48 protein-coding genes are annotated in these 57,017 nt (G+C 57.0%); 13 read left to right on the forward strand and 35 right to left on the reverse strand.

Translation table 11 applies throughout. The annotated features are described in order from the left end of the window. Positions 1-245: 245 nt before the first annotated feature. The 16 genes from KGB27_RS16050 to KGB27_RS16125 all read right to left on the reverse strand — a co-directional run bounded on the left by KGB27_RS16050 (position 246) and on the right by KGB27_RS16125 (position 22,865). Entirely contained in the window at positions 246-989 is a 744-nt protein-coding gene (locus KGB27_RS16050) for an SDR family NAD(P)-dependent oxidoreductase (RefSeq protein WP_008032084.1), read from the reverse strand. A gap of 117 nt (positions 990-1,106) precedes the next feature. Next, positions 1,107-1,631 (reverse strand): nitrous oxide reductase accessory protein NosL, encoded by a 525-nt coding sequence (locus tag KGB27_RS16055; RefSeq protein WP_008037451.1) that lies wholly within the window; start codon positions 1,629-1,631, stop codon positions 1,107-1,109. Positions 1,632-1,663: 32 nt separating this feature from the next. Continuing rightward, the gene (locus KGB27_RS16060; protein ID WP_008037452.1) at positions 1,664-2,494 is read right to left on the reverse strand and encodes an ABC transporter permease; all 831 of its coding nucleotides are present in this window, start codon (positions 2,492-2,494) and stop codon (positions 1,664-1,666) included. Beyond that, positions 2,491-3,414: an ABC transporter ATP-binding protein gene (locus KGB27_RS16065; protein ID WP_223555265.1), complete on the reverse strand. Its 924-nt coding sequence runs from the start codon at positions 3,412-3,414 to the stop codon at positions 2,491-2,493. Before KGB27_RS16065 ends, KGB27_RS16060 begins: the two co-directional genes overlap by 4 nt. Then, positions 3,411-4,700, reverse strand: a complete 1,290-nt coding sequence (locus KGB27_RS16070; RefSeq protein ID WP_008032076.1) for a nitrous oxide reductase family maturation protein NosD — start codon at positions 4,698-4,700, stop codon at positions 3,411-3,413. Before KGB27_RS16070 ends, KGB27_RS16065 begins: the two co-directional genes overlap by 4 nt. A 27-nt stretch (positions 4,701-4,727) precedes the next feature. Beyond that, entirely contained in the window at positions 4,728-6,647 is a 1,920-nt protein-coding gene (nosZ, locus tag KGB27_RS16075) for a TAT-dependent nitrous-oxide reductase (protein ID WP_008037454.1), read from the reverse strand. 161 nt (positions 6,648-6,808) lie between these two features. Continuing rightward, positions 6,809-8,989 (reverse strand): transcriptional regulator NosR, encoded by a 2,181-nt coding sequence (gene nosR / locus KGB27_RS16080; protein ID WP_223555267.1) that lies wholly within the window; start codon positions 8,987-8,989, stop codon positions 6,809-6,811. 109 nt (positions 8,990-9,098) lie between these two features. Then, complete coding sequence (hemN, locus tag KGB27_RS16085; protein WP_223555269.1) at positions 9,099-10,487, reverse strand: oxygen-independent coproporphyrinogen III oxidase; 1,389 nt, start codon at positions 10,485-10,487, stop codon at positions 9,099-9,101. A 22-nt stretch (positions 10,488-10,509) separates the two neighbouring features. Then, entirely contained in the window at positions 10,510-11,856 is a 1,347-nt protein-coding gene (locus KGB27_RS16090; RefSeq protein ID WP_008037459.1) for a coproporphyrinogen III oxidase, read from the reverse strand. 109 nt (positions 11,857-11,965) lie between these two features. Further along, positions 11,966-12,409 carry a CopD family copper resistance protein gene (locus KGB27_RS16095; protein ID WP_008032069.1) on the reverse strand — a complete coding sequence of 148 codons (444 nt, stop codon included), beginning with the start codon at positions 12,407-12,409 and terminating at the stop codon, positions 11,966-11,968. Positions 12,410-12,613: 204 nt separating this feature from the next. Next, positions 12,614-14,614: a peptidase U32 family protein gene (locus KGB27_RS16100; RefSeq protein ID WP_032832365.1), complete on the reverse strand. Its 2,001-nt coding sequence runs from the start codon at positions 14,612-14,614 to the stop codon at positions 12,614-12,616. A gap of 202 nt (positions 14,615-14,816) precedes the next feature. Continuing rightward, complete coding sequence (locus tag KGB27_RS16105) at positions 14,817-15,443, reverse strand: DUF1353 domain-containing protein (RefSeq protein ID WP_223480143.1); 627 nt, start codon at positions 15,441-15,443, stop codon at positions 14,817-14,819. A gap of 526 nt (positions 15,444-15,969) precedes the next feature. After that, positions 15,970-17,355 carry an efflux transporter outer membrane subunit gene (locus KGB27_RS16110; RefSeq protein WP_223555272.1) on the reverse strand — a complete coding sequence of 462 codons (1,386 nt, stop codon included), beginning with the start codon at positions 17,353-17,355 and terminating at the stop codon, positions 15,970-15,972. Then, a complete protein-coding gene (locus tag KGB27_RS16115) occupies positions 17,352-20,510 on the reverse strand; it encodes an efflux RND transporter permease subunit (RefSeq protein ID WP_223555274.1) in 3,159 nt (1,052 codons plus the stop codon). The genes KGB27_RS16110 and KGB27_RS16115 overlap by 4 nt, the downstream gene beginning before the upstream one ends. A 2-nt stretch (positions 20,511-20,512) precedes the next feature. Then, the gene (locus tag KGB27_RS16120; RefSeq protein WP_192226428.1) at positions 20,513-21,646 is read right to left on the reverse strand and encodes an efflux RND transporter periplasmic adaptor subunit; all 1,134 of its coding nucleotides are present in this window, start codon (positions 21,644-21,646) and stop codon (positions 20,513-20,515) included. Between the two features lie 319 nt (positions 21,647-21,965). Next, the gene (locus KGB27_RS16125; RefSeq protein ID WP_008037473.1) at positions 21,966-22,865 is read right to left on the reverse strand and encodes a LysR family transcriptional regulator; all 900 of its coding nucleotides are present in this window, start codon (positions 22,863-22,865) and stop codon (positions 21,966-21,968) included. Positions 22,866-23,275: 410 nt separating this feature from the next. Here KGB27_RS16125 and KGB27_RS16130 point away from each other — a divergent pair, with 410 nt between their 5' ends. Continuing rightward, positions 23,276-24,397, forward strand: a complete 1,122-nt coding sequence (locus tag KGB27_RS16130; protein ID WP_223555277.1) for an amidohydrolase family protein — start codon at positions 23,276-23,278, stop codon at positions 24,395-24,397. Positions 24,398-24,689: 292 nt separating this feature from the next. Beyond that, positions 24,690-24,947, forward strand: coding sequence for a DUF2790 domain-containing protein (locus KGB27_RS16135; protein ID WP_223434853.1), 258 nt, complete (start codon positions 24,690-24,692; stop codon positions 24,945-24,947). 142 nt (positions 24,948-25,089) lie between these two features. Here KGB27_RS16135 and KGB27_RS16140 read toward each other — a convergent pair whose 3' ends face one another. The 4 genes from KGB27_RS16140 to KGB27_RS16155 all read right to left on the reverse strand — a co-directional run bounded on the left by KGB27_RS16140 (position 25,090) and on the right by KGB27_RS16155 (position 29,105). Further along, positions 25,090-26,226: an FAD binding domain-containing protein gene (locus KGB27_RS16140; protein WP_223555279.1), complete on the reverse strand. Its 1,137-nt coding sequence runs from the start codon at positions 26,224-26,226 to the stop codon at positions 25,090-25,092. A gap of 54 nt (positions 26,227-26,280) precedes the next feature. Further along, complete coding sequence (locus tag KGB27_RS16145; RefSeq protein WP_223555281.1) at positions 26,281-27,393, reverse strand: alkene reductase; 1,113 nt, start codon at positions 27,391-27,393, stop codon at positions 26,281-26,283. Positions 27,394-27,430: 37 nt separating this feature from the next. Continuing rightward, positions 27,431-28,075, reverse strand: coding sequence for a DsbA family oxidoreductase (locus KGB27_RS16150; protein ID WP_223451209.1), 645 nt, complete (start codon positions 28,073-28,075; stop codon positions 27,431-27,433). Between the two features lie 112 nt (positions 28,076-28,187). Further along, positions 28,188-29,105: a LysR family transcriptional regulator gene (locus tag KGB27_RS16155; RefSeq protein WP_223555283.1), complete on the reverse strand. Its 918-nt coding sequence runs from the start codon at positions 29,103-29,105 to the stop codon at positions 28,188-28,190. Between the two features lie 244 nt (positions 29,106-29,349). Between KGB27_RS16155 and KGB27_RS16160 the strand changes: the two genes are divergently transcribed. The 3 genes from KGB27_RS16160 to KGB27_RS16170 are packed head-to-tail and all read left to right on the forward strand — an operon-like array spanning position 29,350 to position 33,337. Then, entirely contained in the window at positions 29,350-30,624 is a 1,275-nt protein-coding gene (locus KGB27_RS16160; RefSeq protein WP_223555285.1) for a c-type cytochrome, read from the forward strand. Then, entirely contained in the window at positions 30,621-31,085 is a 465-nt protein-coding gene (locus KGB27_RS16165) for a (2Fe-2S)-binding protein (RefSeq protein WP_207286473.1), read from the forward strand. Before KGB27_RS16160 ends, KGB27_RS16165 begins: the two co-directional genes overlap by 4 nt. Then, the gene (locus tag KGB27_RS16170) at positions 31,082-33,337 is read left to right on the forward strand and encodes a xanthine dehydrogenase family protein molybdopterin-binding subunit (RefSeq protein ID WP_223555288.1); all 2,256 of its coding nucleotides are present in this window, start codon (positions 31,082-31,084) and stop codon (positions 33,335-33,337) included. The genes KGB27_RS16165 and KGB27_RS16170 overlap by 4 nt, the downstream gene beginning before the upstream one ends. A gap of 220 nt (positions 33,338-33,557) precedes the next feature. On the opposite strand, the gene KGB27_RS16175 is transcribed toward KGB27_RS16170, so the two are convergent. From KGB27_RS16175 to KGB27_RS16215, 9 genes are all read right to left on the reverse strand, one after another. Continuing rightward, positions 33,558-34,895, reverse strand: coding sequence for an OprD family porin (locus KGB27_RS16175; RefSeq protein WP_223555290.1), 1,338 nt, complete (start codon positions 34,893-34,895; stop codon positions 33,558-33,560). A gap of 211 nt (positions 34,896-35,106) precedes the next feature. Beyond that, entirely contained in the window at positions 35,107-36,762 is a 1,656-nt protein-coding gene (locus KGB27_RS16180; protein WP_008037510.1) for a cation acetate symporter, read from the reverse strand. Beyond that, positions 36,759-37,121 (reverse strand): DUF485 domain-containing protein, encoded by a 363-nt coding sequence (locus tag KGB27_RS16185; protein ID WP_223555292.1) that lies wholly within the window; start codon positions 37,119-37,121, stop codon positions 36,759-36,761. Before KGB27_RS16185 ends, KGB27_RS16180 begins: the two co-directional genes overlap by 4 nt. Before the next feature lie 31 nt (positions 37,122-37,152). Continuing rightward, positions 37,153-38,373, reverse strand: coding sequence for an FAD binding domain-containing protein (locus KGB27_RS16190; protein WP_223480152.1), 1,221 nt, complete (start codon positions 38,371-38,373; stop codon positions 37,153-37,155). Then, a complete protein-coding gene (locus KGB27_RS16195) occupies positions 38,370-38,852 on the reverse strand; it encodes a VOC family protein (protein ID WP_223555294.1) in 483 nt (160 codons plus the stop codon). The genes KGB27_RS16190 and KGB27_RS16195 overlap by 4 nt, the downstream gene beginning before the upstream one ends. A gap of 305 nt (positions 38,853-39,157) precedes the next feature. Then, on the reverse strand, positions 39,158-39,877 hold the full coding sequence (locus KGB27_RS16200) for a TetR/AcrR family transcriptional regulator (RefSeq protein WP_223555296.1): 720 nt from the start codon (positions 39,875-39,877) through the stop codon (positions 39,158-39,160). Positions 39,878-39,944: 67 nt separating this feature from the next. Continuing rightward, entirely contained in the window at positions 39,945-40,589 is a 645-nt protein-coding gene (locus KGB27_RS16205; RefSeq protein WP_223555298.1) for a DsbA family protein, read from the reverse strand. Between the two features lie 89 nt (positions 40,590-40,678). Beyond that, positions 40,679-41,596 carry a LysR family transcriptional regulator gene (locus KGB27_RS16210; RefSeq protein ID WP_223451191.1) on the reverse strand — a complete coding sequence of 306 codons (918 nt, stop codon included), beginning with the start codon at positions 41,594-41,596 and terminating at the stop codon, positions 40,679-40,681. A 61-nt stretch (positions 41,597-41,657) separates the two neighbouring features. After that, the gene (locus KGB27_RS16215; protein WP_207286480.1) at positions 41,658-42,869 is read right to left on the reverse strand and encodes an MFS transporter; all 1,212 of its coding nucleotides are present in this window, start codon (positions 42,867-42,869) and stop codon (positions 41,658-41,660) included. Between the two features lie 504 nt (positions 42,870-43,373). On the opposite strand from KGB27_RS16215, the gene KGB27_RS16220 reads away from it, so the two are divergent. The 8 genes from KGB27_RS16220 (at position 43,374) to KGB27_RS16260 (ending at position 50,228) form a co-directional block, all read left to right on the forward strand. Next, complete coding sequence (locus KGB27_RS16220; protein ID WP_223480155.1) at positions 43,374-45,053, forward strand: methyl-accepting chemotaxis protein; 1,680 nt, start codon at positions 43,374-43,376, stop codon at positions 45,051-45,053. 176 nt (positions 45,054-45,229) lie between these two features. Beyond that, positions 45,230-45,784, forward strand: coding sequence for a UDP-4-amino-4,6-dideoxy-N-acetyl-beta-L-altrosamine N-acetyltransferase (gene pseH / locus KGB27_RS16225; RefSeq protein WP_223555300.1), 555 nt, complete (start codon positions 45,230-45,232; stop codon positions 45,782-45,784). 962 nt (positions 45,785-46,746) lie between these two features. After that, positions 46,747-47,010: a hypothetical protein gene (locus KGB27_RS16235; protein ID WP_223555302.1), complete on the forward strand. Its 264-nt coding sequence runs from the start codon at positions 46,747-46,749 to the stop codon at positions 47,008-47,010. Between the two features lie 308 nt (positions 47,011-47,318). Beyond that, complete coding sequence (locus KGB27_RS16240; protein WP_223555304.1) at positions 47,319-47,687, forward strand: hypothetical protein; 369 nt, start codon at positions 47,319-47,321, stop codon at positions 47,685-47,687. A 28-nt stretch (positions 47,688-47,715) separates the two neighbouring features. After that, a complete protein-coding gene (locus KGB27_RS16245; RefSeq protein WP_223555307.1) occupies positions 47,716-48,399 on the forward strand; it encodes an SOS response-associated peptidase family protein in 684 nt (227 codons plus the stop codon). 185 nt (positions 48,400-48,584) lie between these two features. Further along, a complete protein-coding gene (locus tag KGB27_RS16250; protein ID WP_223555310.1) occupies positions 48,585-49,328 on the forward strand; it encodes a hypothetical protein in 744 nt (247 codons plus the stop codon). A 7-nt stretch (positions 49,329-49,335) separates the two neighbouring features. After that, on the forward strand, positions 49,336-49,842 hold the full coding sequence (locus tag KGB27_RS16255; protein ID WP_223555312.1) for a hypothetical protein: 507 nt from the start codon (positions 49,336-49,338) through the stop codon (positions 49,840-49,842). After that, positions 49,839-50,228: a hypothetical protein gene (locus KGB27_RS16260; RefSeq protein WP_223555315.1), complete on the forward strand. Its 390-nt coding sequence runs from the start codon at positions 49,839-49,841 to the stop codon at positions 50,226-50,228. Before KGB27_RS16255 ends, KGB27_RS16260 begins: the two co-directional genes overlap by 4 nt. 178 nt (positions 50,229-50,406) lie before the next feature. Here the strand turns inward: KGB27_RS16260 and KGB27_RS16265 are convergent, their stop codons facing one another. The 6 genes from KGB27_RS16265 to KGB27_RS16290 form a co-directional block, all read right to left on the reverse strand. Then, positions 50,407-50,925: a lysis system i-spanin subunit Rz gene (locus KGB27_RS16265; RefSeq protein ID WP_223555316.1), complete on the reverse strand. Its 519-nt coding sequence runs from the start codon at positions 50,923-50,925 to the stop codon at positions 50,407-50,409. Further along, on the reverse strand, positions 50,925-51,350 hold the full coding sequence (locus KGB27_RS16270) for a cell wall hydrolase (RefSeq protein WP_223555319.1): 426 nt from the start codon (positions 51,348-51,350) through the stop codon (positions 50,925-50,927). Before KGB27_RS16270 ends, KGB27_RS16265 begins: the two co-directional genes overlap by 1 nt. Continuing rightward, positions 51,350-51,862: an HNH endonuclease gene (locus tag KGB27_RS16275; RefSeq protein WP_223538803.1), complete on the reverse strand. Its 513-nt coding sequence runs from the start codon at positions 51,860-51,862 to the stop codon at positions 51,350-51,352. The genes KGB27_RS16270 and KGB27_RS16275 overlap by 1 nt, the downstream gene beginning before the upstream one ends. Positions 51,863-52,012: 150 nt before the next feature. Continuing rightward, positions 52,013-52,483: a tail fiber assembly protein gene (locus KGB27_RS16280; RefSeq protein ID WP_223555322.1), complete on the reverse strand. Its 471-nt coding sequence runs from the start codon at positions 52,481-52,483 to the stop codon at positions 52,013-52,015. Positions 52,484-52,493: 10 nt separating this feature from the next. Continuing rightward, a complete protein-coding gene (locus KGB27_RS16285) occupies positions 52,494-53,801 on the reverse strand; it encodes a hypothetical protein (RefSeq protein ID WP_223555324.1) in 1,308 nt (435 codons plus the stop codon). A 3-nt stretch (positions 53,802-53,804) separates the two neighbouring features. Further along, entirely contained in the window at positions 53,805-56,897 is a 3,093-nt protein-coding gene (locus tag KGB27_RS16290; protein WP_223555327.1) for a host specificity protein J, read from the reverse strand. Positions 56,898-57,017 lie beyond the last annotated feature (120 nt).

Raw genomic sequence — 57,017 nt, forward strand, 5'->3', positions numbered from 1 at the left:
AGGTTCTGCGCAGTGGGCAACCCGGCATGGATGCCGGGTTAGCCGCCCCCGGCCATGGATGGCCGATGGCGGCGGGCCCACGGAGCAGGACCGGAGCGAGGGCATGCCGAGCCTAGGCGAGGCACCGTACGTCAGGGGCAAAGCCTTTTGCTTACTTTTCGGCGTTTGGAAAAGTGAGTCGCTGTAAGAGCGAAACCATAAGCCGCCGTTACCGCAGAAATGGATATGTACCCCGATCCCCCCCGTCAGCCCAACGTATAACCGTTATCAACCTTCCAGTCCTGTCCATAAACCCCCCGCGCCCCCTGGGACAGCTGAAAAATAATCACGTTGGCCACCGCAGACGCATCAAGAAAATGCCCCGGCAAAAGACGCTTGCCAAGCGTGTCAGCAACATCGTCAAGCTCACCGTCACTCAAGCCCAGGTTGTCCCACATCGAGGTTGCGGTCGGCCCCGGCGAGACCAGGTTGATGCGCACATCATAACGGGCAAACTCCACCGCCAGCGTGCGCGCCTGTGCCGCCAATGCCGCCTTGCTGGCAATGCAGGCCGCCAGGCCAGGAAAACTCGACCCCGTCAGGAAGCTGCCGACAAACACCACCGACGCCGGGTTCGCCAACTCACCGCGCAACGCCGCCAGGGTATTCAACGCACCGGCACCATTGACCGCCCATTGCCGCTGGAAGGCCGGCATGTCCAGGCTGTCGGCCATTTCGGCAATGCCGGCGTTGGGCACCAGATAATCCACCCGCCCCAACGTCGCCGCCCGCCGGGCCAACCCTTGCAGATCGTCCTCGCAGGTAACGTCCCCGGCACACCATTGCAGCCGTTCACCATAGATCTGCTGCAAGGCCGGCAAGTCACCGACGGTGCGCGACATCGCCAACACCCTGACCCCACGCGGCAAAAGCGCCGCGCACAAGGCCAGGCCAATCCCGGAACTGGCGCCGGTGATCACGGCCAAACGATCCTGAAACTCGGTTTGCATCATGTTCTCCTGGGCATCGTCGATGCCAAGCACTGGGGACCTGGCGGGACCCTATCTTTGAACAGATGCAAAAATACCGACTTGACGGCGATCAGATTTTCTCAATGGATCGACAGTTCAATGAGTCGAGTGCGACATGGCCGGTTGCTGCAGCACCGACTGATCGATCTCGCTGAACCGCAGCACGCGACCGCCCTGCTCCGTGGCCAGTTTTTCAGCCGCCTGCTGGCTGGAGAACGACGCCAACACCACACCCATCGCCCCCTTGAGCCGGGTGCCTACCACGTAATACGCATCTTTGGCATCGATCAGTTGGGTGTCATCCGGCGAATTCCAAGGGCTGTGCTCCATGTCGTGGACATACAGCCTGGCATCGCCATGATGGTTTTCCGGTTGCAACCACCAACCGATCATTTCCGCCGTGGAGCAGAATTTCTTGATGCCGCTGTGCTCGACCACTTCACCCTTGGGGCCGGGGAAACCATCGATGATCATGCCGCAGACATGGCACTCATCACTGGGATGAAAGGCGCTGGGGGCATCGCTGTAGCTGGCTTGCACGGGTTTGTCACACGCCGTCAGCAGCACACAGACCATCAGGCCCGCCAGGTTGCGCAGCGTCTTCCAATCAAGCGTTCTCATCATCAGGTGCTCCAAAAAACCAAAGTAAGAATTCAAGTCGCCCGTCGACGGAACAGCAGCCAGGCCGTACCCAACGGCGCCGCCACCCACAACAGCAGGCAGAGCCAGAGCATCGAGCCCGGCACAGGCAAATCGCTGCCCAGGGTCAGCACGCCAGCGGTACTGGCGACGGCGTCAAAACCGGAAAGATTGATCAAGCGATAGAGGTCGGCGGGATTGAACAGCAGCAACCAGGGCAGCACTTTCGGGTTGAAGTGCCCTTCGCTGAGCACCAGCAGGGCGAGCAGCGCCAGGTCGAACACCAGCACGAAAAAGAACCACACGCCCAACGCCAAACCGGCAGCCGTGGATTTCTCGGCCGCCACGCTGCTCAGCACATAAGCCAGCCCCAGGAAGCCCCAGCCCAGTAGCGTCGACGACACAATGAATCGTCCGAAGGCCCAGAGCAGCAGGTTCAGTTCGACGTCGTCCACCAGCACGGCGATCGCGAGCATCGCGCAGCCGAAACCGATCAGCGTCGCCAGCGCCAGGATCAACCCGTGGCCAATGAACTTGCCGAGCAGGATGTGCCCGCGCCCCAGCGGATAGGTCAACAACAGCAGCAAGGTGCCGCTTTCGTCCTCGCCGACAATGGCGTCATACGCCAGCATCAAGGCGATCAGCGGCATCAGGAACGTCGCCAGGCTGGCCAGGCTGGCGATGGTCGCGGGCACCGAGGTAAAGCCCAACTGACCGGACGCCGCCGCGCCCAGCCAGGCAATGCCGGTGGCCAGCACCGCGAACAACAGGCTGATCGCCAACAACCAGCGGTTGCGCAAACCGTCATTGAATTCCTTGCGGGCCATGTTCCAGATCGGGTTCATAGAATCTCTCCACTGTGGGTCGCAGCGGCCCGTCCCATGTAATAGCGGTAGAGGTCTTCCAGGGACGGTGGAGTGATTTCCACGTCCGCCGGCTCATCCTCATTGAGCAACTGGCGCAACAGGCCCAGTTTGCTGCCATTGAGCGCGGCCACTTCCAAGCCCTCCACGCCCCAACGTTGAGTGACATGCCCGGCGATGTTCCACGAGGCCTGCAAGGGGCCGGCATGCTTGAGCCCGTTGGCGCGAATCAGCGTCGGCAACCCGGCTTCCTCGCGCAGGCTGCGCAGACTGCCGAGGGCCAGCAGACGCCCCTGGGTCAGGATCGCCGCGCGATTGATATGCGCCTCGACCCCCGGCAAAACGTGAGAGCAGAGAATGACGCCGGTGCCCTGGCTGCGCAGACGGTCGAGCAACCGATACAGGTCTTGAGTGGCGATGGGATCGAGGCCGACCGTCGGCTCGTCGAGCAGCAACAGGCGCGGTTCGCCGAGCAAGGCTTGCGCCAGCCCGAGGCGTTGGCGCATGCCTTTGGAGTAGGTCTTGACCCGTCGATGCGCCGCCCCTGCCAGGCCAACTTCCTCCAGCAGCCCGTCCACCTGAGCGAACGCGGCCCCTTTGAGTCGCGCGAAATGACGCAAGGTTTCCAGACCGCTCATTTGCGGATAAAACGTCACGTTCTCAGGCAAATAGCCGAGCAGACGCCGGACATTCGGATCACTGGGCAAGCGGCCAAACACCCTGACTTGCCCTTCGCTGGCCTGCAACAAACCGAGCACCAGTTTCATGCTGGTGGTCTTGCCCGCGCCGTTGTGCCCGAACAAACCCAGCACTTCGCCTTCGGCCAGGCTAAGGCTCAACTGATGCAACACCGTGGTGTGCCCATAACGCTGGCTGACGCCTTCCAGATCGACGACATTCATGTGACGGGCTCCTTGGTCAGGGTGTGCGTGGTGGATTTCATCAACGGATGGCTGTCGAGTACGCCCGGCGATTTCATCACCGGAAACGCCCGTTGCACCCAGCGCAGCAGTTCAATCCCGGGGCTGTTCATCAACAGCCGCACCTGCGGATACAGCCACAGCAGGCGGTCGACGTTGTCGTTGGGTTCGTAGGCGATATCGCCCAGGCCATCGTTGTTGCGGTCCCAGCCCAGATAGTCGCTCCAGTAATTGCCCCGGCCATCCGCCGACCATTCCTGCAAGCGGGTGGCGACGTATTTGACCTGGCGCTGGTTGCCGACAAACGCGTTGTCGGCGATGCGGTTGTCTTCGGAGCCGGCGGTGAGGTGAATGCCCACGGCGCTGTGCTCGAAGTGGTTGTGTTCGATGCGGTTGAACAGCGAGTTGTAGATGAACAGCGCCTTGCCCTCGGCACCGCTGATCATGCTGTCGCCGGTCGAGCCGTCGCGCACGTCGGTGACGAAGTTGTCGCGCAAGGTCGAATAGGTGATGTAGTTCATCAGGATGCCGTAGTTCTGATCCTGTTCGGAGCGGTTGCCGATCACCGTGAGCTTGCGGCTTTGCATCAGGGCGTAGCCGGTGCGGGTGCGGCGGGTGGTGTTGCCGATCAGCTGGTTGTCGTTGGCGAACATGTAATGCACGCCGTAACGCAGGTCTTCCAGGGTATTGCCTTGCAGCAGGTTGCCGTTGGAAGTGTCGATGTAGATGCCATCGCGGGTGTCGCGCACCTGGTTGCCGATGACCCTGGCGCCATGCACTGCATACAGGTGAATGCCGTTGCCGCGATCCTGTGAACGCATCGCCGGATCGCCCTGGATGCGGTTGTCGATCAGGCTCGCATCCTGAGTCCCATCGACCCAGATCCCGAAACCCTGGCCTTGCAGGCGATTGCCTTTGATCACCGCGCCACGGGCCTTGGGCTGGAGGAACACCGCCGCATTCATGGCCGTGAGGTCGTGCCCCCAGTCCAGAAAAGTGCAGCCCTCGATCCCGACGTCCGGTGCGCTGACAATCACCCCGTTGCCCTGCCCTTGCGCCTGAAAAACCGCGCCGGGCTCGCACACAATCTGCATCGGTTGATCGACGCTGAACGAGCCACGGTATTCGCCCGCCGGCACGTGCCAGCGTTGCTCGGCGTCAAGGCGCAACGGCAGCGTGGTAATGGGTTGCACCGCCAGCACGCTGCCGGGCATCAGCAGGAGCGCAAGCGCGATCACCTTGATCGGGTTTCCCTTGATGTCGGTCATCGGTCCGCTCCTGTCGATGCTCAACCGTCAGGCCCGCTCGACCTTCATGCGGCCGACCATTTCCATGTGCAGCGCATGGCAGAACCAGCTGCAGTAATACCAATGCAGGCCGGCTTTGTCGGCGGTGAAGGTGATGGACGAGGTTTGCTGCGGGCTGATCTCCATGCTCGCGCCGTGGTTGGTCATGACGAAACCGTGGGACACGTCCTCGATCTGGTCGATGTTGGTGATGGTCACGGTCACTTCGTTGCCCTGCTTGACGGTGAACTCGGTCAAGCCATACGCCGGTGCCATGGAGGTCATGTAGACCCGCACATGATTGCCGTCGCGAATCACCTTGTTGTCGGTCTCCAGGTTGATGCCATCCTTCTTGGCCAGCTCCACGGTGGCGGCGAAGAACGGGTCGTTACGGTTCCAGATTTTTTGCGTCTTGATCTGATCCCGCCGCGCGAGGATGCAATCGTGCGGTTCGGCAAACGCCGGGCCGTCGTGCACCAGTTTCATTTCTTCGCCGGAAATATCGATCAACTGGTCGTTTTCCGGGTGCAGCGGCCCGGTCGGCAGGAAGCGGTCCTTGGAGAACTTGCACAACACCACCAGCCATTTGCCGTCCGCCTCGCTGGTTTCGGTCAGCGACGCGTGGTTGTGGCCGGGCTGGTAATGCACGTCGAGTTTTTGCTTGATGTAATTGACCTTCTCGCCCTTGTAGGCACGTACCGCGTCCGCCATGTTCCACTTCACCACCTGGCTGTCGATGAACAGCGTGGTGTAGGCGTTGCCGCGACCGTCGAAGGTGGTGTGCAACGGGCCCAGGCCCAGTTCCGGCTCGGCGGCGATGACTTCGCGCGGGTCCTTGAATTTATCGGCGAACAGGTCGTCCAGGCGGTCGATGGCGATCATCGATACGGTCGGCGACAGCTTGCCGTTGGCAATGAAGTACTTGCCATCGGATGAGGTGTTGAGGCCGTGGGGGTTCTTCGGCACCGGGATGTAACGGGTGAATTCGGAGTCCTTGCCATCGGTTTTACGACCGTCGACCACCGGCACTTTCGAGTTTTCCAGGGTGATGAACTTGCCGGCCTTGATCGCGGCTTCGATGCGCGGAATGTTGAACACCACGACCCAGTCGCGCTCGTTGCGCATCATGCCGCCGAGGTCGTAGGCCTTCTCCGAGTTGTAGCAGGTGGACGCGGCGTACTTGCCGGTGTAGTCCATGTCGGCGTTGTCCAGATTGCCGTCGACGATCACCTGAAACGCCATTTCCATTTTTTCGGCATCGACGGCGTTGAACATGGTGAAGCTGTTCTTGTCTTGCAGGTCGAAGGTGTGGCCGTCATTGGGGTGCGGAATGACGAACTCGGCGTTGGCGAACACGTACTTGGTGTACGGCACTTTTTGCAGGCGCAGGCCGTGAATGGCTTGCACGTTCGGCACCGTGAGCATCTTGTCGCACTTCATGATGTCCAGGCGGATGCGCGCAATACGGGAGTTGGCCTTGTCGTTGATGAACAGGTACTTGCCGTCGTACTTGCCGTCCGTCATGGAGATGTGCGGGTGATGGCAATCGCCGTTCTGGAACTTCGCGCTGTCGCCCATGATGCGCTTGCTTTCGTTGGTCAGGCCCCAACCGGTGGCCGAGTCGACGTTGAACACCGGAATACGCATCAACTCACGCATCGACGGCACGCCCAGCACCCGCACTTCGCCCTGATGACCGCCGCTCCAGAAGCCGTAGTATTCGTCCAGCTCGCCGGGGCCGACATGGGTTTTCGCCTGCGCATCCTTGACCGCAGCCGCCCATGACTCGCGGCTGAACACCGCCCCGCCCAATGTCGTGGCCCCTGCCAGCACCGCCCCGGTGACGGCGCTGCTGCCGAGAAAACCGCGACGGCTGAGTCCGGTGTGCTCTTCTTCCTGCACCGGTTTTGTGGATTCTGTGTCAGTCATGCTGCGTACTCCTTGAAGGGATAAAACGGTGTGCGGCTAGAACTCGGTCAACGGTAGGAGCGAGCCTGCTCGCGATGGACTCAAGAGCGCCGCGTTGAGCCAGTCATTACGCGTCAACGTTAGCGACCATCGCGAGCACGCTCGCTCCTACAAGGGGCGCGTCATTCAGGGGCGGTCACTTCCACGACAGGTATCAGTTGCGCCGCCACAGGTGCCGGTTTGCCGCGTTTCTTGCGCTTGTTGATCAGCGGCGGGCATTTGTGTTCGTTGTGGTAAGTCATCTGGCAATCGAGGCAGTAGTGGCACTCGTTGGCATTGATCCGCCCATCCGGGTGAATCGCCTGGATCTCGCATTCTTTGGCGCACAACTGGCAGGGGTTGCCGCATTCCTTGCGGCGCTTGAGCCAGTCGAACAGGCGCAGCTTGGTCGGGATCGCCAACGCGGCACCCAACGGGCAGATGTAGCGGCAATAGACTTTGCGCGTGAAGATGTTGATGACCAGCAGCGCCACCGCGTAGAGGACAAACCACCATTGGCGGTCGAACCTGAGGGTGATGGCGGTCTTGAACGGTTCCACTTCGGCGAACAATTCGGCGGTGGACATGGATTCCAGGGAGATACCGAACAGCAGCAGCAAAATGATGTACTTGATCGCCCACAACCGCTCATGCACCGCGAAGGGCAATTCGTACTGGGGAATTTTCAGCTTGCGCGCGGCTTCGTTGATCAGTTCTTGCAAGGCACCGAACGGGCACAACCAGCCGCAGAACACCCCACGCCCCCACAACAGAATGCTCGCGGCGGTGAACACCCACAGCATGAAAATCAGCGGATCGGTGAGAAACAGCTCCCAGCGAAAGTGCTCGAACAACGCATGGACAAAGGTCAGGACATTGACCACCGAGAGCTGCCCCAGCGCATACCAGCCGAGGAACACCACGGTGAAGATCAGGTAACCGCGACGCAGCCAGTGCAGGAAATGCGGGCGGCGGGTGAACTTGTCCTGCAGGAACAGGATCGCGGTCAGCAGCAACAATGCGGTGGCGAGTACGCCGACCTGGAAGTGTTTCTGATACCAGATCGTCAACCACATCGGCCGGTTGGCTTCCTCGATGGCAGCCAGTTCTTCGGCACTCGGTGCGGGGCGCTCAAGGTATTGCTCGGGCAATTGATAAGACAGTTCGAAGCTGCTGAACATGCCGCTGACCGGACCGGTCTGACGCCGTACCAACAACTCCAGGGACCAGGGCGATCCCGGATCGAAACCCGCCTGCTTGCGCACAATGAACACCGACATCTCATTGAACTCGGGCATGCCCTTGGCGAACACGTCGGAGAGGCGCTGATGGTCCATGTCGCGAAAGCTGATGACATTGCCGAACTGGCGCAATTGCACCCGGTCGAAAATCCCGCCGCGCACGTAACCCGAGCCTTTATACGAATACAAGCCGCGTCCCAATACAGCAATGGCTTGCTCGCCGGGCTTGAGGTCTTGCATGAGGACACGGTATTGAATGTCACCCAGCAACGCGCGGCCGATGGTCGGCGGGTTCAGGTCGGCGGTGTACAACTCGATAAAGGTGTCATCGACCTGGTCAGGCGCGGCCGTGTCGACGCTTTCGGCCTCGGTGCCTTTGAAGGCGGCATCGACCTGTCCACGGGTCAGGTTCAAGCGGCGGATGGCGCCGTTTCCGCTCAGTTGCTCCCAGGTGGCGGGCTCGAAAAAGTCCTGGCGCACGGTGGCGGGCTTGCTCGCCACTGCACCCTTGTCTTCGATCAGCTTGAGCGATACGGCCACTTCATGAGCGGCCCGCATGATGACTTCATTGACCACCATGGCGGTGACGGTTGCGCCCGCAATGGCATCCACGGTGACCGCACTCGGGTCACTGGAGTGGCCGACAACCACTCGCTGGCTGACCTTGATCCCTGTGTAGCGGGCACTGAAACCGTGGAGTTTTTCTTCGGGGATGCCGATCAGCAGAATCGGCTCATGGTGTTCCAGGACGTAGGCATCCTGAATCACACCGGCGGTGTCGAGGATCACCTGGGTATTGATCGGCTTGCCCGAGTAGGCCGGAATGTCCACCACGTCCAGGCTCTGGAAGACATAACCGATGACCTTGCCGGCCGCTGATATCGTCCGCACCTTGAACGGGCCTTCCGCTGCGGAAACCGAATCGGTTTGCGGGAAGACCTTCTCGATACGCTGCTGCTCGATGTCGCCGTATGACTTGGCCTCAACCACCGCGAACATCGCGAGTATCAGCAAGACCATCACCACCAGACCAACGCTCCAGATGCGCAGGTTGCCAGGTATCGAAGGCGAAGAGATTGTCATGAGCGGGCTGATTTCAAAGGGTCTGCGGTCATGTTAGGGAGCATTGCGCCCCCGTCCCTTGATTGAAATCAACTTGCCGACAATCCCCGTTCCAGAGCGCCCGAATGTCTCAAACAGTGCGCGAAAACTGGCCTTTTTGCTGATCGCCCAAGTAGGCATCAAACGCCATCGCGGCGCTGCGCATCATCAAATGCCCTTGCGGCAACAGCACCAGCTCGTCACGGTGAATCTGCAAGAGCCCGTCGCGAACGTGCTCGGCGAGTTGGGCCAATGACTCGGCGAAATACTCGGTGAAGCAGATCGCGTGACGTGCTTCGAACTTGGCGAAATCGATCCGGCCATGACACATCAGGTCGCTGATCACTTCGCGGCGCAACAGGTCGTCAGCGCTCAGGCGATAACCCCGATGCACCGGCAGCAGACCTTGATCGATGCGCGCGTAGTACTGCGAAAGCTCCTTGACGCTCTGGCTGTAGCTGTCGCCGACCTTGCCGATCGAAGACACCCCGAGGCCGATCAAGTCGCAGTCGGCATGGGTCGAATACCCCTGGAAATTGCGTTGCAGCGTGCCATGGGCGCGGGCCAGTGCCAGCTCGTCATCCGGCAAGGCGAAATGGTCCATGCCGATGTAGACATAACCGGCCTCGGTCAAACGGCGAATGGTCAGTTCGAGCAACTCCAGCTTGCGCTCCGGCGGTGGCATGTCCTCCGGGCGAATCAGCCGTTGCGCGCGCACCATCTCCGGCAGATGCGCATAACTGTAGGCAGCAATCCGGTCCGGGCGCAGGGCAATGATCTTGGCAAGGGTGACGTCGAAACTCTGCACCGTTTGCAGGGGCAGGCCGTAAATCAGATCGACGCTGATCGACTTGAATTGCGCCTCGCGCGCCGCCGCGACCAGCGCATAAATCTGCGCTTCACTTTGCTGGCGATTGACCGCCGCCTGGACGTCGGGATCGAAGTCCTGCACGCCAAAGCTCAGGCGATTGAAGCCCAATTGGCGCAGCGAATGGATCTGTTCGCTGCTGATGGTGCGCGGGTCGACCTCGATGGAAAACTCATGGTTGTCGCTGTCGTCCATGTCGAATGCCTGGTGCAGGCAATCCATCAGGTCGGCCAGTTGTTCCTGGGTCAAATACGTCGGTGTGCCCCCGCCCAGATGCAGCTGCGTAAGCTTGCGCGTGCTGTCGAACAAAGCGGCCTGCATGGCGATTTCACGCTTGAGGTAGGTCAGGTATTCGACGGCCCGATGGGTTTTTTGGGTAATGATTTTGTTGCAGGCGCAGTAGTAACAAAGGCTTTTGCAGAACGGAATGTGGATGTACACCGACAACGGTTTCGGCACCGCGGCCTGGTTGCTGTCGTGGGCGGCACGCTGATAGTCGTCAACGGCAAACGCCTGATGAAACTGCGGCGCCGTTGGGTAAGAGGTGTAGCGCGGCCCGGGCCGGTCATATTTTTCGACCAGGGCACGATTGAAATCGAATGAAGGCTTCATGATCAATCAACTCGCAGGTGGGTTAATGTTTTGCACTGTCCACCTCCTTTTCAAACAGGCTGCAGATAGCATCCACCTCCTGCCGGCCGGCGGGAAGGATGCTGATGAAACGCTCTGACAATTCAATCAAACCGTCACGACTCAATTGCTCCAACAACGGCCAGACGGATGAGAAATACATGGGGAACACCAGCCCATAGCGCCGCTCGATGGCACGGATATCCAGCTCCTGATCACACGCCAGTCGCTCCATGACCATTTGCCTGATCTGCTCCCCCGCCTCGAAACGCCAGCCACGTGCTGTCGGCAGCTGGTCGTTGTCCAGCTGACGCTGATAGCGCTCAATGGCGTCGGTATTTTGCGTGTACAAATCGTCGATCCGGCTGATGGCGCCCACACCGAACCCGATGTGGTCGCAATAGCCGTGACGGGTGAAACCGTCGCAGGTGCGGCTCAAGCGGCCGCGCTCCTGAGCGATCGCCAGGTCATCATCGGGCCGGACAAACTGCCCCATGCCGATGTAGTGATACCCCGCTGCCAGCAATTGCTCGAAGCAGATCTGACGCATCGCGCCTTTGTCGTCCTGGCTGCACAACGCCCTGGCCTTGTCACCGAGCACAGGCCGATAGCGGCGTGGCGGCCGTGCATAGTCGAACACCATCAGGCGATCGGGCTCCAGCTCGATAATCGTCGTCAGCTTCAGCGCAAAACTGTCCGGCGTTTGCCAGGCATGGCCAAAACCCAGATCGACATTGATGGAGCGATAACCAAACGTACGCGCGGCATCGATGAGCGAATGGATCGGCGCCGGATTCTGGTAGCAAGCCACGGACATCTCGCACTCGGTGTCGATGTCCGGAACACCAATGCTAACGTGATTGAATCCCTGGTCACGCAGCACGCCCATGGTCGACCAATCGGTGTGATGCAAATCCACTTCAACGCTGTAGTCACCAGACTCATGCGCCAGAAAGTTGAACCGGCGACGCAAATGCCCCATCAGTCGCTGAATATGGGCGATGGTGGGCGTTCCACCGCCCAGGTGAAATTGCTCGACCCGTTGCTCTGGATGGGTGTGGCAACCGACCAGATCGATCTCGTGTTCCAGACGCCGCAGGTACTGCTCGATGGCGCCCTGCTCGCCGCAGGCATCAGCAAGCGTGCAAAAGGATGGCTTGAGGCTGGAAGGCAGGCGCAAGTTCAGGGAGAGCGGCCGGCGTTTCTGGCGGCTGACGCGCAAGGCACGAAGCAAATCCAGAGAGCCGATACCGTTGTGAAACTTTTGCGTATCGGCATGGCAGTTGGGGTCGAGCACACCCTGATCGCACCGAGCGACAAGCTCGCCAGGGTTGTGAAAGAAATCGAGCATGACGGGTCTCCCAGACTGGCTGCAGATCTTCAGTGTCCGGGATCGGCAATCATCGCTCCTTGATTTGTATCAAGCCGCCAGCCAAGTGTTTGCAGAGGCCGACCATCGGTCACCACGTCAGGTAAAACATGCCCTTGGCCAGCAAGACGATGGCGACCATATGGCAGAACAGACTGCCGTGGATGAATTGCAGGTATCGAGCGTTCATGCGCCCGCTTTTGAACAGAATCATGGCCACCAGAAAATGCAGGAGCACGCTCACGGCAACGACGATTTTCACCATCAGCAACGTGCCGAACGAGGACGCCAGCGGTGTGGCAAGAGCGGGCAAGTAGCGCTGCCAGACCATGCCGATCCCCGCGCCGAACAACACCAGCAACACCCACGGCATCAGCGTCCGGGCTCGACGACCGATCCCCTGCTCGACCAGCATCATTACCCTGTCGGGCAATTGCTTGCGGATGCTTTCCAGAAACAGGACCTCGAAGAACACCGTGCCGATGAAGATCAGCGCGGCGAACAGGTGCAATGTCAAAAAAACGGGATAGACCATGAGAGGGATGGCTCTGATGACTCAGCGAGAGGAACATCAATCCCATTGTGTCGCCAGTGCCGGTGAACTTCGGCCCAATGGGAACTCGCGCGTTCATCCGCAAGGGCGCGCGAGTGTTGTTTCACAGAATACAGAGCTGCCCGCCCCACCCGTTTGACACCGATCAAGAAACGTCCCTGTCCCTGATGCGGGCTAGCCCACCTTTCAGTGGGGCGCGCGAGGAATCGTCTTGAGCAGATCTTCAGGGCTGATGTAACCGACGACCGGCTCCGCGACGCTGCCCGGTAGCGGCAGGTCAAGGATGTGGCCCTTGATCTTGCCGATCACGTGCATTTCGCAAGGTTTGCAGTCGAACTTCAACGTCAGCACCTCGTCACCGTGCACCAGCTGCATCGGCGCAACCTTGGTGCGGACGCCGGTGACGCCTTTGGCCTGTTTGGGGCAAAGGTTGAAGGAGAAGCGCAAGCAGTGCTTGGTGATCATCACCGGCACTTCTCCGGTTTCCTCGTGGGCCTCGAAGGCTGCATCGATCAGCTTGACGCCGTGACGGTGATAGAAGTCGCGAGCCTTTTGGTTGTAGACGTTGGCCAGGAACGACAGGTGCGACTCCGGGTACACCGGCGGCGGGTTTGTCTCGGCCTTGCGACCACCCCGTGGGTGGGCCAGCAGACGGGCCGCGGTCAGCGCTTCGATCACTTCCCGACGCAGGGCCTTGAGCTGCGAGTTGGGGATGAAGAACGCCTGGGTTGCTTCCAGCTTGATGCCGGTGGCGTGGTAGTCGGTGGTGCCCAGTTGACCGAGCAGATCACGCAGTTGGTCCAGGGCCTGCTCCGGCTTGTTGGCCAGACCGAACGGGCCGTCCAGAGACACGCTGGCACTGACGCCCTCCTCGCTGGTGGCGGTGAGTTGCAGGCGCTGCTCGTCCAGCTGTGCGACCCAGGCCAGACCGATACGACGTTCGGCGGAAGTCTTCTGCAAGGCTTGCTGCCAGTTATGGTCCAGGTTGCGGCTCAGTGGATGATTGGGCCGCAGCTTGTACATCCCGTCCGGCATCTCGTTGGGCTCGACACGGTAGCGATAGCGCTTCTCGCCCTCTTCGAGGAACTCCCCCTTTGGCTCGGCGATGTTGGCGCGAAAGCCCACTACTTCGCGCTTGATCTGCACGTTGAGACCGTCGCCGTTGGACAGCGGCTCAGAGGTCACCACCTGCAAGTCACGCTTGCCCACCTTCTCCACCACGCCCACTGGCAGGCCGGTGAAAGTCGGTGAATCGAAGGCTCCGATGTCGACCTTGCGGTCGGTGACAAAGTAGTCGGTGCTGCCACGGTGGAAAGTCTTGTCCGGGTCAGGCACAAAGAAATGCGCGGTGCGGCCACTGGATGCGCGGGCCAGGTCCGGACGATCTTCAAGAACGTCGTCCAGGCGCTGGCGGTAGTAGGCCGTGATGTTCTTCACGTAGCCCATGTCCTTGTAGCGCCCTTCGATTTTGAATGAACGAACACCGGCTTCCACCAACGCACGGATGTTGGCGCTCTGGTTGTTGTCCTTCATCGACAGCAGGTGTTTTTCGTAGGCGACGACGCGGCCCTGGTCGTCCTTGAGGGTGTACGGCAAACGACAGGCCTGTGAACAATCGCCACGGTTAGCGCTGCGACCGTTCTGTGCGTGGGAGATGTTGCACTGGCCGGAGAACGCCACACACAACGCGCCATGGATGAAGAATTCGATGGCCGCATCGGTCTCGTCGGCGATGGCGCGAATCTCTTGCAGATTCAGCTCGCGGGCCAGTACCAGTTGGGAGAAGCCCGCCTGGTCAAGAAACTTCGCCCGTGCCAGGGTGCGGATGTCGGTCTGGGTGCTGGCGTGCAACTCGATCGGCGGAATATCCAGCTCCATCACGCCAAGGTCCTGGACGATCAACGCATCGACGCCGGCATCGTAGAGCTGATGGATCAGCTTGCGGGCTGGCTCCAGCTCATTGTCATGCAGGATCGTGTTGATCGTCGTGAACACCCGGGCGTGGTAGCGCCGGGCGAACTCCACCAGTCCGGCGATCTCACTCACTTCGTTACAGGCATTGTGGCGGGCGCCGAAGCTCGGTCCACCGATATAAATGGCGTCGGCACCATGCAGGATCGCCTCGCGAGCGATGCTCACGTCACGGGCAGGGCTGAGCAGTTCCAGGTGATGTTTGGGCAAGGACATATTTTTTATCTGGTTTGTCACGGTCGAGGCACGCATTGTAGCGGGCAAATGTTTGACCGGCATCCGTGGGCTTCTTGGTCAGGGTTGATATCACCTGCCTGTAACAAGCCGAAAGGCGCTTCTGAGCCGCAAAAACGACAGCATCACCCGTCACGACTCCGGCGTTGACCTCGGGCAGCTGAGTGGAACTGCGCGTCAGCCACTATTTGAATTTTATTGTCATCAGCAACTCCCCAGGAGGCGTTTGTTCAGGAATGCCCAGCAGGTTGAAAGCTACGGGTTCGTTGCATATACCCTTCTCCCAGAGCCGTTTCGCTATGGGCGAACTGACGGCTGCAACCACCGATTCAAAAACAAAGTAATTTCGAATCTCAGGACTTACCTCCATCACCGCCTTCAAACCCTCTGCCAGGACGATGTGCGTATTTTTGAACGAGTAATCCTTGTACCCGGGGTAACCACACTCATGAGCCACGAAAAGCCAATCGTGAATGATATAAGCGGGGGCGTACCCCCAAGGGGAATAACCATTGACGCCCCATAAAAATCGAGGAATTGACCCCCCATCGGTATACATGGGGCCAGGGCGAATTACTTCACCATTAGAACGTGTAAATCGAAACGGATCATCCTTGCTTGGAACAAACAGAAAATAGTCATTCTTGATCCAGCGCACATCCAAGGCGCCTTCAAACCTTCCCTCATCGGTTTCGCGATACGATATCGGAGCGCAGGCTTGCAGCGTGAGAACAAGAAACACAAGAATTAGAAAGCGCATATTAAGCCTTCCTTGAAAGACGAAAAATTTGCCATTAAAGATGGCAAACATCGCACTTCCACGTTACCTCGCCTCTTCAGTATTCTTCTGGGCCACCTGCTGCCCCCGACTTTTCTCCAGCTTTTCCATCAACATCAAATTATCTGGCACTAACGACGGGACTAACAACAACCTACCAATATCAACCAACTCTAAAACGTGATTTTGATCGTGTCGTGAGTTGCTTTCGGGAGCTGGAAAAAGCTTCACTTGCGAGCAAGGGATTCTCCAGGTCGGAACCGAGGACCTCCAGAAACCTCGATCAAATCAAAGTCCGCCCCAGCACTCTCCATGCCTCTATCTCCCTTGATTCGCTTCCCGGCTCGGGCGGTAGATCGATTTGCATGCCTTGGTAATCCGCCGTTTTGTGATTCGGAGGGAGGCTATATGACGTTAGCCAATGGCCATCACTCCGTCCAATTCCCGCCCCCTCTGCTTTGGCGCTGCGCAGACGAATACTTAGGCGCTACTGTGTTGTGGGGCGTAAAAGTAGGGAGAATCCATTTCATGGCCAAAAGGAGGATCCGTGGTCGTCATGTCAGCCCTGCCACCCTCCTCCCAGCGCTTTGTACAAATCGATAGTTGCCGCTCGTTCGGCCAACTGATCACTGATCAACGCTTGTTGTGCAGCGAACAGCGTCCGTTGCGCGTCCAAAAGAGTCAAAGAGCTGTCGATACCTGTCAGGTAGCGACTTTCCGCCAGCCGATAGTATTTGGCACTCGCGCTGACCAGCCCTTGTTGCGCCTCAATCTGCTGTCCAAAGGTCTGCGTTGCAGCCAGTCCATCACTGACTTCCCTGAAGGCTGACTGGATCGCCTTTTCGTAACGCGCCACTTGTATGTCTTTCTCGACTTGAGTGACGTCCAGGCTGGCTTGCAAGCGGCCCGCATTGAAGATTGGCAGACTGATCGCGGGGAAAAAGCTCCAGACACCCGAACCTCCATTGAAGAGCCCTGACAGTTCTTCGCTCGAGGTGCCAGCATCCGCCGTCAGGCTGATTCGGGGAAAGAACGCAGCCCGGGCTGCGCCGATATCCGCATTGGCAGCCTTGAGCAATAACTCTGCTTCCACTATGTCGGGCCGACGGTTGAGCAGATCCGACGGCAATCCCACTGGCACCTCAGGTAAGGATTGTCGCTCCCAATCACCGCTCGACAGATCGGTGGGGAGTTCACCTCCAATCAACAACACCAACTGGTTTCGGTCTTCGGCAACCTGCCGACGATACCGGGCCATCGAGCCGCGAGCGCCTTGCACCAGGGTTTGTGCCTGGCTCAACGCCAAATCTGAAACGGTACCTACTTCAACGCTGCGACGTGTCAGCTGGTAGCTGTTTTCATAGGTGTCGAGGGTATCGCTGGTCAGTCGCTCCAGCGCTTGATCGGCCTGCAGAATGAGCCAGGCATTTGCAACGCTTGCCACCAGCCCGATACGGGCTGAACGCTGTGCTTGTTCACTGGCCAGGTAACGCTGCAATGCTGCTTGATCGAGGCTGCGCACACGGCCGAACAAATCCACCTCATAACTCACGTTCAGCCCGACAGAGTACTGACTCTCGATCGTGGCTTTATCACCGGATGCCAGATCTGCCGGAACTCGCTGACGACTACCACTGCCCGTCGTCGAGACGTCCGGCAACAGATCCGCGCGACGAATGCGATAGCGCGCCTGATAGGCCTCGACGTTCAACGTGGCAATCCTGATATCCCGGTTGTTGGCCAGTGCGGTCTCGATCAATCGATGCAAGGCCGGATCGGAAAAGAACTCGCGCCAATCGAGCGCTGCGGCACTCTCATCACGTGACACTGGCGCCAAGGGGTAAGTCGCCGCCACCGGTGCCTGAGGTTGCTGGTATTCCGGGATCAGAGAGCAACCACTGAACAACAACGAACTCAGGACCAGAAAACTGAATGGTTTGATCATGACATGACCTCTTCGTGAGCGACTGCGGCCAGAGCGACGGACGATCGACGTGCGAACAGTGACGACACCGACACATAAAAGAGTGGAACCCAGAAGATGGCCAGGACGGTGGCGGTCAGCATGCCGCCGATCACACCGGTGCCAATGGCATGCTGACTGCCAGAACCTGCACCGGTGGAGATAGCCAACGGCACAACCCCGAGGATGAACGCAAGCGAGGTCATGACAATGGGACGCAAACGAAGCCGCGCCGCCTCAATCGCCGCTTCGGCATAGCCCATGCCCTGCTCATGCAGTTCCTTGGCGAACTCCACGATCAGGATGGCGTTCTTCGCCGCCAGCCCGACTGTCGTCAGCAGGCCTACCTGAAAGAACACGTCGTTGGACAGGCCGCGCAAGGTGGTGGCAAGCAATGCCCCCACAACACCCAGCGGTACCACCAGCATCACGGCCAAGGGTATGGACCAGCTTTCGTAAAGGGCCGCGAGACAGAGGAACACCACAAGCAGCGAAAGCGCATACATGACAGGTGCTTGAGACCCGGAAAGCTTTTCTTCATACGACAAGCCCGTCCACGCCAGCGCGACACCAGGCGGCAACTGAGCAGCGATGGCCTGTGCTTCAGCCATGGCATCACCCGTGCTGTAACCCGGTGCCGGGCCACCCAGTATTTCCTCTGCCGGCACACCGTTGTAGCGCGCCAGTTTGGGAGAACCGAAGACCCACTCGCCGGAGGCAAAAGCGGAGAACGGCACCATCTTCCCGGCGGCGTTACGTACGTACCATTTGTCCAGATCTTCAGGGGACATGCGCGCGCTGGCCTGGCCCTGTACAAACACTTTTTTGACTCGGCCACGGTCAATGAAATCATTGACGTAGTTGCCGCCGAAGGCCACAGAGAGCGTGGTGTTGATGTCTGTTTGTGAAACGCCCTGCGCCCTCGCCCGCCGGTCATCGATCTTCAACCGATACTGGGGCTCATCGCTCAGGCCGTTGAGTCGAACCGCTGTCAGCACTTTGCTTTCGGAGGCCAGACGCAGGAACTGATTGCGCGCCTGCCCCAGGACTTCGTGACCGACGCCGGCCTGATCCTGCAGGAATAAATCAAAGCCCGAAGCGTTGCCCAACTCACGCACTGCTGGAGGCACCACGGCGAATACCATTGCATCGCGCATGCCTCTGTATTTCGCTTGAGCGCGCTTGGCCAACGCGAGCGCCGCATCTTCAGGACCGCGCTTTTCCCACGGCTTGAGCAGAACAAAAGCCATGCCCGAGCTTTGCCCACGCCCCGCGAAGTTGAATCCATTCACGGTAAACACGGCGTCTACAGCGTTAGCCTCTCCCCCCTGCTCAGGAGTGGCGAGCAAATACTGACGCACACTGTCGAGCACCTTTTGCGTGCGCTCAGCACTGGACCCGGCGGGGGTCTGCACTTGGGTAAAGATCACGCCTTGATCTTCATCGGGCAGAAACGCAGTGGGGATGCGGCTGAACAGCAAGACCATGCCAACGACGATCAACAGGTAGGCCAGGAATGCCGGCGCCTTGTGCCGCAACATCCCGGCGACACCACGCTCGTAGCGTTGCACGCCGCGATCAAACCCGCGATTGAAAGCACGGAAGAAGCCGAGACGTGCGAGCCCATGCGTCGGGTCATGGGGCTTGAGCATCGTGGCGCACAAGGCAGGCGTGAACACCAGCGCGGTGAGCACCGACAGGGCCATCGCCGACACGATGGTGAGGGAAAACTGACGGTAGATGACGCCGGTTGACCCGTCGAAAAATGCCATCGGCAACAGCACCGCCGACAACACCATGGCAATGCCCACGAGCGCGCCCTGGATTTGTTTCATCGAGCGAATCGTGGCTTCTTTCGCCGACAACCGCTCCTCACGCATGACACGCTCGACGTTCTCGACCACGACGATGGCGTCATCCACCAGCAGGCCGATGGCCAACACCATGCCGAACATCGACAAGGTGTTGATGGTGAAACCGGCGACCGCGAGGACACCGAACGTACCCAGCAGGACGACAGGAACGGTCAGCGTGGTGATGATGGTCGCGCGCAGGTTCTGCAGAAACAGCAGCATCACGAGGAACACCAACACGATCGCCTCACCCAGGGTATGGAACACACCATGGATCGAGTCGCGCACCACTGGCGTGGTGTCGTAGGGGTAGACCACTTTCATACCGCGAGGGAAAAACGGTTGCAGTTGGTTGAGGGTGTCGTGGATCGCCTTGGTGGTGTCCAGCGCGTTAGCCCCGGGAGCAAGCTTGATGGCGATGCCGGACGCCGGCATACCGTTGAACTGGGCGTTGACGCTGTAGGTTTCACCGCCCAATGCGACATAGGCCACATCGGCCAGACGCACTTCGGAGCCGTCAGGATTGACCTTGAGCTGGATGTCCTTGAACTCTTCTGCTGACTGCAAGCGGGTTTTGCCAATGATGGTGGCGTTGAGCTGTTGGCCCGGCAGTGCAGGCAGGCCGCCAATCTGACCGGAAGACACTTGCACGTTTTGGGCTTGAATCGCACTTTTCACATCGACGGGCGTCAGGCCGAAACTGACCAGCTTCGAAGGATCAAGCCAGATCCGCATGGAGTACTGCGCGCCGAACACCTGGAAGTCACCGACGCCGGAAGTGCGCGACAGCGGATCCTGCATGTTGGATACCACGTAGTTGGCCAGGTCCTCGCGGGACATGCTGCCGTCTTCGGAAACGACGCCAATCACAATCAGGAAGTTCTTGACCGCTTTTGTCACCCGGATCCCCTGCTGCTGCACTTCCTGCGGAAGCAAGGGCGTGGCCAGGTTGAGTTTGTTTTGCACCTGAACCTGAGCGATGTCGGGGTTCGTCCCTTGGTTGAACGTAACCGTGATCGCCATGGTGCCATCGGAGTTGCTTTCCGAACTGACGTAGCGAAGGTTGTCGATGCCGTTGAGCTGTTGCTCGATGACCTGGACCACGGTGTCCTGCACGGTCTGGGCCGATGCTCCTGGGTAGGTCACCTGAATCGAAATCGCTGGCGGAGCGATGTCAGGGTATTGGTTGACGGGCAGCTTGAGGATCGCCAGCCCGCCCGCCAGCATGACGATCAATGCGAGTACCCAGGCAAAAATGGGCCGATCGATAAAGAACCTGGACATGTTCAGTTCCCCCCAGCCACGGCACCGGCCAACACCGGTGCCACGTTTTGCGCGGCAGTCACGGAGACCTTCATGCCTGGCTTGACGAACTGCAGCCCTTCAGTGATCAAGCGATCGCCCGCTTCGAGGCCACGCTCCACCAGCCATTGGTTGCCCACTGTGCGATTGGCCGTCAGGGGACGCTGTTCAACGGTTCCATCAGCGCTGACCACCAGTGCGCTGGGATTACCCTTCAGGTCGCGGGTCACCCCTTGCTGCGGAGCAAGGATGGCGGCTTGTCGGACGCCGCTCTGAAGTTTTGCCCGCACAAACATGCCAGGGAGTAGCAGGTGCTCCGGGTTGGGAAACACGGCGCGCAGGGTCACCGAACCGGTGGAGGGGTCGACTGACACCTCAGAAAACTTCAAGCGCCCTGGCAGTCCATAGGCACTGCCATTTTCCAGCGCGAGGCTCACCACGGCGGCGTCCGCCCCCGCCGTCTCCAGACGCCCTTGCTTGAGATCATCACGCAGTTTGAGCAGGTTTGCAGATGACTCCGTGATATCGACATAGATGGGGTCGAGTTGCTGAATCGATGCCATGGCCGCTGCCTGGCCGTTGTTCACCAGCGCACCTTCGGTCACGCTGGAGCGGCCGATGCGGCCAGCAATCGGTGCGAGCACACGGGTGTAACGCAGGTTGATCTCGGCACGTTTGAGGTCAGCCTCCGCCGTCAGTTGTCGCGCCTGTGCATCCTCGAACTCTTGACGGCTCACCGCCTTTTCTCCGATCAGCTGTCGATAACGGTCTGCGAGGGAACGGGCCTGTTGAAACGATGCGCGGGCGCGGGCGACGTCTGCTTCGTACGGTGATGGATCAATGCGGTACAGCGGCTGTCCGGGTTTCACCTCACTGCCCTCGTCAAACAGACGCTGCTCGATGATACCGTCCACTTGCGGCCGCACTTCTGCAACGCGGAACGGTGCGGTACGCCCCGGTAGCTCGCTTTGCACTGTGTACGTTTGTGATTGAAGCGTCACGACACCAACCTGTGGCGGTGTGACAGCTTGTGCGGGGGCCTCTTGCTTGCAGCCAGCGAGCACGACCGCCAGCGCCAGAGCCGAGAGGATCAAGGGAACCGTCTGCAGGGGTTTCATGGGACATTCCTCATACTTTCGCCAGGCGATAGCGGGCCGTAGCCGGCCGAATCGGGGCGAGTTCCAATTGAAAAAATTTGTCAGTGGCGCGGAGTGGCGCGTTGACGACCGGGGTCAGTTGATGGGCATCACTTTACGAACCCGGGCACGCCGGGAGAATCGCTGCCCACTGCAAGGCTTCGTTGCGCATTCGGCAACGCTGCTGTTGCGCAAGCGCGCAATCAAGGCAGCACGCTGTGTGCCGCGATGGCATCGGCCGGTATTTCGATTCGACCAAAAGCGACGCGCAACGCCGTCTGGTCAAATGCACAGGACGTGCTTAGGGGGCGAGTATTTCCTTGAGAAACTCTATGAACACATTGATGCGGCTGGAACCACGATGATTGGGCAGATACAACGCATTTATGCAGGTGCTTGCACTGCCAGGGTTGACCTCATACTGCTCCAGCACGCGCGTTAGCCGACCTGCGCTGACATCGTCACGCACCAGCCAATCGGCCAACAGCGTCACCCCGCCACCGGCCAACGCCGCCTCGCGCAGAATGTCGGCGTTGTTGCTTTGCAACCGTCCCTGCACATTCAAGCGGATAACTTCTTCGTCGCCCTGAAAGGTCCAATTGTGGTGACCCGTGCGGTAATCAAAACGCAGACACTGATGCTCCAACAGGTCACGCGGGTGCCGGGGCAGCCCGGTACGCGTCAGGTATTCGGGACTTGCCACCACCCAACGCTGGAAATCACCGATTCGCTTGCTGACGATGTCATCACTGACAACCGATGAACCAAGACGCACGGACACATCGATTTGCTCGCTGAGCAGGTCACTGACCTCGTCGCTCAGCGAAAGGCTGATCTCCAGGCCAGGATGGCGCTCAAGCAACCGCCCCAGATGGGGAGCGATGATACGTCGGCCGAATTCCACCGGGACGCTGGCCCGTAATCGCCCCTGGGCTTCACTGCCGCGGTCGGTAACGACGGCATCGGCCTCGTCGATGGCCTCGAGGATCGCCACGGCTTTATCGAAATAGTTCTGGCCCGCCACCGTGACGCTGGTGTTGCGCGTGGTGCGGTTAAGCAGGCTGGCGCCTAACTCGCTTTCCAGTCCGGCTACCTGTCGCGTCACTGACGAAGTGGAGATGCCGAGCTTGCGCGCCGCTGCCGAATAACCACCACAGCGAACCGTTTCGACAAACATTTTGAGCGCCAGCAACTTATCCATGAACGGATTCCGAGATCGAAAAGTAAAGGTAACGACTGTGCATGACCAGGCGGTGGGCGTCTTGCATGGCTGTGCTCAATCGGTAGCGGGTTTGGGGTTGCGTGGCTTCTGACTACCTGCGCGGGCGCTCTTGCGGCGATTCCGCCAATCAACCGCGTCTATCGGATCAGACGTGGAGTCAGTCATTGCCACTCCTTTTTATCGAGCGATCAGTAAGCTCGCGACTATAGCAGAACGTTCATCACCACCAACGCTCCCCCCATGATTCCGATTGAGAACGAAGGTCAATTGAAGCCCCTTGCATTATTTCAATTTATCGATTGATAATCAAAACCCAAAAGTAATCGACTGATCAATAAAGGCATCTCGGCGCTCATCGCCCAACAAAAACAATAAAAAGGAGATTGACCATGCAATGTCCCTGCTGTCTCTCGAAGACCCGTCGCCAACTGCTAGGCATCATGGCAGCTACTGCGGGCGGCCTGCTGGTCACCCGTTTGGTACCCGCCTCGGCGGGGTCGATCAAGAGGGGTGCCGACATCCCGGTGAGATCGGTGGACATCCATGCGCATTACTATCCTGAAGAGTTCTTGCACCTCTTGGGCGGTGATGGCAAAGCTTTCGGTGGAAGCTATACCCGCCAGGAAAATTCATTCAGCTTCGCTACCCCGGCCGGCGGATTAGGGCCTTTGCCCCTGAAATTTATCGATGTGCAAGCGCGCTTGCTCGACATGGATCGCGCAGGCGTCGATGTTCAGGCGCTGTCCTTGAGCGTGCCGATGGTGTACTGGGCAGATCGTCAACTCAATGCTCGCCTGGCACGTGCCTGGAACGATGCCGCGTCAACTGTTCATCGCCAACACCCGCTGCGTTTTGTGGTGCTGGCGACGTTGCCGATGCTGGATGTGCACGACGCCATTATCGAGCTGGAGCGCACAGCCGAACTGCCCGGGGTGCGGGGCGTTTATATGGGCACCAATATCAACGGTCTGGACTTGGACGATCCACGCTTTGCACCAGTCTTTGCCCGCATTGAACAGCTGGGACTGCCAGTGTTCCTGCACCCGCAACAAACGGTTGGCGGCAGCCGCTTGAGTAACTATTACCTGAGCAACCTGCTAGGCAACCCGTTCGATACCGCTATCGCGGCTTCACACCTGATTCTCGGTGGAGTACTGGATCGCTACCCACAGCTGCATGTGTCATTGCCCCACGCCGGTGGAGCATTGCCAATACTCGTCGGGCGTCTCGACGCAGGCTGGAATTCACGTCCCGAGACCCGGCGTCTGGCTCAAAAGCCGAGCAGCTATTTGACGCGATTCAGCTACGACACCGTTTCACACTCCGGGCCGGTTCTGGACTATTTGATCGCCAATGTCGGTATCGACCATCTGGTACTGGGCAGCGACTACTGCTTCGACATGGGATACGAACAACCGGTGCGTTTTGTAGAAAGCGTAGGTCTGGGCCCCCGCGAAAAGGCTGCAGTGCTCGGTGGAAACGCGGCCAGAATCCTCGGACTCCGCGGATAACTTTAGCGAAACACTCAATTTCCCTTTGGCCGGTCTGACCGGCCTTTTTTTTTGCTCCGATTCAAGCCTTCATGACGAAGTGGACAAGTGAGCAATACCTGGCGCTTTGTCGATCATGCAACTTATCAGTCACTTGTTGTCAGGCACGTTGGTGACACATCAATTGTGGTAATTACCGGTATTTGAATTGGGTATTTTTATAAACTAACGCTCGACATCACAATCAACTCCAGAAGCACACAAAGAGTTCCTTCTTAAACAACCTCTGGAAATCACCCTCATGAAATACGCAATGCTCGCCTCACTCATGATGTTCAGCGTTTACGCTTCCGCCCAAAGCGCTTCCAACGTCAAGGTCGCCACTCCTGAACCTGAGCACTACAACTACTCCGAACACATGGATATCGCCAAAGTCATCAACATCACTACCGCCGAGGACACAAATAACGCTTGCGGCCCGGTGGATGCGCACATGGTGTATGTGGATCACAAGGGCGCAACGCACGACCTGCAATACAAGATATTCGGTAGCGCTTGCCTGAATGGTTAATGCCTTAAAACATGCAGATGCCAAAAAGAGGAGAAAGCTTCGAGCTGAAGCTTTCTCCTCTTTTTATATTCCAGACTGGAAATACGGCAACAACACCCCGCCTGTAAACGAACTTTATCCAGTTAAAGCTGCTGAATCAGGATCAGTTGATGCCCATGATCCGGTCACCCATGCTCACCCCCCAATCCGCCATACGCTTGCCTTCTGCAAGTTGCAGTTGCTGCCAGACCAGCAAGCCTTTATCGATGTCGCCAATGTCGTCGATCGCTTGAGCCAGGGACAGTGCATTGCGGGCTGCCTTGGCCGTGCTGCCGGCCGTATGAGGACGCGGCACAAAAGCGGCATCGCCAGTCAGCAACACGCGACCAAACACCATTTGGGGGACTTTCAGATCAAGGATCGCTTGAACGAAAATATCCTTGGTCTGGCGAATCAGTTCACGAAAAGCCGGGTTGGCATGCTGCTCACCCATGTCCCGCAGGTAAGCATCCTGCTGAGCGGCCAAGGCTCCCGGTGGAATCGAGTGGCTACGCCGATGACCATTGTTATCAGTAAGCACAGCATCTAATGCTGCGCCTTGGGCAGCTTTCAAATACCAGAGCCAGTTGAACCGTCGCTCGCCAGGATTAACCGAGCCATTCAAGCCCGGCACCATGTATTCCAACATCAACGATTCAGGGTCTTGTTGAAAGACAAAGTCTTCGTAAAGCTGCGCTTTGGCGAAGTCTGGAAGTCCGTCTTCATCAACCAGACCACGCCAGACTACATACCCCGAATAGGTATATTGCGCCCCAGGCAACACCAGACTTCGCACGGTTGAACCCGCACCATCGGCACCAATCAGCAGGTCTCCCTCAGCACTGCTGCCATCTGCAAAATTCGCAGTCACTCGTTGCTCATTTTGAGTCAGATCAACCAGCGTCTTTCCACGGTGATAGTGCTCGGCAGGAAAGGCAGAGAACAAAGAGTTGTAGAGCGTGTTCCAGGACGTCTGAGTTTGCGGCATCGGCTCTTTATGCACGACGGTGCCAGCTCGATTCAAATACAGACGATCATGGGAGCGGACCCCAAGTGCATTGGCAGGTTTGATTCCGGCATAGCGAAAATGCTGAAGAACATCTGCTTGCAGAACAATGCCTCCACCACGGCTATCCATCGCCGCGGGGGATCGCTCGAAAATATCGACGTGCCAGCCAATCGCACGCAACGCCGTGGCGGCGAACAGTCCTCCCAGGGAACCACCAATGACCAAGGCCTTCGGAACGTCTGAACTCTTCATTACCTCTCTCCTCGTAGCAGGGTGATTCCCACAGCCTCTGGATTCGACGTTGCGTTATGCCAACACCGGATAGTCGATGTACCCCTTGGCGTCGCCGCCAAAAAAACTGTTGCCGTCCGCCGGGTTGAGTTCGGTACGGCCACGCAAACGCGCTGGCAAGTCGGGGTTGGCAATGAACGGGCGACCAAAAGCGATGAGGTCGGCACGCCCCTGCGCGATGGCCTGCTCGGCCGTTTCGCCGGTGTAACCACCCGCCAGCATCAGAACGCCATGGAAGTCAGTACGCAGCTGCTTGATGATGGCGTCCCAGCGGGGATCGTTACTTTCGTCGAGCACCGTGCCGACCATCATCGGTTCTACCAGGTGCAGGTAAGCGAGTTTCCAGTGATTGAGCCGGGATGCGATGTAGCCAAAGGTCTGTTCCGGAGTGTCATCGCCCATGCCCATGAAACGCCCCATCGGTGTCAGGCGCACAGCAACGCGTTCGGCGCCTATTTCTTCGGTCACGGCTTGCACGACTTCGAGCAATAGCCGCGCGCGGTTTTCGATACTTCCACCGTAGCGATCGCTACGCTGATTGCTGGCGCTGTTGATAAATTGGTCAAGCAGATAACCATTGCCTGCGTGAATCTCCACACCGTCCATACCGGCAAGAAGTGCATTGCGAGCGGCCTTGCGGAAGTCGACAACGATCGCTTCAATGCCTGGAATGTCCAGTTCCTGAGGAACCGGCACATCACCCCAGACCCCCTCGCCCTTTTCATTCAGGATGAACGTCTTGCCGGGGACCGGCTGCGCGGTCGGTGCCACCGGCAGGCCGCCGTCAGGTTGAAATACCGGGTGCGACACCCGCCCCACATGCCAGAGCTGCAGGAAGATGCGCCCGCCTTCTGCGTGCACGGCTTCGCTGACAGCTTTCCAGCCCTGAATCTGCTCGTCGCTATGGATGCCGGGCGTCCAGGCGTAACCCTGCCCCTGCTGCGAAATCTGCGTAGCCTCGGTGATGATCAACGCGGCACTGGCACGCTGACGGTAGTACTCGACGTTCATCGAGGTCGGTACGTTGCCAGGCTGGCCCGCACGGGAGCGAGTCAAAGGGGCCATGGCGACGCGGTGATCAAGGGTGAGCAGGCCGAGTTTGATCGGGCTGAACAAGTGATGAGTCATGATGATTTCCTGAATGAATAGGGATTGAAAAAACGGCTTAAGCCGCCTGGCTTCGTCTTAGTATCTGGATCATTACTTCGATGGGCTGAGCACCACTGATCACGTCGTCTGCGATCTGAATACTCGGTACCGAGCGCACACCGGAGGCCTTGGTTATGGCCTCCAGCTTCAGGACTTCAGCGGTGCCTTCCTCGGTGTTGAGGAAGTCGACAACTGCCCCCCGGTCCAGCCCCGTTTCGGCAGCGATGTCGGCCAGCACATTGAGGTCGCCGATATCCCGCCCCTCGCTGAAGTACGCCTTGAAAATGGCCTTGATCAGGAGGGAAGCGTCTCTACCCGCCAGTTGCTCTCGCCATACCAGCCGATGCCCTGCCAAGGTGTTGGGGGTTTTTTCGACTCGTTGGTAATCGAACTCCAGACCGACAGCCTTGCCGGCGTGGGTCACCTGTGCGTCCATGGCCTGGCTACGCGCCCAGCTGCCGAACTTGCCAGAGCGGTAGGCTTTACGATCCATGCCCTGAACAGGCATGTCCGGGTTCAACTGATAAGGCAGGAACGTAATGTGGCCGTCAGCTGAATAATCCGAAGCGGCAAGCGCGCGTTCGAGATTTTCTTCACCGATCCAGCACCATGGGCAGATGAAGTCGTAAGTCACCTGAATCTTGGATGAGTGCAAACTCATGGCAGTCTCCGTGGTTGAGTGTTTTCACACCCCCACGGTAGGCGCCCGGTCCCCGCCAGAGAATCCACCTTCTGCACAACGTTGCGTTTCGCAAAACGCAAAGGTGGGGCGATCAGCCCACGAGCTGACATTCCGGTTCGAGTAACTCGGTGAGGAAATCAATGAACGTATTGATACGTTTCGAGCCGCGGTGGTTGGGCAGGTACAGGGCCGAGATCGCCGAACTTGCGCTGTCCGGATTGACGACAAAAGCGTCGAACAAGGACGTCAATCGACCACTGTCGATATCATCATTGACCAGCCAATCGGGCAAAAGCGCCACCCCGCTACCGGCCAGTACCACGTCACGCAAAACCTCGGCATTGTTGCTCTTGAACTGCCCGTCGACGGGCACGCGAATCGCTTGTCCCTTGCCTGTAAATGTCCAGACCTGCTGCGGTGCACCGTAGTTGAAGCACATGCACTCGTATCGCATGAGGTCCATGGGTTGGTCAGGAAGTCCGCGAGCATTCAGGTACTCGGCACTGGCGACCACCCGGCGTCGAAAGCTGCCGATGCGGCGACTGACCACAGCTTCCATCGCCGCCGGCGACCCCATCCGGATCGATAGATCGATGCTTTCGCCGAGCAGATCGACGATGTCGTCAGATAACGTCATATCCAGCATGAGCATTGGGTAACGCTCTAAAAGCGTGGAGATATGAGGGGCGATGAGGCGGTGTCCAAACGCCACGGGAACCGAAATACGCAGCTGCCCTGCGGGCACTTCACCACGATCCGAGACCGACTCGTCAGCCTCCGCCATGGCATTCAGAATATCCCGGCCTTTCAAGTAATAAGCACTCCCGGCATCCGTCAACGTGACTTGCCGGGTAGAGCGATTAAGCAGCACGGTACCGAGGTCACCCTCAAGCCTGTCGATCATTCTGGTCACTGAAGAAGTCGCCAGATTGAGTTGTCTGGCGGCCGCCGAAAAGCCCTTGGAATCTACCGACTGGATGAACATTTTCAGTGCGAGCAGCTTGTCCATGAAACTCCTTCAATGCCATCGGTACATTCCTTGAGGATCCATCTTTGGACAAGCGCGCAAGTGGCGCGAGTTAACGGTTGTTAATTCTGACGTCGTTGCGCTGGGCGCAATGTAGCGTTGCGCCTTGATGGGGTACTCCATCACAACCGCCCTCTCTAAGCTCACGCCACAGAAAGTCGCCGTACGCCAATCGCACGCGGCGGATTGAAAAATCTGTCGTTAACTGAGCTCGAGAGGTAAGGCGATGAAGCGCAAGACGATCATCGGTGCCGTTCTGGCAATCGGCATCGTGGGGATAGGGTTTGCATTCTGGATGATGTGGAGGCCGGAAATCGCCACTGTCAGCCCGCCCAAAAATGCAGATCACGAGACCCTGGACAGAGGCCGACGCGTCGTCGAAGCGGGCGATTGTGCGGTCTGCCACACACGACCTGGCGGCGCTTACATGGCGGGAGGATTGCCGCTGGTAACGCCCTTCGGAACACTCTTCACCACCAACATAACCCCAGACCGGGAAACCGGTATCGGCCAGTGGTCGCTGGACGCCTTTGAACGGGCCATGCGTGAAGGCATCGCGCGCGACGGCCATTTTCTCTATCCGGCATTCCCCTACGTGCATTACCGAAAGATGAGCGATGCAGATATTGCGGATGCCTATGCCTTCCTGATGAGCGTGGACCCGGTCAACTACACCGCACCGGAAAACCATATGGTCTTTCCCATGAATTTCCGTCCGCTGGTGTCTTTCTGGAACCTGCTGTTCCTGCATGGGGATCCACTGGAACCACTTCCCGGGCAAACAGCGCAATGGAACCGTGGACGCTATCTGGTCGAGGGCGCGGGACACTGTTCATCCTGCCACTCGCCCCTGAATTTGATTGGCGGGGAGAAAAGCAGCGAGCTGTTCAACGGCGGTATCGTCGACGGCTGGACGGCCCCTGCCCTGCGCGCAATGGCCTCTGCGCAACATCCCTGGAATGAAGCCCAACTGGTCGCCTACCTGACCGGCGAGGTCGCCGAAGGACACGGCGCAGCAGCGGGCCCGATGTTGCCGGTCAGCCTGAGCATCGCGCAGATGCCGGAGGAAGATGCCCATGCCATCGCGCAGTACATTCTTGACCTCAAAAAAACCTCAACGGATGCGACGTTGCCGCCCTGTACCACTGAGGCCAAGCCCAGTGCCAAGGCGCTTCTGGGCGCCTCGTTATTCGAAGGTGCCTGCGCGAGCTGCCACGGCACCGCCGCCCCGATGCGCGCCATTGAGTCGAGGCCCGCTCTGGCAAGCACTTCGGCAGTAACGGCGGACTCACCACGCAATTTAATCCAAACCATCCTGCAAGGCATCCCGATGTCCAGTGCCGCCCCCAGCCACTACATGCCGGCCTTTGCACACAACCTCGACGATAGCCATCTGGCCGCCATTGCCGAGTATTTGCGCACCGAAAGCTGCGCGACCAGACCCTGGACGGACCTGGAAAAAACTATCAAGAGCATTCGGGCTCAGGAGCAGCAACCGTGATCACACTCGACATCAACGGCAAGACTCATGTACTGGACATTGCGCAAGACATGCCGCTGCTTTATGCCTTGCGCAACCAGGTGGGGCTCAATGGTGCCAAGTACGGCTGCGGCCTGGGTCAGTGCGGCGCCTGCACGGTTTTAGTAGACGACAAACCGGTGTTTTCATGCCTGACACCGTGCGGCGCGCTGGCGGGAAAATCTGTGCGCACCGTGGAGAGCCTGGGCAGCGCCGACCAACCGGGGCCGTTGCAGAAGGCCTTTATCGACGAACAGGCGGCCCAGTGCGGTTATTGCATCGCGGGGATGATCGTACGGGCGCAGGCTTTGTTGGAGGCCAACCCTCGTCCGGATGATGAAACGATCCGTCGCCACATGGCACCCAACCTGTGTCGCTGCGGCACCCATGTGCGGATCCTCGCCGCTATCAAGTCGGTCATCGCGCAGGGAGCCAAGGTATGAAAACCTCGACGCAAAACGTCAATCTGAGCCGCCGTGCGTTCGTGATCAATGGTGCGTTGGTGATGGGGTTCGCGATGCTTCCGGGCATTCCGCGCGCCTTCGCCGACACCGAAGTGGACACCTTGGGCACGCAAATCCTGGCACCTGACCTGCCGGGCAGCCTGCGGGCCACGCCCTATCTGGACGCCTGGATCCGCATTGACGCAAAAGATGGCATCACCGTCTACACCGGCAAAGTGGAGCTGGGTACCGGCGTCAAAACGGCGCTCCTGCAGATCGCCGCCGAGCGCCTGGAAGTGTCGCCCGGGCTCATCCGTTTTCTCACCGCCGACACCGCGCTGACACCCAATGAAGGCTATACCGCCGGCAGCCATACAATCGTCGACAGCGGCACTGCGCTTTTCAACGCCGCGGCCCAGGTGCGTCAGCTATTACTCGAATCTGCGGCACGGCAATGGCAGCAGAAAGTCGACAGCCTGAGCACGCGGGACGCCGTGATCTACGATGCGCAAGGTCGCAGCATGACCTACGTGCAAGCGGTTGTCGGGGTTCAACTGCATCGCTTCGCATCGGCCAGCTCGCCCTTCAAGCCAGCCAGCAGCTTCACCCTGATCGGCACATCATTGCCTCGACTGGACATTCCAGCCAAGGTCAGCGGCGGTGCGGCTTATGTGCAAGACATGCGTCTGCCCGACATGCTGCATGCCCGTGTGATACGCCCACCCCGGCGCGGCAGTCAGCTGCTGGACATCGATGAGGCGGCCCTCAAAAAACTCCCCGGAGTGGTGAAACTGGTCCGCAACGGCAGTTACCTCGCCGTGGTCGCCACCGATGAATGGCTGGCAGTCAAAGCGATGCGCGAAGGCTACGCCTCTGCCCGCTGGACAGAAGGTAATCCGCTGCCCGACTCAACACATATCCATCAACTCCTCACCGAGTTGCCATCGCGACGCTACCCGGTGAGCGCCAAGGGCAACCTCGCGCAACCTGCGCCACGGGCCTACAAGGCACGGGTGACCAAGCAATACCTCATGCACTGCTCCATCGGGCCGTCGTGTGCAATGGCTTGGTTTCAGGACGGAACACTGACCGTCTGGACCCACACTCAAGGCGTCTACCCTCTGCGCATGGGCATCGCCGAGATGGTCGGCCTGCCGGTGGCACAGGTGCGTTGCATCCACGCCGAAGGCTCCGGTTGCTACGGCCACAACGGCGCGGATGACGCCGCAGCCGATGCCGCGCTGATCGCCATGGCCATACCCGGCAAGCCGATACGGGTGCAATGGATGCGCGAGCAGGAAAATCTTTGGGAGCCCTACAGCTCGGCAATGCTTGCCGAAGTGGAAGCAGGACTGGACGACGGCGGGCGCCTTCGGGACTGGAAATACGAACTCTGGAGCACTCCGCACAACGAACGTATCGTCAATGCCGGGCGCTTGTTACCGGCGTGGCTGTTGGCCAGGCCCTTCACCCCAGCCCCTTCGATCCCTATTGCCCAGCCCGAGGGTGACGGCGACCGTAACTCGGTTCCGTTGTACGAGATACCCAACCTGCAGGTCGATCTGAACTTCGTTCTGAGCATGCCGTTCAGGACCTCGGCCATGCGTTCGCTCGGCGCCCATATCAACGTGTTCGCCATCGAGAGCACTGTCGATGAACTGGCAGCGCAGGCCGCCGTGGACCCGGTGCAATTTCGCCTCAATCACTTGAGCGATCCACGAGCACGGGCGGTGGTGGAACGTGTGGCCAGCAGCTTCGGTTGGCCGCAAAAGGCAACTGGCCCCGGCAGCGGAATCGGCTTCGCCTTCGCTCGCTATAAAAACATCATGGGTTACTGCGCCATCGCCGTGCAGCTGCATGTGCAACGACAGACCGGGCAAGTGACGATTGATCGGGTGGTGGCCGCCGTCGATGTGGGGCAAATAGTCAGCCCCGATGGGCTACTCAATCAGGTCCAGGGTGGCATTGTTCAGTCCGCCAGCTGGACGCTCTATGAACGAATCCTCTATGACGCCAGCGGCATGCATAGCTTCGACTGGAGCGGCTATCCGATCATGCGTTTTCCTGAGTTGCCGAAACAGGTCGAGGTGCACATGATTGATCAGCCCGGCCAGCCATTCCTCGGCGCGGCGGAAATCGTCCAGGGCCCCATGGCCGCGGCGCTGGGCAACGCCATCAGTGATGCCATCGGCAAGCGCTTGCTGGATCTGCCGTTGGCGCGACGTGGTTGGCAGGATGCTCTGGGATCATGAACGCCCCCTGTTCAGAATAAAAAAGGGCGGTGAAGGATCACTTGCACCGCCCTACCCCAACTAAGGGAAACGTTACTCTACTTAAAAACATGCCGTTGGAAGAGAACGACATGTACACGCAACACTCGTTAAAGCGCTGCCTGTCAGTTACAGCGGCCAGTCACAACAGGACTGACTCACCGTATTGTTTCCGCCACAAACTATCGCCTGCGTTTAAAAATCAAAACAATGCCAATTGATAATTTATAATCACGCGATTCTCGTCTTGTTGGCGGGTGTTCGGGATATTATTCCGCACCATTGCATTTTTCCACATGACACCCAAGCCTTTGAAGGGGCCTGACTGTACGACATAGGCGAGCGTAATATCACGTTCCCATTCGCTGGAATTGCTAGATGCGACAGTATTGATATCATTACCTTTAACATACACAACACCTGCCGTCGCACCAGGCAGACCCAGTTTTGCGAAGTCAAAAGAGTAACGGGCTTGCCACGACTTCTCGCCAGCACGAACAAACTTCTGAACCTGCATTTCCGTGATGGTGTAGGTGGTGGGGCCGTCCCCCTGGTTTAAATAAGGGAAGTCACTTTTCCCATCACTGACCTCATAGCCTGCTCCGAAAGTGTGACCCGCAACCGCGTAGGTAAACAACCCACTGTACAAATCGTTATCGACTTTTCCTTTCAGCGTGTTACCGCCGTAGTAGCCCGTCGTAAAATACGCAGGATCATGGCCGTTTGCACCATCATCCTTGCTATTAAAGTATCGAACATCACTGGTCAGCACACCAGGTCCGATTGCCCAGTTGTGAATCAGGCCAAGAAAATTCTGCTTATAAAAATCTTTGAGATTGCCGTAGTAGTACTGCAAGGTTAAATCTTTAGTCAGCTTGTAATCGCCACCGGCGTAAATGAATTTATTACTGAAGCGGCCAGTGACCGTATTATTGGCGCCTGCAATGGACATATTTTCATTGTTGCTGGAGTTGCGCCCCTTCACCTCTTCAATTTGCCCGCCGATCAAGGTCAGGTCTTTGATGTCGGCCGAAGAAACCTGGGTTCCTTGCCAGGTTTGAGGCAACAAACGCCCGTCATTGCTGAAGATCACCGGCAGTTTTGGGACCAGAGTTCCAAGCTTCAGTTCGGTCTTGGATATTTTCATTTTCCCGGTCAGCCCCAAGTTGGAGAAATCGTCAACCGCATGGTCGCCGTCACTTGGAAATACCACGCCACCGTAGTTCGTACCCGTCGGATTGCCATGTTTACCGGCGCTTGAATCCAGCCTGACGCCCAGCATGCCCAGCGCATCAACACCAAAACCTACAGGCCCCGGGGTATAACCCGAGATGAATTCGAGTTGAAAGGCTTGCCCCCACTCCGCTTGATAACTCTGGTTGGCTGCTTTCTGAGCGGGTGTTGCCGAGTCTCGGTAATCGCTATTGATATAGAAGTTACGCAGTTTAATCGCTGCCTTACTATCATCGACAAAACCAGCCGCATGGGCTTGCTGCGCCAATACACACATGGCTGCCGCCACAACAAAAGTACACTTCATTTATTTTCACCCAAGTTTAAATTGTTATTTTTGTATGAACTATTAAGCGACTTTCCAGACATAGGTATTCCGACAGCTTATGGTGCGCGAGAAGCACACAGCCAAACCATAGTTCGCTTATTAAAAATCAACTTCTCGCGACCAGCGTTGCAGGAGCTACACTTTCATGCAGAAACTTGTAGTTATTTAATGTAGACAGCCATCACCTGGCTTAATCAGCTTTAAGTTGCGCTTTCCATGTTGCCGGCGTACCCAACTCCGTATCGACCAACTGATTTTCGAATCGACTGCGTTCAACTACGGCGCTGGCGGAACGATCAGTAATGGAGAACCAGAAAATACCGATAAATGCGACAGCCATTGAGAACAGGGCCGGGTATTCATACGGAAACCAGGCTTGCTGATGATGGAGAATCTTGACCCAAACAGTAGGACTGAGAATGCACAGGGTAATTGCAGACACCAGCCCCAACGATCCGCCAATCACGGCGCCACGCGTCGTTAAGCCCTTCCAGTAAATCGACAACAACAGCACTGGAAAATTGGAACTTGCGGCGATGGAGAACGTTAAGCTCACAATAAATGCGATGTTCTGTTTCTCGAAAGCAATCGCCAGCAGAATCGACAACACACCCAGCACGATGGTTGTAACACGAGAGACGCGCATTTCTTCACGGTCGCTTGCGGTACCACGGCGCAAGGCATGTGCATAAAGATCATGAGAAACGGCAGACGAGCCTGCAAGGGTCAACCCTGCCACTACTGCCAATATTGTCGAGAACGATACCGCACACATAAACCCGAGGAAGACATTGCCGCCGACGTTATGTGCGAGGTGAATCGCAACCATATTAACGCCACCCAATATTCCACCTGACGCATCATGATAGGCGGGATTGCTGGCAACCAGGGCGATGGTGCCGAAACCGATGATGACGATCAGTGCGTACCCTATGCCGACAAGACCGGTGGCATAAAGAATACTTTGGCGCGCAGCCTTGACGTTACCGACGGTGAAGAACCGCATGAGAATATGTGGAAGACCTGCCGTACCGAAGACTAATGCCAGCCCCAGGGAAATCGCAGATACCGGGTCAGTAATCAGCCCTCCTGGACTCATGATTGCTACATGGGATGGATGCACTTGGGTAGCTTGAGTGAACAGCTGGTTCAGGCTGAATCCGAATTCGGACAAGACCATGAAAGCCATGAAGACACAGCCAGTCAGCAGTAAGACTGCCTTGATGATCTGAATCCAGGTGGTTGCCAGCATCCCGCCAAAGAAAACATAGATGACCATTAGCGTACCGACGAGAAGCACAGCTGCGGTGTAATCGAAACCGAACAGCAACTCCACCAGCTTTCCAGCGCCTACCAGCTGAGAAACCAGATAAAGCAGAACGATCACGATCGAACTGGACGCCGCAAACGCTCGTATGGGTCGTTGTTTCAGGCGATAGGACAGTACGTCCGCCAGCGTGTAGCGACCTAGATTGCGTAATGGTTCGGCAATCAGAAACAGAATGATCGGCCAGCTTGCAAGGAAACCGATTGAGTAAATCAGTCCATCAAAACCGCTGGTAAAAACCAACGCGGAGATACCCAGCAAAGACGCCGCGGACATATAGTCTCCGGCGATGGCCCAACCATTTTGGAAGCCGGTAATTTTTCCGCCTGCGGCATAGTGATCGGCAACGCTATTGTTTTTACGTGCGGCCCATCGTGTGACAAACAGAGTAAAAATAACAAACGCTAGAAACATGCCGATGGCAATGGGGTTATGTTTGTGGACTGTGCTCGGAGCGTCGGCAGCGTATACCGCTACCGACGCCAGGATGGCTGAGACTGCAATAAGTAGACGCTTCATTTGTTGAAGCTCCTGATGATTGTTTTTATTTTAGGGTCGTAGCAGGTATTAGTTCGCCATACGTAGACAGCAACGAGAAGAATCGTGAAGGCGAGCATTCCAAAGCCAATTGGAACGCCCCATGTCATCGGTTGCCCTTCGATAATAGGTGTACCCAAACGGACCGGTATAAAGGCTAGAGAAAGAATAAATCCGAAATAAACTGCCAACATCAGGGCAGTCATACTCCACGAAAATATCCGTCGCTGTTTTACCAAAGCACGAAACTCCGGATTTTCGAGAATCGGGTTTTGAATAGCGTTATCAACCTGTTCAGCGGACAGGGCCGAGCCACCGTCTTGCGGATATGCATGTTCCATGGTTGTCTCCTGCAAAGGGCTTTTGGCTGTATTAAAACTTCACGGGCACCGCTGTCTCGCGCATTACGGCTTCCGGGGTTCGGTACAACTCAGCCATTTCGCGCTCTTCCTCGCTTTTCAGTTGCGCCTGCATATACGCACCCAAATGCCTGGCATGCTGAACAATCGACGCCCCGAAACGACAGCGTTGCTCGCTATAGTCCGCCAGTGCCTCTTCGACGGATGCATGTCGCTCAAGTGCTTCGACGATTGCCAACGCATCACCGGCGGCCTTGGTAACACCCATTCCGCAATGGGGACGCGCCACAAATGCCGCGTCGCCGAGCAAAGCGACACGCCCGAAATTCATCTTCGGTACTTCCAGGTCGTAAATTGGCTGGAATAACGGTTGTGCGGCTTTCTTTACGACTTCGGCGAACTGCGGGGCAAGTAATGTCTCTGCGGACTGGTACATAGTGTCGAGCACATCACGGCGTATCAGCGCCGGAGGAATTCCACCTTCGAATTGTTTCCCGCTTTCGTCCCTCAACAAATCGCGCAAATCGTCGTCGTCACTGGTGCGGTACCACACGAAGTTATAACGGCGTTCGCCTACAAGAGTGCTGTTGGAGTGCCCGGCAACTGGGTACCCCAGGATCTGCTCGTGTGGCGGCAAACAAAAAGCGAATTTATCGAATAGCGCTGCGTGGGCAGAGTCCGATAGCGCACTTTCATCGACTAACCCACGCCATGCGATATATCCAGCGTATTGCAGGTGTACGTCAGGTAAAAAATGCTGGCGGATTGTCGACCGAAATCCATCAGCGGCAATAATGACGTCCGCTTGATGAGTTGTGCCATCGGCCAACGTGACGCTGGCATGCGTGTCAGTGCTTTCAACCGAGATGACGCTACCACCGCTGCGGTAAAGCGAGTCCGGAAATGCGGCGCGAAGAACCTGGTACATTTTCCCCCACGCGGTCAACGTCTGTGGGAGCGCGTTTTCAAGTACCACATCGCCATCCTGGGCCAACGTGACACGCGAAAGCACATTGATACCGACAGATGCATCGAGGGGAATTCCCGCAGCGGCCATCGCCTCGAACAATTCAGGGTGGGTAACGATCCCGGCGCCTCGTCCAGCGAGTTCATCCGGAACACGCTCGAAAACCTCAACATCCCAACCTTTGCGTAACAGCATATTTGCTGCAAACAGACCACCCAACGAACCGCCCACGACAATAGCGCGGGGTTTATTCAACGTATTGATCATGGCCGTTCTCCCGCAGTGGCAGCTACATGGGAGGCGTAAGAACCAACCGCTTCAATCTCGGAGGCTGGAAAATTGAGCTCGATGGTGACACCTGACGGATCTTCGATGAAAACCTGATGCAGGCCGAGGCTCGGAACGGTGCGATCACGCCAGGTAATGCCTTCGGCCTTGAAGACGCTCCAGAATGCAACCAGGCCAGTGACCAGAAAGGCAATGTGGTCAACGGTTCCAGTGCCTGTCAGCGGGATTTCTTTATCGCCGAGGTAGTTCTTCAGACCTTCGGGGTTGGAAGGGTCAATCCCGATAATGTGGACCGTGCCAAAGTCCTCCTCATCTCCTCCCATGTACAACCAAACGCCAGGAAAATCGAACGGCGGCCGATAGCCAGGGGTAAAACCGAGCACCCTTTCATAAAATCGGCTGGACTTCTCCAGGTCGAACGACCGGATCGAGTAATGAGCGAGCTTCAGGACTTGCATGGTGCCTCCAACGTTTTTTGTATTTATTTATCACTCGATAAACAATACGTCCTGACAAAATTGAAGTAAATAGCCGATGGGTCAAATTTTTGAGGGCTGGCCTGGACCACTTCATGGCGACGCAAAGGGGAAGCGGGTTTCAAGCGTTGGGAAAGGGCTTTTCAGGGCAAAATGACAAGCGTACGCCCCCTACCACCTGATCAGCTGAAGGCTGAAACAGGTGATGAGTGGTCGACAAAAAAGAGAGGCAAAGCAAAAGATCAGCGGGCGGGTAAAGCAGAAAAACCAACTCAAATTGAAGCCGGTCAATTCAAGCTAGGCTTCTCGCCGAGGTCGTTATCGACTTGTTGCAATACGTGGGGACTGCCGTTAAGGAATGCATCGACCATCTGCTCGATCAACGCATCAATGTCCTCCGTTACTGGAAGATCGTAAATCCATTTGCGCACGCCGATATAGAAAATGCTTGCATGCAAACTCCAGATCAATTCCAGCTCTTTGTCATTGATCGTTTCACCTGAGGAGGGTGCCAATCCATGAGCATGGCGAATCTCTGCGATGACAGGAATGAAGACTCGCTCACGCAATTTGGCGAGATACCGATCGTTGATACCTTCACGTGTCAGCCCGGCGAAAACGAAGATACGAATCCATTCCCGCCGCAGAATCACCCCTGCGTATGAGGTATAGAAACGAACCAGACGAGACTGGAGGGGTTCCGAGCGATCCTTGATCATCGCTTCCCACGAGGAATCCCACTGGTACACCTCGTCGTACACGCGATCTATCAGCGCCTCTTTGCTAGGGAAATATCGATAGAGTAAAGGCTGGGTAACATCAAGTTGTCGCGCCAGCTCACGGGTGCTCCCCGAGAATCCGCACGTCGCAAAATGCTCGATGGCTTTCTGCACAATCTGCTTTTCCCTGACCTCTGGCGAAAGGCGTCGAGTCGTCGATTTGACGAGGCTTGCGGAGTCTTTTGACTTGCCTGGCTCGTTCTCGTCCACATTTTTTGAGTCTTGCATAACGCCTCACTAGAGCTTCATTCAGGCATCATACAAAACAAAAGAATGTGCTGGCTATGAACCACACCTATTTGGCCAGGCGGCTTTCAATATCCGTCTTGAACAATGTGGGTCGACTTAAATAATGCCCCATGGCCAACACTTCCATCTCACCATCGACTTCCAGCGCAAATGCTGGAAAGCCACGCGCATTCAGGGCTTCCAGCATCCCGTTGCTGCGCTCAAGATGATCCTGCAATGAGTCTGCGGTGACCGAATCAAAAGCCGCCATGAACGTATCTGATTCAAAGCCAAGCTCGCCGGCAATGTCGGCAATCACCCCACGGTCAGCAATGGCCCGTCCCTCCTGGTAGTACGCGACTTGCAAACGCTTGAGCATTTCAATGCCGCGTCCTGACAGCTGTTGAGCCGTCATCATGGCTGCAATGGGCGGTGAAGAGTCCAGGTAAACGTTTTCATGGTCGAGTACGCCCTGGACGTAAGCGTCTGCGAAGGTTTGTTTGCTGAACGCGGTAATCCGAGCTTCGTGAGGACGAACAAAATCGCGCCACTCACCCGACACAAACTTGCTTTTGTCTCCCGATAACATGCCTACACCATGAGCCTGAATTTCCAGGCCAGGAATCGTGGTGGCCGCCGTGATCATTGGTGCCGCTCCATAGCACCAGCCACAGAACGGATCGTAGACGTAATGCAATGTTGCGGCGCTCATTCAAGCCTCCCGGATCTGCTGTATCTACACAGCGAAAGTGGTCCATTACGTCGAAATCCAACGCTTTAAATTAAGCAACGGTAACGAGATCAGCTCACTGGCAAGCCCTCAGGCCCGAGCAACTCGCTGATGAAATCGATAAATGCATTGACGCGCCTGGAGCCGCGATGATTGGGAAGATACAGCGCAGAGATAACCGAACTCGCGTCGTTCGGATTGACAACAAAAGACTCGAACAATGACGTCAGGTGACCGCTACCAATATCATCGTTGACGAGCCAATCAGGTAAAAGAGCCACCCCTCCGCCCGCCAGCGCAACCTCGCGCAAAACCTCCGCATTGTTGCTTTTAAAGCGGCCTTCAATAGGTACTCGAGTCTTCTCACCGGACTTTAAGAAACTCCAAACCTGTTGCTTTTGGCCATAACTAAAGCGCATACATTCGTGCTGCATGAGGTCCATAGGATGTTCGGGGAAACCATGCACATTCAGGTACTCGGAACTGGCAACCACCCTACGACTGAAATGACCGACAGGACGACTGACTACACCGTCCATTGCTGCTGCGGAGCCCAACCGGATCGATAGATCGACGCGCTCACCCAACAACTCAACAATGTCGTCAGAAAGCGTCATGTCCAACACGAGTTGCGGGTAACGCTTCAAAAGCGCGGCGATATGCGGCGCAATCAGACGACGTCCCAGTGCCACGGGTACGGAAATACGAAGATGCCCTGCCGGGACTTCCCCACGGTCAGTGACCGAGGCATCCGCTTCGGCTACAGCGTTCAACACCTCCCGCGCTTTCAAGTAGTAGGCGGCCCCGGCATCTGACAATGAGATTTGCCGCGTGGAACGGTTAAGCAGGACAGCGCCCAGCTCAGCCTCAAGCCCGTCGATCATCCGGGTCACGGAAGACGTCGCCAGGCCCAACTGTCGAGCGGCAGAAGAAAAGCCCTTCGAATCCACAGCCTGGACGAACATTTTCAATGCGAGCAACTTGTCCATGACACTCCTCGACTATCCCCGTTCTCATCTTGGGCATTGCGCGTTCCAGCGACCGATCGACTCAGTGAACCTGCCCGGCTCGACGAGAAACAATCGAGAAGGCGATCAGAGCGACCAGCGACAAGGCGCTTCCCACCGCTGCAATCGCCAACCAGCTGGCATGTTCATAAAGCGAACTGGCCACCGAGGAACCGATTGCACCGCCAACGAAGATACTGATCATGTACAACGCATTCAGGCGGCCTCTGTTGGCGGTGCCCAAGGCGTAGACGGCTCGTTGGCCAAGCACCATGTTCATCTGCACAGCAAAGTCCAGCGCAACACCGGTGACAGCCAAACCAATCACACCGTAAAAGGGATTAATGAAGGCTGGAAGGAAACTCACCACGCCCAGCACCATGGCCAACTGTGAGGCTCGTCGAGTGTGCCCTGCATCAGCGAGTCGACCACTGATAGGTGCAGCGACTGCACCGATGGCGCCGACCAGAGAAAACATCGCAATCTGACTTTGCGTGAGGCCGAACTCACGACTCAACACCAGCGGTACGGCGGTCCAGAACAAACTGAACGATGCAAACATCAGCCCTTGATAAAGCGCTCGCTGACGTAATACGGGTTCGCGGCAAAACAGTTGTCCAAGGGACATCAGCAGTTGACCATACGACGCACGATGGGCTGGCTGCCATTTGGGCATGGTCATGCCGATCACTATGGAGATGATGAGCATCAAGGCAGCAGCCCCGATAAACACTGCCCGCCAGCCCAAATGATCAGCAATCAGGCTCGACAGCGGCCGCGCAAGCAAAATCCCCAGCAGCAAGCCTCCCATGATCCCGCCAACCACTCGGCCGCGAGACTCTTCCGGAGCCAGATGCGCGGCCAATGGAATAAGCATTTGCACGGAGACCGAGCTGAAACCGATGAGCGCCGATACGACAAGAAATACGCTCGGCTGCCTGGCTAAACCAGCGGCGAGCAGACTGAAGATCGTAATCACGATCGTCGCTATCATCAGTCGGCGGTTTTCGACCAGGTCCGCCAAGGGCACCAGGAAAAACAATCCGAGTGCATAACCAATCTGAGTCAGCGAAACAATAAGACTCGCGTGGCCACTCGACATACCGATATCCGGGGCAATCAAGCTGATGATCGGTTGTGCGTAATAGATGTTGGCCACGATGGCACCGCAACAAAACGCAAACAGAAGCACTAGCCCTCTGGTCATTGAAGCTTTTTGTATCGTCGTTGCTGTACCACTTGTAGAAACGCCCATGCCATAGACTCCTGAAGTTCGACAGCGGTGACTTTCCAGTGAAAGGTCACTCGCTTTACTGTTTGTCAGGTCAACAAAATAGGCGGCACTCCCCCTCGAGAGAATATGGGCAGGACGCAACGTCACGTTGCGTCCTGCGCAAAAGATGCGCGGCGCAGTCAACGTCCCCTCTTGAGTCAATGGCGCGCAATTGAGCGAGATACCTCATTGCCGGCAAACACCTTTCTGCATCGCGCCTGCTCATCTCCAATATCAGCACCTGGCTTGAAGGTGACTCAGCCATCGTCCTCACCGGCCATCGACAAGCCGTTTGAGCTGAGCGTAGACTACTATTGATCGATCGATCATTAATAGTGTTTTTAACAAAAGAAGGCCTTAAATCGCTCCAGGCTCAACCGCTCCAACCTAAAAGCTTCCCTCCTTTTATGCGTCGTCGAGCCAGCCTTGGCCGAGATAAAAATGGGTGGATAAAAATAAAATCTCTTGAGTGAGGCGAAACTCATCGTGACGTTAAGTCTTCGTAGCAAAGTCATCCTTCTGACGATCATCCCTGGCCTTTTGCTGGCTGCAGTGATCAGCGGCATCACTTTTTGGGTTTTGCAAAAGCTGGCATCCGAGGAGGTTGAGCAGACGCGCGACCTCTTGATCAATGAGCGAAAAACTTCACTGAAGCACTATATGGAAATTGCCCAAGCGTCGATTCAGCCGATATATGACGCTTCCAAATATGGGGATTCCGACGCTCGGGATCAGGCTGTGAAGATTCTGCGAACGCTGAGTTTCGCTAAACAAAACTATTTTTACGGCTATGACTCTTCGTCTGTTCGAGTGTTCTCCGCCAACCTGAACACCGATATCGGCAAGAGCTTTGTTGATAGCAAAGATGCCAACGGCGTGTATGTGATTCGAGGGCTGGTTGAAGCGGCCAAGACGGGGACACATTTTTTCCGGTACGACTGGCAAACCCCCGTCAGCCCGAAACCTACGCCCAAGCTCGGTTACACCGTTTATCTGGAGAAGTGGGACTTGATCGTGGGCACGCAAGTGAATCTGGATGATCTTGAAGTTCAGGTACAGGCCATCGCCAGTGAGCGCTATGAGCGAATCGGTCAGTACACCGCGTACATCCTTTTCCTCGCCGTTTGCGTGCTGCTCCTTGTGGCGCTGATTGGCATTTGGCTAGGAAACAGCATTGTGAAACCTTTACTGGCCATCAAGAAGAACCTGGACGACATCGCCGCTGGAGATGGCGACCTGACACACCGCCTGCCAGTTTCGAGCAACGATGAGCTGGGCGATTTGGCTCACTCGTTCAACTTGTTTGTGGAAAAAATTCATAACCTTGTGCGTCAAATCGTGGAGATGACCGGGCAACTGACGGCACTGGTCGAAGATATGTCGGCCCAGGCACAGCGCTCAGAGCAGGCCATGGATCGTCAGCGCCAAGAGACTGATCAAGTGGCGACAGCCATTCATGAAATGTCCACGGCTGCGCATCAGGTTTCCGTCAGTGCCCAAGGTGCTTCGCAAGCAGCACGAGAAACCAGCGATGTAGGTGGGCAGGCAAGAGATGTCGTCAATAAAAGCATCGAAAGCATTCATTCGTTGATTGAGGAAATAGGACAAAGTAGCTCGTCTCTGGACAGCTTGAACAAGGATGTGCAGTTGATTGCCGGTGTAGTTGACGTCATTCGCTCTATTGCGGAGCAAACCAATCTATTGGCTTTGAACGCCGCCATTGAAGCAGCAAGGGCTGGCGATGCGGGTCGTGGTTTTGCAGTGGTCGCCGACGAAGTTCGAGCCCTGGCCAGCCGTACGCAAAAGAGTACCCAGGAAATCCACGGGATGATCAGCCTGCTTCAAAAAGGCACCCAAGATGCCATGATCACGATGGGCCGCTCCAGCGAAACAGGCCGAACAACAGGGGAACTGGCAAACCGGGCGGGATTGTCGCTGGATGCCATCAGCCAACTGATTTATACAATTAACGACATGAACGCTCAGATCGCCAGCGCATCCGAAGAGCAGACCGCTGTGGCCGAGGAAGTAAACCGTAGTATGACTCACATCTCCCTGGCGGCTGATGTGGTCGCCGGGGACGCCAAAGATGGTGCACAAACCTCCAGAAGTCTCAGTGAGTTAGGTAATCGCCTAGGTCGTTTGATTAGCCAGTTTCGGATCTAGTAGTGAACCACCGCATCAAGTTATCGGACTTGATGCGGTCCTCTGTAAAATCACCAAAGTGACGCTTGCGATACTGATGGCTCCGGAGTGACTCTGCAAACCAAGTCGCTTGAAAAGGTATTTTTTCTATGAAGCTGTTAGCCTTTTAAGTTTTCTGGTCCCCGCGAGGTAATCCGGTGCAGTTTATTCCTTTAGTTGACGCCAGCCCCTCTGTTCAAGCACATGTGCGCACTCTCCGAAACCAGGAGGATGTCCGAAATAACATGTACACCTCCCACGAAATCACCGAAGAGGAGCACGAGGATTGGTTGCGTTCTTTGAAAGGAAACAAGCGCCAAGCGGTGTTCGTGGCCATGAGGAATGAGCAGTCCATCGGTGTCGTTTCACTCAACGCCATAAATACAGTTCAACAAACCGCCGATTGGGCGTTCTATCTAGACACTGAACATCAAGGAAAAGGCATAGGAAGCATTGTAGAGTTTTGGATGCTTGACTATGCATTCAATGACGCATGCCTGGAAAAGCTCAATTGCGAGATATTGGAAACTAATTCTGCCGTAATAAAAATGCACCAGAAGTTTGGCTTTGAACTTGAAGGAGTTAGACGCAAGAACATTCTGAAAAACGGAAGCCGAATTGACGTGGTACTGCTCGGCATTACCAAAGAAGAATGGAAAAACAAGCGCCCCACACTTGAGCCGCTGATTTTGCGTCTACGTAAGCAGGAATGACAATCGTGGGAGTTCGACGTGGACGCCCACCCTACTGGGTTGATGGTGAGGCTCACTGCCTCGGATGGGAGCCCGAAATGCCTCCGGCATATGAGTGGTTCTTGCTCGGCATTTTCGACACTGAAGACAGCCCGTATGTGCAGTGAGCCCGGCGCGAGGTTTCGCCATGATCGCCCTCGCCTGGTTCGCCTACATGTACTGCCACAAGGATCCACGACCAAGAAGTAAGCCCACCCTGACCAGTTGCGGCCACTCAGCATTTCTCTGAAACAGCTGGCAGGGCGAACTACTGGACCTTATTCGAGCAGGCCTTCTTCGTATATCAGCTATACCCTGATACCCACCGTCAGCGCCCCCGCCGAATTCGTCCGACTGCAAGCCAAAACCTTACGACTCACATTCTGCCGGTGAACGGCGGGCGAGGAATTCTATTGCCATGCCAAATCCTGCAACCAATGCAGCACTGTCACTGCACCTGTAGAAGAAAACCGGAAAGGATGGGCAGAAAATTGCAGGACATGCGAACGAGGGCATGACCAAAAACTACCAGCGGGACCACGAGGGAGTCGTCTGGGCCGCGGCAATTCCGGACCTGAATATCCGAGAGTTCACCGGGTAGTTTTGCGCAGACACAAAAAAGCCGATCCATCTGATCGGCTTAAGTGTCTGATTTTGCTCAGGAATAATGGTCGGGACGGAGTGATTCGAACACTCGACCCCTAGCACCCCATGCTGGGGACTGTAGAGGCCTAACCACTTGTTTTATAACGATAACAGGCCCATTTGGCACTGGCAAAACATCCGCTTTTTCGTGCTTATGCAAACGGTAAACCGTGGCCTCCAGCGGAGGTTTTGCGCAGGCTATCGCGAGCTGATGCCAAAGCGGTATTGCAAAACGTCCTGCATTCGTTAGAACCTCGACGTGGCGCAGAATCCTCTGCCCGCCACCTCAAGGAAAGGACATGTCTGTAATCACGAAGAGTGACTTGGCTTACAAATACACTTGGTCGGCAGATCAGGGCGACAACCCGAACTACATCGGGAAGCTCGACCGCGACAAAGTAGATCGGGACGAGGGCTATGAAGTTCTGCGTTTTCTGAACAGCATCTGCACAACCAAACCTCAAGCGCTCCAAGCCGAGCGACTGATCAAAACCCTGCTCCCTGGCACCGTTCAGAAACGGACAGACATACACCAGTGGCTTATCGATAACTGGAAGAAGTAATCAATAACCGCTGGGAGACCACTCTACTTCGCCGGTCTCTCAGCACCACCATGTCAAGGTGATCTGGAGTCGGCTGTAACCTATTGATGTACAAGGGAAATAGGGTGCTTTTTGGCCCTCTCAAAACCAACACATCCCCCTATAAGAATCAATAACTTAGCGTTGTATATTCCTACAGTAGTACCCCCTTCTACGGCGTCCTGCCGACCGAACACCACCCCAAAAATTCTACTGCTCGTCGCCCCAGCCTCGCCCAATCACTGCGCCTCTATTACTGTACATACAAACAGTATCAGTAAGGCGCTACCGTGGACCCGCATGAAATCGAAGACACCAGCGATTGGCTGGGTTGTCCTACCGAGCTTCAAACCTGCCGTCACTTTCTGCGCATGTACGAGAACGAGGTACAGGAACTGACCCTGCAAATGCGCAAGGCCAGAGAGGACATCTTCGGCCTGGTGCAAATGCATGCTGACGTGTCCAAGGAGCGTGACCAGCTGCGCGCAGAATTGAACCGCGCCCGGGCGGCCCTATCAGATGTTCGTAGGAACACCACCGAAATTGAGACGAAAAGCAACTGGGAATTGATGGCAATGAATAAGCGGGTCAGTGAGCTTTACGACAAAATCCAACACCTGACCGGGGAAGATCCGCGCTTAAAACTGCCTCGCAGCTAAGTTGAAGCATCACTCGGAGGGCATGATCATGTGCGGACGACTGTCCCAATACGATGGCATTCACGACTTTGTTGCAGCGCTCAGCATGCCAAACCCGCTGGTCAACAATGTCGGCGACCAGGCGTTCGAGCGGTACAACGCAGCACCCACAACTCAGCTCGCCCTCTTCCACCAGGAAGGCAACTACCTGCACGCCGACATGGTTCGCTGGGGATGGCGCCCGCACTGGGCCAGGGACCGCGCCGCACCGATCAATGCTCGAGTAGAGAAAGTCGCCCACGGCCCGTTCTTCCGCGCGATCTGGCCGCACCGGGCAATCATCGCGATCAACAACTGGTTTGAATGGGTGGACGAAGGCGGCCCGAAGAAGCAACCCTACCTGATCCGCCGGCGAGATCGGGCGCCGATACTGTGCGCTGCGATCGGCCAGTACCCGAACGCCGAGCATGAACCTGGTGAGCATGACGGCTTTGTGATCATCACCGCCGACAGCGCCGGCGGCATGGTGGACATTCACGACCGGCGGCCAGTGACTCTATCGCCGGAACTGGCCCGAGAATGGCTGGACCCGGCCACGCCTAAGGAGCGCGCCGAGCAGATGGTGATGCACCAGGGCGAACCGACCGAAGCGTTCGAATGGTTCAAGGTGAGCAAGGATGTGGGGAATGTGCGGAATCAGGGGCCGTTGCTTATCAATAGACGCCCAACTTAGCACGTCGCCTCGGGGCATCTCTGCCAGCAAGAATCTCTTGCAAATCCCGGCTGTGGGGCCTATACAGGGCGGCCGCGCGCTTGATGTTGATGGAAAAACGCCTATCCTAGGATCAGGTTCACCGACACGCTGACCTGGGCCCTTGAAGCGGCCGTGTTCGTCTCTGTTTAATTAGGAAATTGTTGATGATCGACTTGCAAAAAGCCTACATTTCTCAAGCTATCTATTTAGTGAGCAATGTGCTTGATAAGCGAATCAGATATAGACAAGAAGAGGCTGAGAATTCGTTCAGCTCCCTCATCGCGGCGCAATCTCAACAAACGAACTTGCCGGACGATTTTGATCCCTCTCAACCTCGTTTAGTATTCCAGTCGGCGCAAAAGCAGATGGTGGTAAGCCAAATTGCTTGTCAACTGTCGCTAGGCTTCGAGTCTGCTACTAAGGGCGTTGATAACCAGCTTGAGATCATAATCAAAAACGTCCGAGATGCGCACAAAAAAATAGAGGGTTTCAAGGGCAAGGAGTCACTTAGGGAGAGTGCACTGGTTATTGTCTTAAGTTTTCCGTCAGATTCCAGCAGATCAGACCTGGGTGAGTTCATCTTCAGCAAGTTTGTAAAAATGCCTAGGTATGCTGAAGTGGCAAGCACGTCGGTTAAGACTGGCTACCTTTTGCCTAATGGCATTTTTCTGAATATTGAAGCTGATATATACGAAAAGCGGGGAGGACCAATACAGGTTACCGCGGGCGCCTCCGTTGACTTGTTATCACTTCCGATCGTAGAGATGGGAGTGAGTGTAAAGCTGGATATTAACACAAGGCCGCAAGCCCTATCGGAGTGCTTTGCTAATCCGGGACCTGAAGAACTTATCTCCTTAGTGCAAAAATACTGCCCTAGTGAGATTTACAAACTCCTTGAGTTAGTTTGAGGAAATTATGAGCGAATTCTTCAAAACCGTGACCACCACAGAATTGACCACGCAGCCAAATATCAACGGGCTAGATGTTCTGGCGCGTGTATCAAGGCCAACTTCGTCTCATGTTACCAGCGTTTCCTTGATCGACACTCAGGTGTTCATTTCTCGCCTGATGCAGGTGGAGTCGGAGTGGAAGTCGGACGTTTCAGCATTGAACGACGTCGTCAATTGGCAGCAAAAGCTGATAGATTTTAATTCTAGTTACTCAGCCTATCTTCTCGAGCAAATCGATGACGATGAATTTGAGAAAATTGCAGAGGCTATGGCAGTTGAAGAGAGAGAGGTGGACCCAGAGGAGATCGCTCCAATAATGGCACGCCTTCTTAAGCTGACGACTGTGGAGTTCACTCCGTCTGACTTCGCAAATTTATTTAACTGCTCGATTTCCTCTGTCGACGACGCGCTTCATATGATCCCCAAGTTTCTTATGAAGGGTCAACCTAAATTGCTAGAGGCTTCTGAATGAGATCGTCTGCAATTGGGGATTCTGTCGAAGGCGATAGCTTAGAGCTGCAATGCCGAAAGATTTATCTGCATGGCCCCACCAAAACGCGATTTACCAATAAATTAGTGTTCAGTTTCAAACTGAGCATTCACGGTTTTGCCAAAATTGCCAAACCTCTCGGAGACCCGACAAAACAACTGTCTGCTAAATCCCATGTCGAGGAGGGAGATGAGATTCACGGCGAACGAATTTTTGGGTTTTCCTCAAAGCCACTTGGCCGACAGGAAGTTAGGCATGCCACTGGAACGCACAAGGCCACATTTGTTCCAACTCGTGCCAAGTCGTACGCACTGGTGGAGATTGGCGTTCGCGATCAACTTCAGGCGATTGACCAATCTAACGATTGATTTGCCTGTACCGCGTGGATTCGTTGATACAACCTCTCACAAGCCCCCGCTATTCGGGCTAAGTCATAAGCTTTTTCTGGTGATGTTCCAGGGCGAACCGACCGAAGCGTTCAATGGTTCAAGGCGGATCGGGCGGTAGGCAATGTGAGAAACCACGGCCCCGAACTGATTCAACCGATTAGCGATTCACTTCTCTGACGTATGCCTGGCACGCCTTCAACGCAATCAATCCCTGATCGCCGGCGTCGGTGATGGCGATAATTCGTTGAGCATGCGCTGGGTCAAGTCGGAAGCGCGCTCCTCCATGAACCACGCCGAAGGCTTCGGTACCGGCTGGCACTGAACAGGCACTGGCTGAATCCGTGGCGTCGATAAGGACTGACAACCGCAGATCAGAAGTAGCGAGGCGATCGCGCAGGCGAGCCTGATTTCTTTGAGCATCGCTCAGTTCCTTGTGGTGGGTTTGGTCGCTGGCCGATAGGCGCTGCTCGAGCGCCAGCCGCTTTTCCTGATCGGTGCGGATCTGGTCGGCAGCGGCATTGCTGATGGCGGTCAGATCGTCCTGGTGTAGTCGGGCCTGCTCGGCAACCTGCTTTCCATAGCGCCAGCCCTGAACCTTCCATGTGCCAGCAGCGCTGCCGGCCATCAAGACCACAACCAGCACCAGCAGAGCTATCAGCTTCTGCACCGACGTCATCACGGCACATCCCTGAAGAAGACGTGACCACCAATCTTCACCGTCTGTTTGGCGCCCTTCGTCCAGACTGGCGCCTTCATCATCGCGGCGGCGTAGTAGTGCGTGGCGCCGCCGGTCGGGTCTGGTACCTTTCCGTCAATCACCTGGTCAGCGGCGATTCGCGCCTGCGCCAGCTCGCGGAACGGGATCTGCTTGATGCCGATCAAAGACGCATAGTTCGGGTCGCTCTTGTTCCAGCAACTGAACTGATAGGGCTTCTGGCACACGCCGGCGTAGCCTTCGCCCCACCAGGATTTTTCCTTGCCATCGTTCACGCGGTTGCGGACGGTCCAGGCAACGGCGATCTGGCCGGCCAGGGATTCGCCGCGGGCCTCGCCAAAAAGCGTGCGTGCCAGTACATCGCGATCGTTCTCAGTCACGCTCATTAGATGTGGCTCCAGGACTGTCTGTTTACGATTTTCGAAACGGTCTGAAAGGCAACACCAAACTCTTCGCCGATGACGGAAAGCTTTGCCCCTTCCGCGCGACGCGCTCTGATGCCTTGGACGGTGCGGTCGTCGAGCTTTGAGGCGCCATTAAGGACGCCAATAGGCCGGGTGCCGTGGGCAATCTTGTCTTCCTCGTTTTCGAGGCGCGTTTTCCAGGACAGATTCGAATAATGGTTGTTGCTCGGAATGCCGTCCCCGTGAGCGACTTCTGTACGGCTGCCAACCGGAGGCTCAAGAAAAACCATTGCAACCAATCGATGAGCCTCGAAATACTGATGCTCACCATTGATTGTGAGCTTGAAACGCGGGTATCCCGCCCTATGCCAGCAGAAGGAGAGGATTTTGCCTGGGTAGGTCCCTCTCCCTGGAGTGCGCCGACGGACATGGCCGTATTCGCTAATTTCGTAGTCGTCAGAGGCATGGCATCGACGCCATTCCAAAGCATTCAAGTTCACGCCGGCGGGCACCGGCAGAACCCTCACAGAACACCCCACAACGTGCGGGCGAGAATGTCGCGATCCTTATCGGTAACTGGCATTGCTTTTCTCCAGGCACAAAAAAACCGCTCAAGGGCGGCCGGTTTACAGGGTGATTTCGCGTTAGACGGTGGGTGGCGCTGAAGCCGAGACCGTAAGGTCCATCCCACTTGTTGGCTGAACTGGCCAGGTGACGACGGTGTGCCAGCCTGCCTGCGCGGTCACGCGCCCCAGCGAAATGGAGTAATTCTTCCATTTCGTCAGTTGGGCCTTCCGAACAGGATACTCAGCCTCTTCTTCTGGGGTGGCGGCGAATTCCTCCTGCCCTTCAATCCCGATATTTTCGATGGCGCTCTCAAGGTCGCCAATCCGATTGGTGAGCGCGGTTTTTTGGGCTGCCGCCAGTTGAATAAGTTGCTGCAGCTTGGCGCTATTGATGGCGAGGTAATCCGGCGGAGGGTCCATGAACGCAAGATAGCGCGGATCGTCGTCGGGAACTTCGCCCTGATTCGGGTACTCCGTTGGGTCCTGCGGACAGCCAAACACCGAAACCACAGCCACCTGCGATGAATCCGAAAACTGAACGTATGGCATATGACCGCCTTTAGAAGGTGTAAGAAGTGACATAAATGAGCGCCGTTAGCGTGCCGGCCGATGTCGACACCGCATACCACATGGTTTGCAGCGTAATGACCACTAAGTTGAAGTAGCCGGATGCGCTCGTATAGCCGCCTGTCACAAATGTCTGTCCGATGCCCACGGAATTTGCCGACAGCCGTGCGGCATAGTCACCAGGACTGCTTGCCGACACCTTGACATAACCACCAACGCTTTTTGCATTGGGTGGAATTGCCGTCGATAGAGAGAGTGACGTCAGGCCGCTGGAGTTGGTGGATGTACTTAAAACGTTTACGTCGGGCGTGGACACCTTGCGAGAGTCCGAATCCAGATAGGCAATACCAAACTGGCTCGAGCCGTTGGTCGGCATCACCCCGATCAGTGCGGACGCGGTATACCCGGAAGGCATATTCGCTCCCGAATAAACCTCGGTCTGCACGCCGGCGGTGGCGTTCTTTGCCAACAGGGCACTTGCCAGAGTGGTCGGATTATAGATCAGGTAGACCGCCACCCAGCCACTTACCGGGGCGCTCCCCGTGTCCATGCCGCCGGCGCCAGTGGTCGCGAGATTGATTGTCTTGCTGAGACTGGAAAGTTTGTAGCCCGTCCCGCCAAGTGCGGTTTCGACGATCGCCTCGTCCGCCGTGAAGGTGGCGGTGGCTGACGCTGCGGTAATCGACATCTTGCCATTGCGGGTGCTGCCAACCACTGGCGGCTGGATTTGAGCAAGAGTCACTGCATGTTTGCTTTTTGTCGCATCTGCCACCTGCTGCGGCGCACCGGTGCAGAACAGCAGGACGTACGAGCCGCCACCAACCGAAGCGTTCCATTGAATCCAGGCGATACCGTTGGCGATGATCTCGCCACCCTGGAGCGCCGCATGCGCAGCGCCAACGATCGCCACCACACCCAAGCCATCGTTGATGGTGGCTGCGCCGGGGTTGGCGTTCGCAGCCTTGAAGCGAAGTGGTGTGCTCTCGCTTCGCGCGGTCAGCGCTGGCACGAAATTGCACACGTAGGCGCCGGCTGCGCCGGTGTCGGCGACGAATTCACCCTGGCTTGCCGCGTCGCGTAGCGGGGCATCCAGCGGACCTTTATCAAGCCATGCGGAATTCGCTGCGTTTCGTTGTTTGAGACGTCCTGTCCCGGTGTCTCCCCAAACTTGGCATGGGAATGTCGGGCTTGGGGCCGAAGCCCCGCTGCTCTGAGACGCAAGCGCCTGCAAAGCAGCATTCGCATCATTCCGGAATACCAGGCCAGAGGCATTGTCCAGCGTCATATCATGTTGCGACATAAGTCAGTATCCCTTTGAGATGTAGTCAATCGAGCGGCCTGACTGGGCGACCCCACTGGAGTTGCGAATGAAGACCGTGAAGCCCGTTGCGGTCTTGGCTGACACGTCCGGCCAATCACCGGGCGCGAGGTTTTGCGCAGTGATGCTGACGGCCGGCGAGGCGTTGAACGGCGGTGAGTAGGTGACGGTAAGCCCGCCCACTGGAACCTCGATGTCGTTTCCGCTTTCGATCCGGTCCGGCATGTCGATCACCACCTCGAGCTTGGATACGTCGATCCAGTGAGTTGTCTGCTCGACCGAGCCGCGAAGCTGGAAGTCGAACAGCCGCGCGCGGTAATCACCGACAACAAAGGGTTTCCATGCCGACCAAACCTCGGGCAGCACCACATCCGAGGTGCGCACCCAAAGCGACAGCGAGGCGCCATTTGGCGGATCACCATCAATGCCCAGCAGCGCATCGAAGTCCGTGATCGTGTCGATGTAGGTGCCGTCGTCATACAGCGATGCCACGACATCGGCCGTCAGCGTGCAGTCGTAGACATACCCAAGGTCAGCAGGAGCGGTGAAGCTGTAGGTCGAGGTGAGCAGCGAGCCGCCGAACTTGTCGATCTCGCCCAAGACAGCATCAATATCGGTAACATCATCGATAAAGCCGGCCCCGGACATTTTCAGCAGACCGCCCGATGGCGCCGCGTTGACCGCCACCCCGGTAAAGGCCGGCGATTCGGTAATGGTCAGCACCACATTGGTCGGCAGCGGAACTTGAGCATCCGACCAGACCTCGGTCACCGGCCCGCCGACACCAGAGGAATCGACCGCCCGCGCCAGGTACTTGCCTGGCAGCAAGGCGACCACAGACGACGTGGACCGCCCCGCCACTTCTGCCAGCGGCAAGGCCGCATCCCAGTTAGCAGACGTATTGCGCGTATGCCGGATGGAGATGCTGCCGCCGAGCTTCACATCAAGCTCCGGCGCGGCATCCCACGCCAGTGTGGCCACGCTGCTGATCACATCCAGTCGCAGACCGGTGAGCGCCGACGGCGGTGCCAGCAGCGCCTGAGCGTTGTATTCCTGTATCGATCCAGGACCCGCCAAACCAAGGACCGACTTGGGCGTGACTCGAACCGACCATAGCCCCGATGAAGCCGAGTCGAAATCAATCGTTGGCGTGTTGATCTCCGTCACGTATTCCCAGTTACCGCCCGGTTTCTTGACTTCGATCTGGTAACGCATGGCGCGCGGTGGCGGTGTCCAGCTGACCGTCAAGCGAGCGGCAGCCAGGCCGGTGCCGGTGTCGTACAGCGACTCAAGGAACGTGAGTTGCCCTACTGCATCCGGCTTGCCGAGATTGACGATGCTGGTCGGATTGTCGACGTCAGGCGTACCAAATTCGACCTGATCGAACTTGTCCGGGTCGTAAGCGATGCCGCTGATCGCGTAGGTGCCGTCATCACCTTCGCTAACGCTGATCACGCGAAACTTCTGCGTTTCCAGTTCAGGAGTGGAAAACACCCAAGGCGCAGTGGCCAAAGGGGCAGATGCAAGCGGCGGAGAGACGGTGATCGATGTTCCGCCAACCCCAACGGTTGCCGGGACAACCGCATAAGACCCATCCGGCATGACGACGCCGACTGTCCCCGTACCGGCCAGGCCGATTGGAGCATCCAGCAGCAGCGTTGAAGCGGTACTGCCAGCCAGGAGCCGGCCACCATTGCGAGCACCGGCGCGATTCGCATCAGCGATATCAATGATGTCGCCTGGAAGCGGCAGCGCCCCGTCGGCGCCGACGGCAAAGGAAACCGCCTCAGTTTCGGCATACAGCAGCCAGCGGCCTAGGCGGCGAGCCTGGCCCCGCGAAGTGCAGCCGATGGCCACGACGTCGCTCTGCTGGATTCGATTCCACTTGGCGATCAGCTCCGGCCGCTCGACGATCTCGACCGACTGCTTGTATTGCTGGAGCGGATCGTTCCAGGTGACAGCTGCGACGTTGAAACGCTGATCGGACGCGACCGACTGATAGCTGAAGTCACCGCCGACCACGTTGGAGTTGTTGAACAGGTAGCGGCTGGAGTGCGGAGCGTCCTGCACCGCAGTCAGCGAGCCACCAGCCCAGAAGCAAATCGCCCGGAACACCGACACCATGTCGTTGACCAGCTTCCACGCATCTTGCTGGGTGGTCAGGGCGATGTTGCAGGTAAATCGCGGTTCCCTGCCGCCAAAGCCGTTCGGCACCAACACATCGCAGTACTGGGCGATGCTGTACAGCGAGTACTTGTCGATCAGTGTCGAATCGAGCAAACCACCAAGCCCGTAGCGGGTGTTGGTGAGCATGTCGTACCAGATCCAGGCCGGGTTATCCGTCCATGCCCGAACAAAGGTGCCATCCCAAGAACCGGTATAGGCACGCGTGCCGGTGTTGTAGTTGCTCGGCACCAGGACCTTGATGCCGTGGATCTGGAACGCCATGCGCGGGATGCTGGAAAACTGCTGTGCATCGATCGAGATGCCGATCATCGCGGTGTTCGGGTAACGCAGCTTCTCGTCCCACAGCAAGGTGTAGCTGTCGAAGAAGGTACGGTTCTGGATTGCGCCACTGATGGAGTCGGACGACAACCGGGTCGCACGGATGTAGCGCGGCAGGCCGCCGGATACCGGAAGGCGGACGTAATAGGAGAACTGCGTCCGGCTCATGGTCTTGCCAGTGATCCAGATGTCGTCACACAGCTGGAACCAGGCGCTGGCTCCGATCTTCCCTTCCAGCCGGAAAACAACAGTTGAGCCAGTGGTGTCGCCGTTCGTGGTGTTCTGCTCGCTCAGCTGCGGAACGCTGATCGTGAACCGAGTGGCATCCACGTCGGTGTCGGTGATGGCGCGCTCAATGGCTACGCCGTATTTCAGCTCAACCCCTACCGACTGCTCAGCCTCAAGGCCAGTCATCGGCATGTAGGCTTGGCCTTGGGTGCCGAGGCGGATATCTACGCCGACACCGGAGAAGTTGTAGCTGCCGTCGGCGTTCTGAAGCGGCACGTCGTCGAAGAAGATCTGCTGCGCGCCAGTGATGCCGGAGATTTCGCCTTCAGAGATAGCGTGCAGCACTCTTACGTGCTGATTGGAGCGAAGGCTGTCTGGCGCTTCTACTGGGGAGCGAGACGAACCACCGCCGCCCCCCCCCTTCCCTGTCTCTTATAAACATCTGACGCTGCCGACGACGGAGAG

The sequence above is a fragment of the Pseudomonas sp. BF-R-01 genome (assembly GCF_019946615.1).
GTDB lineage: Bacteria > Pseudomonadota > Gammaproteobacteria > Pseudomonadales > Pseudomonadaceae > Aquipseudomonas > Aquipseudomonas migulae.

Bases quoted from the DNA above. Each gene is read 5' to 3' on its own strand.
- KGB27_RS16050 (WP_008032084.1), bottom strand. From the start codon at position 989: ATGCAAACCGAGTTTCAGGATCGTTTGGCCGTGATCACCGGCGCCAGT.
- KGB27_RS16055 (WP_008037451.1), bottom strand. From the start codon at position 1,631: ATGAGAACGCTTGATTGGAAGACGCTGCGCAACCTGGCGGGCCTGATG.
- KGB27_RS16060 (WP_008037452.1), bottom strand. From the start codon at position 2,494: ATGAACCCGATCTGGAACATGGCCCGCAAGGAATTCAATGACGGTTTG.
- KGB27_RS16065 (WP_223555265.1), bottom strand. From the start codon at position 3,414: ATGAATGTCGTCGATCTGGAAGGCGTCAGCCAGCGTTATGGGCACACC.
- KGB27_RS16070 (WP_008032076.1), bottom strand. From the start codon at position 4,700: ATGACCGACATCAAGGGAAACCCGATCAAGGTGATCGCGCTTGCGCTC.
- nosZ (WP_008037454.1), bottom strand. From the start codon at position 6,647: ATGACTGACACAGAATCCACAAAACCGGTGCAGGAAGAAGAGCACACC.
- nosR (WP_223555267.1), bottom strand. From the start codon at position 8,989: ATGACAATCTCTTCGCCTTCGATACCTGGCAACCTGCGCATCTGGAGC.
- hemN (WP_223555269.1), bottom strand. From the start codon at position 10,487: ATGAAGCCTTCATTCGATTTCAATCGTGCCCTGGTCGAAAAATATGAC.
- KGB27_RS16090 (WP_008037459.1), bottom strand. From the start codon at position 11,856: ATGCTCGATTTCTTTCACAACCCTGGCGAGCTTGTCGCTCGGTGCGAT.
- KGB27_RS16095 (WP_008032069.1), bottom strand. From the start codon at position 12,409: ATGGTCTATCCCGTTTTTTTGACATTGCACCTGTTCGCCGCGCTGATC.
- KGB27_RS16100 (WP_032832365.1), bottom strand. From the start codon at position 14,614: ATGTCCTTGCCCAAACATCACCTGGAACTGCTCAGCCCTGCCCGTGAC.
- KGB27_RS16105 (WP_223480143.1), bottom strand. From the start codon at position 15,443: ATGTTTGCCATCTTTAATGGCAAATTTTTCGTCTTTCAAGGAAGGCTT.
- KGB27_RS16110 (WP_223555272.1), bottom strand. From the start codon at position 17,355: ATGATCAAACCATTCAGTTTTCTGGTCCTGAGTTCGTTGTTGTTCAGT.
- KGB27_RS16115 (WP_223555274.1), bottom strand. From the start codon at position 20,510: ATGTCCAGGTTCTTTATCGATCGGCCCATTTTTGCCTGGGTACTCGCA.
- KGB27_RS16120 (WP_192226428.1), bottom strand. From the start codon at position 21,646: ATGAAACCCCTGCAGACGGTTCCCTTGATCCTCTCGGCTCTGGCGCTG.
- KGB27_RS16125 (WP_008037473.1), bottom strand. From the start codon at position 22,865: ATGGATAAGTTGCTGGCGCTCAAAATGTTTGTCGAAACGGTTCGCTGT.
- KGB27_RS16130 (WP_223555277.1), top strand. From the start codon at position 23,276: ATGCAATGTCCCTGCTGTCTCTCGAAGACCCGTCGCCAACTGCTAGGC.
- KGB27_RS16135 (WP_223434853.1), top strand. From the start codon at position 24,690: ATGCTCGCCTCACTCATGATGTTCAGCGTTTACGCTTCCGCCCAAAGC.
- KGB27_RS16140 (WP_223555279.1), bottom strand. From the start codon at position 26,226: ATGAAGAGTTCAGACGTTCCGAAGGCCTTGGTCATTGGTGGTTCCCTG.
- KGB27_RS16145 (WP_223555281.1), bottom strand. From the start codon at position 27,393: ATGACTCATCACTTGTTCAGCCCGATCAAACTCGGCCTGCTCACCCTT.
- KGB27_RS16150 (WP_223451209.1), bottom strand. From the start codon at position 28,075: ATGAGTTTGCACTCATCCAAGATTCAGGTGACTTACGACTTCATCTGC.
- KGB27_RS16155 (WP_223555283.1), bottom strand. From the start codon at position 29,105: ATGGACAAGCTGCTCGCACTGAAAATGTTCATCCAGTCGGTAGATTCC.
- KGB27_RS16160 (WP_223555285.1), top strand. From the start codon at position 29,350: ATGAAGCGCAAGACGATCATCGGTGCCGTTCTGGCAATCGGCATCGTG.
- KGB27_RS16170 (WP_223555288.1), top strand. From the start codon at position 31,082: ATGAAAACCTCGACGCAAAACGTCAATCTGAGCCGCCGTGCGTTCGTG.
- KGB27_RS16175 (WP_223555290.1), bottom strand. From the start codon at position 34,895: ATGAAGTGTACTTTTGTTGTGGCGGCAGCCATGTGTGTATTGGCGCAG.
- KGB27_RS16180 (WP_008037510.1), bottom strand. From the start codon at position 36,762: ATGAAGCGTCTACTTATTGCAGTCTCAGCCATCCTGGCGTCGGTAGCG.
- KGB27_RS16185 (WP_223555292.1), bottom strand. From the start codon at position 37,121: ATGGAACATGCATATCCGCAAGACGGTGGCTCGGCCCTGTCCGCTGAA.
- KGB27_RS16190 (WP_223480152.1), bottom strand. From the start codon at position 38,373: ATGATCAATACGTTGAATAAACCCCGCGCTATTGTCGTGGGCGGTTCG.
- KGB27_RS16195 (WP_223555294.1), bottom strand. From the start codon at position 38,852: ATGCAAGTCCTGAAGCTCGCTCATTACTCGATCCGGTCGTTCGACCTG.
- KGB27_RS16200 (WP_223555296.1), bottom strand. From the start codon at position 39,877: ATGCAAGACTCAAAAAATGTGGACGAGAACGAGCCAGGCAAGTCAAAA.
- KGB27_RS16205 (WP_223555298.1), bottom strand. From the start codon at position 40,589: ATGAGCGCCGCAACATTGCATTACGTCTACGATCCGTTCTGTGGCTGG.
- KGB27_RS16210 (WP_223451191.1), bottom strand. From the start codon at position 41,596: ATGGACAAGTTGCTCGCATTGAAAATGTTCGTCCAGGCTGTGGATTCG.
- KGB27_RS16215 (WP_207286480.1), bottom strand. From the start codon at position 42,869: ATGGGCGTTTCTACAAGTGGTACAGCAACGACGATACAAAAAGCTTCA.
- KGB27_RS16235 (WP_223555302.1), top strand. From the start codon at position 46,747: ATGTCTGTAATCACGAAGAGTGACTTGGCTTACAAATACACTTGGTCG.
- KGB27_RS16245 (WP_223555307.1), top strand. From the start codon at position 47,716: ATGTGCGGACGACTGTCCCAATACGATGGCATTCACGACTTTGTTGCA.
- KGB27_RS16250 (WP_223555310.1), top strand. From the start codon at position 48,585: ATGATCGACTTGCAAAAAGCCTACATTTCTCAAGCTATCTATTTAGTG.
- KGB27_RS16255 (WP_223555312.1), top strand. From the start codon at position 49,336: ATGAGCGAATTCTTCAAAACCGTGACCACCACAGAATTGACCACGCAG.
- KGB27_RS16260 (WP_223555315.1), top strand. From the start codon at position 49,839: ATGAGATCGTCTGCAATTGGGGATTCTGTCGAAGGCGATAGCTTAGAG.
- KGB27_RS16265 (WP_223555316.1), bottom strand. From the start codon at position 50,925: ATGACGTCGGTGCAGAAGCTGATAGCTCTGCTGGTGCTGGTTGTGGTC.
- KGB27_RS16270 (WP_223555319.1), bottom strand. From the start codon at position 51,350: ATGAGCGTGACTGAGAACGATCGCGATGTACTGGCACGCACGCTTTTT.
- KGB27_RS16280 (WP_223555322.1), bottom strand. From the start codon at position 52,483: ATGCCATACGTTCAGTTTTCGGATTCATCGCAGGTGGCTGTGGTTTCG.
- KGB27_RS16285 (WP_223555324.1), bottom strand. From the start codon at position 53,801: ATGTCGCAACATGATATGACGCTGGACAATGCCTCTGGCCTGGTATTC.